The organism is Shewanella aegiceratis, assembly GCF_019457495.1.
GTDB lineage: Bacteria > Pseudomonadota > Gammaproteobacteria > Enterobacterales > Shewanellaceae > Shewanella > Shewanella loihica.
The window spans coordinates 921213-978328 of sequence record NZ_CP080416.1 but is presented as its reverse complement, the minus strand read 5'-3'; the positions used below and the strand labels follow the sequence as shown (position 1 = coordinate 978328).

The 57116-nt window shown below is 55.0% G+C and carries 54 protein-coding genes (1 of these 54 only partly in view); 24 read left to right on the top strand and 30 right to left on the bottom strand.

What is annotated here, in order from left to right:
• Positions 1–1410 carry the 5' portion of an ABC transporter permease gene (locus K0H80_RS04365; RefSeq protein ID WP_220073229.1) on the bottom strand. 222 nt of this gene lie to the left of the window's left edge, so only the first 1410 of its 1632 coding nucleotides appear in the window; the start codon lies at positions 1408–1410; the stop codon falls past the left edge of the window.
• A gap of 157 nt (positions 1411–1567) precedes the next feature.
• Positions 1568–2575 (bottom strand): Fe(3+) ABC transporter substrate-binding protein, encoded by a 1008-nt coding sequence (locus tag K0H80_RS04360; RefSeq protein WP_220073228.1) that lies wholly within the window; start codon positions 2573–2575, stop codon positions 1568–1570.
• A gap of 169 nt (positions 2576–2744) precedes the next feature.
• Between K0H80_RS04360 and K0H80_RS04355 the strand changes: the two genes are divergently transcribed.
• Positions 2745–3215 (top strand): hypothetical protein, encoded by a 471-nt coding sequence (locus K0H80_RS04355; protein ID WP_220073227.1) that lies wholly within the window; start codon positions 2745–2747, stop codon positions 3213–3215.
• 71 nt (positions 3216–3286) lie between these two features.
• On the opposite strand, the gene K0H80_RS04350 is transcribed toward K0H80_RS04355, so the two are convergent.
• The 3 genes from K0H80_RS04350 to K0H80_RS04340 form a co-directional block, all read right to left on the bottom strand.
• Entirely contained in the window at positions 3287–3886 is a 600-nt protein-coding gene (locus tag K0H80_RS04350) for a glutathione S-transferase N-terminal domain-containing protein (RefSeq protein WP_220073226.1), read from the bottom strand.
• A gap of 10 nt (positions 3887–3896) precedes the next feature.
• Complete coding sequence (locus K0H80_RS04345) at positions 3897–4637, bottom strand: ferredoxin--NADP reductase (protein ID WP_220073225.1); 741 nt, start codon at positions 4635–4637, stop codon at positions 3897–3899.
• 129 nt (positions 4638–4766) lie between these two features.
• The gene (locus K0H80_RS04340; RefSeq protein WP_220058938.1) at positions 4767–5348 is read right to left on the bottom strand and encodes a DUF5610 domain-containing protein; all 582 of its coding nucleotides are present in this window, start codon (positions 5346–5348) and stop codon (positions 4767–4769) included.
• Between the two features lie 152 nt (positions 5349–5500).
• On the opposite strand from K0H80_RS04340, the gene K0H80_RS04335 reads away from it, so the two are divergent.
• Both K0H80_RS04335 and K0H80_RS19735 read left to right on the top strand, forming a co-directional pair.
• Positions 5501–6037, top strand: coding sequence for a phosphoglycerate mutase family protein (locus K0H80_RS04335; protein ID WP_220073224.1), 537 nt, complete (start codon positions 5501–5503; stop codon positions 6035–6037).
• Positions 6038–6150: 113 nt separating this feature from the next.
• Positions 6151–6360, top strand: a complete 210-nt coding sequence (locus tag K0H80_RS19735; RefSeq protein WP_144200808.1) for a hypothetical protein — start codon at positions 6151–6153, stop codon at positions 6358–6360.
• Positions 6361–6390: 30 nt separating this feature from the next.
• Here K0H80_RS19735 and K0H80_RS04330 read toward each other — a convergent pair whose 3' ends face one another.
• Together K0H80_RS04330 and K0H80_RS04325 are read right to left on the bottom strand one after the other, a co-directional pair.
• Positions 6391–6648 (bottom strand): hypothetical protein, encoded by a 258-nt coding sequence (locus K0H80_RS04330; protein ID WP_144200806.1) that lies wholly within the window; start codon positions 6646–6648, stop codon positions 6391–6393.
• Positions 6649–6723: 75 nt separating this feature from the next.
• Positions 6724–8499 (bottom strand): ABCB family ABC transporter ATP-binding protein/permease, encoded by a 1776-nt coding sequence (locus K0H80_RS04325; RefSeq protein WP_220073223.1) that lies wholly within the window; start codon positions 8497–8499, stop codon positions 6724–6726.
• Between the two features lie 291 nt (positions 8500–8790).
• Here K0H80_RS04325 and K0H80_RS04320 point away from each other — a divergent pair, with 291 nt between their 5' ends.
• On the top strand, positions 8791–9075 hold the full coding sequence (locus K0H80_RS04320) for a hypothetical protein (RefSeq protein WP_041406420.1): 285 nt from the start codon (positions 8791–8793) through the stop codon (positions 9073–9075).
• Positions 9076–9199: 124 nt separating this feature from the next.
• On the opposite strand, the gene aroG is transcribed toward K0H80_RS04320, so the two are convergent.
• Positions 9200–10252: a 3-deoxy-7-phosphoheptulonate synthase AroG gene (gene aroG, locus K0H80_RS04315; RefSeq protein WP_220073222.1), complete on the bottom strand. Its 1053-nt coding sequence runs from the start codon at positions 10250–10252 to the stop codon at positions 9200–9202.
• A gap of 348 nt (positions 10253–10600) precedes the next feature.
• Between aroG and K0H80_RS04310 the strand changes: the two genes are divergently transcribed.
• A complete protein-coding gene (locus K0H80_RS04310; protein ID WP_220073221.1) occupies positions 10601–11416 on the top strand; it encodes a substrate-binding periplasmic protein in 816 nt (271 codons plus the stop codon).
• Positions 11417–11584: 168 nt separating this feature from the next.
• On the opposite strand, the gene K0H80_RS04305 is transcribed toward K0H80_RS04310, so the two are convergent.
• The 4 genes from K0H80_RS04305 to K0H80_RS04290 all read right to left on the bottom strand — a co-directional run bounded on the left by K0H80_RS04305 (position 11585) and on the right by K0H80_RS04290 (position 14905).
• The gene (locus K0H80_RS04305; protein ID WP_011864655.1) at positions 11585–12766 is read right to left on the bottom strand and encodes a tetratricopeptide repeat protein; all 1182 of its coding nucleotides are present in this window, start codon (positions 12764–12766) and stop codon (positions 11585–11587) included.
• 92 nt (positions 12767–12858) lie between these two features.
• Positions 12859–13185: a hypothetical protein gene (locus K0H80_RS04300; protein ID WP_220073220.1), complete on the bottom strand. Its 327-nt coding sequence runs from the start codon at positions 13183–13185 to the stop codon at positions 12859–12861.
• A gap of 118 nt (positions 13186–13303) precedes the next feature.
• Positions 13304–14554: an ammonium transporter gene (locus tag K0H80_RS04295; RefSeq protein WP_011864653.1), complete on the bottom strand. Its 1251-nt coding sequence runs from the start codon at positions 14552–14554 to the stop codon at positions 13304–13306.
• A 12-nt stretch (positions 14555–14566) separates the two neighbouring features.
• Positions 14567–14905: a P-II family nitrogen regulator gene (locus K0H80_RS04290; RefSeq protein WP_011864652.1), complete on the bottom strand. Its 339-nt coding sequence runs from the start codon at positions 14903–14905 to the stop codon at positions 14567–14569.
• Between the two features lie 252 nt (positions 14906–15157).
• On the opposite strand from K0H80_RS04290, the gene K0H80_RS04285 reads away from it, so the two are divergent.
• The gene (locus K0H80_RS04285) at positions 15158–15700 is read left to right on the top strand and encodes a hydrolase (protein ID WP_220073219.1); all 543 of its coding nucleotides are present in this window, start codon (positions 15158–15160) and stop codon (positions 15698–15700) included.
• 73 nt (positions 15701–15773) lie between these two features.
• Here the strand turns inward: K0H80_RS04285 and nrfA are convergent, their stop codons facing one another.
• Positions 15774–17174: an ammonia-forming nitrite reductase cytochrome c552 subunit gene (nrfA, locus tag K0H80_RS04280; protein ID WP_011864650.1), complete on the bottom strand. Its 1401-nt coding sequence runs from the start codon at positions 17172–17174 to the stop codon at positions 15774–15776.
• Between the two features lie 247 nt (positions 17175–17421).
• Between nrfA and narQ the strand changes: the two genes are divergently transcribed.
• On the top strand, positions 17422–19125 hold the full coding sequence (gene narQ, locus K0H80_RS04275; protein ID WP_144203927.1) for a nitrate/nitrite two-component system sensor histidine kinase NarQ: 1704 nt from the start codon (positions 17422–17424) through the stop codon (positions 19123–19125).
• A 61-nt stretch (positions 19126–19186) separates the two neighbouring features.
• Positions 19187–19816, top strand: coding sequence for a response regulator (locus K0H80_RS04270; RefSeq protein ID WP_011864648.1), 630 nt, complete (start codon positions 19187–19189; stop codon positions 19814–19816).
• A 105-nt stretch (positions 19817–19921) separates the two neighbouring features.
• Here the strand turns inward: K0H80_RS04270 and K0H80_RS04265 are convergent, their stop codons facing one another.
• Together K0H80_RS04265 and fkpA are read right to left on the bottom strand one after the other, a co-directional pair.
• Positions 19922–20296, bottom strand: coding sequence for a YacL family protein (locus tag K0H80_RS04265; RefSeq protein WP_220073218.1), 375 nt, complete (start codon positions 20294–20296; stop codon positions 19922–19924).
• A 191-nt stretch (positions 20297–20487) separates the two neighbouring features.
• Positions 20488–21255, bottom strand: coding sequence for an FKBP-type peptidyl-prolyl cis-trans isomerase (gene fkpA / locus K0H80_RS04260; RefSeq protein ID WP_220073217.1), 768 nt, complete (start codon positions 21253–21255; stop codon positions 20488–20490).
• A gap of 179 nt (positions 21256–21434) precedes the next feature.
• On the opposite strand from fkpA, the gene K0H80_RS04255 reads away from it, so the two are divergent.
• From K0H80_RS04255 to K0H80_RS04230, 6 genes are all read left to right on the top strand, one after another.
• On the top strand, positions 21435–22403 hold the full coding sequence (locus K0H80_RS04255; RefSeq protein WP_220073216.1) for a WD40 repeat domain-containing protein: 969 nt from the start codon (positions 21435–21437) through the stop codon (positions 22401–22403).
• Between the two features lie 13 nt (positions 22404–22416).
• Entirely contained in the window at positions 22417–22629 is a 213-nt protein-coding gene (locus tag K0H80_RS04250) for a SlyX family protein (RefSeq protein ID WP_011864644.1), read from the top strand.
• Positions 22630–22693: 64 nt separating this feature from the next.
• Positions 22694–24103, top strand: coding sequence for a COG3014 family protein (locus K0H80_RS04245; RefSeq protein WP_258406172.1), 1410 nt, complete (start codon positions 22694–22696; stop codon positions 24101–24103).
• Positions 24104–24128: 25 nt separating this feature from the next.
• A complete protein-coding gene (gene lpoB, locus K0H80_RS04240) occupies positions 24129–24722 on the top strand; it encodes a penicillin-binding protein activator LpoB (RefSeq protein ID WP_011864642.1) in 594 nt (197 codons plus the stop codon).
• A 242-nt stretch (positions 24723–24964) separates the two neighbouring features.
• A complete protein-coding gene (locus K0H80_RS04235; protein WP_220073215.1) occupies positions 24965–27550 on the top strand; it encodes an ERAP1-like C-terminal domain-containing protein in 2586 nt (861 codons plus the stop codon).
• A gap of 145 nt (positions 27551–27695) precedes the next feature.
• A complete protein-coding gene (locus K0H80_RS04230) occupies positions 27696–27908 on the top strand; it encodes a hypothetical protein (RefSeq protein WP_011864640.1) in 213 nt (70 codons plus the stop codon).
• Positions 27909–27987: 79 nt separating this feature from the next.
• On the opposite strand, the gene K0H80_RS04225 is transcribed toward K0H80_RS04230, so the two are convergent.
• Together K0H80_RS04225 and K0H80_RS04220 are read right to left on the bottom strand one after the other, a co-directional pair.
• Complete coding sequence (locus K0H80_RS04225) at positions 27988–28554, bottom strand: phosphoribosyltransferase (RefSeq protein ID WP_011864639.1); 567 nt, start codon at positions 28552–28554, stop codon at positions 27988–27990.
• Positions 28555–28816: 262 nt separating this feature from the next.
• Positions 28817–30589, bottom strand: coding sequence for an alkaline phosphatase D family protein (locus K0H80_RS04220; RefSeq protein WP_220073214.1), 1773 nt, complete (start codon positions 30587–30589; stop codon positions 28817–28819).
• 358 nt (positions 30590–30947) lie between these two features.
• Here K0H80_RS04220 and K0H80_RS04215 point away from each other — a divergent pair, with 358 nt between their 5' ends.
• Positions 30948–31367, top strand: coding sequence for a CBS domain-containing protein (locus tag K0H80_RS04215; RefSeq protein ID WP_220073213.1), 420 nt, complete (start codon positions 30948–30950; stop codon positions 31365–31367).
• Between the two features lie 40 nt (positions 31368–31407).
• Here K0H80_RS04215 and K0H80_RS04210 read toward each other — a convergent pair whose 3' ends face one another.
• Positions 31408–32097, bottom strand: a complete 690-nt coding sequence (locus tag K0H80_RS04210; RefSeq protein WP_011864636.1) for an LrgB family protein — start codon at positions 32095–32097, stop codon at positions 31408–31410.
• 13 nt (positions 32098–32110) lie between these two features.
• Entirely contained in the window at positions 32111–32530 is a 420-nt protein-coding gene (locus tag K0H80_RS04205; RefSeq protein ID WP_011864635.1) for a CidA/LrgA family protein, read from the bottom strand.
• Positions 32531–32630: 100 nt separating this feature from the next.
• Here K0H80_RS04205 and K0H80_RS04200 point away from each other — a divergent pair, with 100 nt between their 5' ends.
• A complete protein-coding gene (locus K0H80_RS04200; protein WP_220073212.1) occupies positions 32631–33524 on the top strand; it encodes a LysR substrate-binding domain-containing protein in 894 nt (297 codons plus the stop codon).
• Between the two features lie 4 nt (positions 33525–33528).
• Here the strand turns inward: K0H80_RS04200 and K0H80_RS04195 are convergent, their stop codons facing one another.
• Together K0H80_RS04195 and K0H80_RS04190 are read right to left on the bottom strand one after the other, a co-directional pair.
• The gene (locus K0H80_RS04195) at positions 33529–34176 is read right to left on the bottom strand and encodes a peptidylprolyl isomerase (protein ID WP_220073211.1); all 648 of its coding nucleotides are present in this window, start codon (positions 34174–34176) and stop codon (positions 33529–33531) included.
• A gap of 111 nt (positions 34177–34287) precedes the next feature.
• Positions 34288–35211 carry a DUF808 domain-containing protein gene (locus K0H80_RS04190; RefSeq protein WP_220073210.1) on the bottom strand — a complete coding sequence of 308 codons (924 nt, stop codon included), beginning with the start codon at positions 35209–35211 and terminating at the stop codon, positions 34288–34290.
• A gap of 330 nt (positions 35212–35541) precedes the next feature.
• Here K0H80_RS04190 and rpiA point away from each other — a divergent pair, with 330 nt between their 5' ends.
• A complete protein-coding gene (gene rpiA, locus K0H80_RS04185) occupies positions 35542–36201 on the top strand; it encodes a ribose-5-phosphate isomerase RpiA (protein ID WP_144203939.1) in 660 nt (219 codons plus the stop codon).
• A 79-nt stretch (positions 36202–36280) separates the two neighbouring features.
• On the opposite strand, the gene K0H80_RS04180 is transcribed toward rpiA, so the two are convergent.
• Positions 36281–36922 carry an NAD(P)-dependent oxidoreductase gene (locus K0H80_RS04180; RefSeq protein WP_220073209.1) on the bottom strand — a complete coding sequence of 214 codons (642 nt, stop codon included), beginning with the start codon at positions 36920–36922 and terminating at the stop codon, positions 36281–36283.
• Positions 36923–37053: 131 nt separating this feature from the next.
• Between K0H80_RS04180 and K0H80_RS04175 the strand changes: the two genes are divergently transcribed.
• The 4 genes from K0H80_RS04175 to K0H80_RS04160 all read left to right on the top strand — a co-directional run bounded on the left by K0H80_RS04175 (position 37054) and on the right by K0H80_RS04160 (position 40497).
• Positions 37054–37959, top strand: coding sequence for a LysR family transcriptional regulator (locus K0H80_RS04175; protein ID WP_220073208.1), 906 nt, complete (start codon positions 37054–37056; stop codon positions 37957–37959).
• A gap of 247 nt (positions 37960–38206) precedes the next feature.
• Entirely contained in the window at positions 38207–38800 is a 594-nt protein-coding gene (locus K0H80_RS04170; protein ID WP_220073207.1) for a LysE family translocator, read from the top strand.
• Between the two features lie 66 nt (positions 38801–38866).
• Entirely contained in the window at positions 38867–39154 is a 288-nt protein-coding gene (locus K0H80_RS04165) for a helix-hairpin-helix domain-containing protein (protein ID WP_220073206.1), read from the top strand.
• A gap of 155 nt (positions 39155–39309) precedes the next feature.
• A complete protein-coding gene (locus K0H80_RS04160) occupies positions 39310–40497 on the top strand; it encodes an AAA family ATPase (RefSeq protein ID WP_220044380.1) in 1188 nt (395 codons plus the stop codon).
• 50 nt (positions 40498–40547) lie between these two features.
• Here K0H80_RS04160 and K0H80_RS04155 read toward each other — a convergent pair whose 3' ends face one another.
• From K0H80_RS04155 to nagB, 5 genes are all read right to left on the bottom strand, one after another.
• Positions 40548–40922, bottom strand: coding sequence for a PH domain-containing protein (locus K0H80_RS04155; RefSeq protein ID WP_011864625.1), 375 nt, complete (start codon positions 40920–40922; stop codon positions 40548–40550).
• A 40-nt stretch (positions 40923–40962) separates the two neighbouring features.
• Complete coding sequence (locus tag K0H80_RS04150; RefSeq protein ID WP_220073205.1) at positions 40963–42876, bottom strand: peptidase U32 family protein; 1914 nt, start codon at positions 42874–42876, stop codon at positions 40963–40965.
• A 167-nt stretch (positions 42877–43043) separates the two neighbouring features.
• Positions 43044–43361 (bottom strand): cupin domain-containing protein, encoded by a 318-nt coding sequence (locus K0H80_RS04145; RefSeq protein ID WP_220044378.1) that lies wholly within the window; start codon positions 43359–43361, stop codon positions 43044–43046.
• 11 nt (positions 43362–43372) lie between these two features.
• Complete coding sequence (locus tag K0H80_RS04140; RefSeq protein ID WP_220073204.1) at positions 43373–43909, bottom strand: SRPBCC family protein; 537 nt, start codon at positions 43907–43909, stop codon at positions 43373–43375.
• 276 nt (positions 43910–44185) lie between these two features.
• A complete protein-coding gene (nagB, locus tag K0H80_RS04135) occupies positions 44186–44992 on the bottom strand; it encodes a glucosamine-6-phosphate deaminase (protein WP_220073203.1) in 807 nt (268 codons plus the stop codon).
• Positions 44993–45318: 326 nt separating this feature from the next.
• On the opposite strand from nagB, the gene K0H80_RS04130 reads away from it, so the two are divergent.
• A complete protein-coding gene (locus K0H80_RS04130) occupies positions 45319–45909 on the top strand; it encodes a pseudouridine synthase (RefSeq protein ID WP_220073912.1) in 591 nt (196 codons plus the stop codon).
• A 44-nt stretch (positions 45910–45953) separates the two neighbouring features.
• Here K0H80_RS04130 and K0H80_RS04125 read toward each other — a convergent pair whose 3' ends face one another.
• From K0H80_RS04125 to prfB, 3 genes are all read right to left on the bottom strand, one after another.
• Complete coding sequence (locus K0H80_RS04125; RefSeq protein ID WP_258406171.1) at positions 45954–48434, bottom strand: sensor domain-containing protein; 2481 nt, start codon at positions 48432–48434, stop codon at positions 45954–45956.
• Positions 48435–48731: 297 nt separating this feature from the next.
• Complete coding sequence (gene lysS / locus K0H80_RS04120; RefSeq protein WP_011864618.1) at positions 48732–50234, bottom strand: lysine--tRNA ligase; 1503 nt, start codon at positions 50232–50234, stop codon at positions 48732–48734.
• Between the two features lie 12 nt (positions 50235–50246).
• Positions 50247–51345, bottom strand: a protein-coding gene (gene prfB, locus K0H80_RS04115; protein WP_186300663.1) for a peptide chain release factor 2 whose coding sequence is annotated in 2 segments (ribosomal slippage) — positions 50247–51269 and positions 51271–51345 — 1098 coding nt in all. Because the reading frame shifts where the segments join, the coding sequence is not laid out codon by codon here.
• 189 nt (positions 51346–51534) lie between these two features.
• Between prfB and K0H80_RS04110 the strand changes: the two genes are divergently transcribed.
• On the top strand, positions 51535–52515 hold the full coding sequence (locus tag K0H80_RS04110; RefSeq protein WP_220044373.1) for a pentapeptide repeat-containing protein: 981 nt from the start codon (positions 51535–51537) through the stop codon (positions 52513–52515).
• A 265-nt stretch (positions 52516–52780) separates the two neighbouring features.
• Complete coding sequence (fdhF, locus tag K0H80_RS04105) at positions 52781–57013, top strand: formate dehydrogenase subunit alpha (protein WP_220073201.1); 4233 nt, start codon at positions 52781–52783, stop codon at positions 57011–57013.
• Positions 57014–57116: the final 103 nt, after the last annotated feature.

Sequence of the window (57116 nt, the reverse complement as noted above, 5' to 3'; positions counted from 1 at the left end):
GCTGCGCAGCAGTGGCAGATGGATCCGCGATAGAATGGCACTGGGCCTCATCCCCATGGTGACCGATGCCATATCCAGCGAGGGACTGATCTGATTATAGCTGTTTTCTATGCTGCCGATGGCGATGGCAGCAAAGCGGATCACAAAGGCAAAAATTAATACAAACAGGGTGCCACTGAAGATGAGTCCTGGCCCACTCTGGTCGAAATACGCATAGAGATCGTTGACCGCGAAATCAAGAAGGCTCAGAGGCACCAAGACGCCTATCGCCAGCACAGTACCCGGCAGGGCATAGCCCGTCGAGGCCAGACGTGACGGCAGGATATCGATTTTTCTTGGGCTGCAGCGCCGGACAAACATCAAGAGCAAGGCAAACACCACAGTGACTAGACTAACCACTAGGGCAATGATCAGGCTGTTGAGACTGTATTCCCAGAAGGCCTGATTCCAACTGACATCAAAATAATCCCAGGCATACCCCAGCAAGACCCATACCGGCAGGCCGAAGGCCAACAGCAGCAGCACAGCGCAATAGCCCGCGGCGAGCCAAGCCTTGAAACCCGATAGCGCATATCGTTCGTGGGAGGTTATCGGCGTCTGTTTCTGAAACAGCTGCTGTTTACGCCGGGCAAATCGCTCGGCACCGATCAGGCAGAAGACCACCAGCAGTATGATGGCTGAGAGTTTGGCTGCCGCCGCCAGACTGCCGTATCCCAGCCAGGTATCGTAGACAGCCGTCGTCAAGGTAGGCACGGCAAAGTAGCTGACGGTAGCGAAATCGGCGGCCGTCTCCATCGCCACCAGCGCCGCCCCCACCGCCAAGGCGGGCCGTGCCATAGGCAAATTCAGTCGCCAGAAACTGCGCCAGGGCCCTGCCCCCATCACTCTGGAGGCGTGCAGCAGGCTTGGCGACTGCTCCATGAAGGCGGTGCGCGCCAGCAGATAGATATAGGGAAACAGCACCAGTGCCAGCATCACAGACGCACCGCCCAGGGTGCGCACATCGGGAAAGTAATAATCCGTAGGCGACAGCCAGCCATTGACTTGCCGCAGCCAGGCCTGAACCGGCCCGGCATAATCCAGCAGGTCCGTATAGACATAGGCCACCACATAGGCCGGCATGGCTAGTGGTAGCAGCAACGCCCACTGAAACCAATTGCGTCCGGGAAAATCACAGCGGGCCACGCACCAAGCCGCAGGCACGGCGATCAGCAAGGCGCCCAGGCTGACAAACAACATTAAGGCCAAGGTGTTGAAAATATAGGTCGGCAGGACGGTTTGCATCAGGTGACCGAATACCGCCTCATCTGGCACCATTGCCTGTATGCAGATGGCTCCCAGCGGTAGGGCGAAACAGATGGCGGTCAGATAGCTTAGGGTCGACCAGGATTTGGGAAAGCCTAAAATCATAGAAAATCTCAATAAAGCGAGTCAGGCCATTATCTATGACCAACTTAAATCTAAGCTTAAACGCAAACGATTATTAATTGAATAGTGACCCATGCGGCATAAAAACGAGATAGCCTTCCCTAAGGAAGGCTATCTTTTAAGCAACGACCGCCTAGCACTAGAGATCGAACTTGACCTGATCGAGCAACTTCACCGCCGCGCCGTGATACTCGGCCAGCTTGTAAATGGGCAGCTCATCGGCCTTATAGTCACCCCAGGAGGCTACCAGTTTAGACGGCTTCACATCCACCTTGACTGGATATTCCATGTTAAGTTCGGCATAGGTCTGCTGCGCCTGTTGACCCGAGAGGTATTCCATCAACTTGATGGCGTTCTCACGCGCTGGGGCATACTTAGCCAGTGCCATGCCAGAGACATTGATGTGAGCACCGCGATTTTTCTGATTCGGGAAGTTAATGTTGACCGCCTCGGCCCAAGGCACCTGCTTAGGATCTTGTAACATCTTACCCAAGTAGTAGCTGTTACCTATGGCGATATCACACAGTCCCTCTTTAACCGCCTTCACCTGCGCCCTGTCGTTACCCTGTGGCTTGCGGGCGAGGTTTGCCTTAACGCCTTCCAGCCAGGTCTTGGTATCTGCCTCACCATGATGGGCGATCATCGACGCCACCAGAGAGATGTTGTAGGGGTGCTTACCGCTACGGGTACAGATCTTGCCCTTAAATTTAGGATCCGCCAGATCTTCATAATCGATCTCCAAAGGGCCGAGACGCTCCTTAGAAGAGTAGATATTTCTCACGCGTTTCGTCAGGGCAAACCAATCGCCATTGGGCGAGCGAAGATTCGCAGGAATGTTCTGCGCTAAGGTCTCGCTGTCGACCGAGGCCACCAGCCCTTTATCCGCCAACTCCATCAAACGGGAGAAATCTGAGGTGAGCACGAGATCCGCAGGTGACAGACGTCCCTCGCGGGCAATTCGCTCGGCAATGCCCTGTTTGGCAAAAACCAGATTGACCTTGATGCCAGTCTCTTTGGTAAAGTCGGCCAAAATGGGATCGATTAGGAAAGCCTGTCGGTAAGAATAAACAGTGACGCTGTCGGCCGCATTGGCCATTGAAGTGACACAAGCAAAACCCAGAACAGCCAAACGTTTCATGAATCTCATGCAATACTCCGCGATAAAGTTAATGATAATAATTATCAATTGCGACAAGAGTAATCAATCTGGCAGGAAACGGCAAGTGAGATCCATCAAAATTTACGAGACCGCTCATTTTGACCAAAAAAGCCTCGCTGACTAGACTCAAAGGACTCGGCCACAAAAAGGATCTCATATGTTTCTGGAAATTCTCGCGCTGATACTCGCCGTCATTCTTATTTTATTCCTGTTTAAACATAGATTTACTCGGGTACGAGTCAGGCGGGCCCGCAGGGCCGCCGGGCCGCAGGCCAACCTGAGTGCTAGGATGATCAGCGAAGAAGTTCCCCATGCGCCGACGCACAGCCTCAATACCAGCCATCCCTATCACTGTGTCGAGATCGTCAACGAAGAGGGCCTGTGTGGCAGCGCGAAGAAATTAAGAGGCAAACGATTCCTCTCCAAAGACGCACCAACACTACCACTTCCCGGCTGCAGCGAGGGTGAATGTAGCTGCCGATATCTGCATCATGAAGACAGGAGAGAACAAACTGACGATAGGCGGGTCGACTTCGGTGTGACCCGTGAACTCTATGGTGTGTTTGGCGAGCCCAACAGGCGCAGTCAACCGGCTAAGGGACGGCGCCATACTGATACTCGCCACTAACAGAAAAGCACCAACGGCTCCTCACTACACCCAAATCATTGAGCGCAAGCTCTTTAGTGATACAGCCAAGCCTAGGCGTGGGGGCGTGTGGTTAACATGGCCGCGCCCTTGGAGAAGGTCTGTAGCCATCTGGCCGTGGCCGGCGCGATCTTACGCCAATCCAGATCCGGATGACGAAAATCTACATACTCTAACAAACAGGCGAGACAGATCTGCTGTAAGGACACCTTGCTGTGGCCAGAAATGGCCATCAACTCTATCTGCGCCAAGCCCCTGAGTAAGGCCTGTTCAAACCGGGCCGTCCAAAATGGGCTACGCAAACCCTCATCGTCACGCATCTGCTCCTGCCTTAAGGCCACCGCGCTATCGAGCAAGCCCTTAATCAGGGAATACTGGGTCTCGCCGTACCAGGAATCACCGGGCTGTCCAAACAACTCGCCACCACAATACTCATGATCCAGGTAGCGCAGAATCACCTCGCTGTCATACAAGGTGCCACCATCGTTTAACAGCAGACAAGGGATCTTGGCCAGCGGATTGGCATCCAGCAATAGCTCGGTATTCTCAAGTGGATTGACGGCGACCGGCTCGATGCCCCTGATGGCAAACTGCGCGATAACGACCCGCACGGTTCTGGCGTAGGGTGACGCCGGCGAAAAGAGTAATTGCATCTCACTTCCTCTACCAATATTTCTCGACGGTGATCTGCCCTGGCGCCCGGCGAAGGTTCTTAGCCAGCCCGCGGGACAGCAACAGGGTATTGAGCTCCTTGATCATCTCTGGATGGCCACAGATCATCACCTGTGAATCTTGCGCGCTCAGCTTGAGGCCGACCTGCTGCTCGATCACACCGCACTCGATACCTTGGGTGATGCGGCAACTGAGCGCCCCTTCCACCAGCTCCCGAGTCACTGAGGTGACTAAGGTAAACTTTCCGGGGTATTTGGCCTCGAACGCCTTAAGCTCTTCATAATAGGCGAGATCCTCTTGATAGCGCACGCCGTAGACTAAGATCACCCGCTCAAAACGCTGCCATGGTTCGGTGGTTCTCATCATGGAGATAAAGGGGCCCACCGCGGTTCCCGTAGCAAAAAACCACATATGCTTGCCCTGGGCAGGGATCTCATCCAGCGTCATGAAGCCCGCCGCCTTAGTGGAGATATCGATGCTGTCTCCCGGGGCTAAGGCCTGCAACTTAGGCGATAGCAGACCATCGTCCACACTGACCGCCAGCACCTCCAGCAGCGGCGCATCGGGCGCATTGACCAGTGAATAGGCTCTGGCGACACGTTTATCGTCGATATGCAGCGACAACTTAATAAATTGTCCAGCAATGAATTCGCCAATATCTGCCGACAGCTTCAGGGTAAATAACTGATCGCTCCAGTCAATCCGCTCTACAACCTTTGCCTCTCCCCACATATCGCCACCTCTGCTGGCATCAATCGATACTGATACTCCCATGATTCATAGATTTTCTATCCGAGTCAAGATAACAAAAAACCCCTTATCTTAAGGGGTTTATCGAAATCAAATGGGAGTCAGAAGGCCTTATTCTTGCTCTGTCTCTTGATTGAAACTGTCTCTGAATGCCTGCAGCCCTTCCTGTACTAAGCCATAGGTCTTGTCGACCCCAGCCGCAATATCGCCTTCAAGCACCTTGAGTCCGGAGAGGATATCTTTGGCCTCATCGAAACCTTGGTCAATGGCACCACCGATTATGTCCATGAAGGAGCTGAGCTGCTCATCGAAGGACATGCTGCTGTTTTGCTCTTGATGTATGGCGAAGAATTGAGTCGCGAAGCTGACGATGCGCTCGGCCGTCGCCTCGGGAGAGGTATCCACCCCTTGAGCCGCCGCCGTCTCGATGGCGTGCTCACCCATGGTTGGTGCCAGCTCTTCATTAATCGCCTCAATCGCCGCCTTATACAACAGCTGCATGGGCTCATTGCCCGCGCTCAAGTTCACCTCTTGCTGCGCTTCCAGGATCGCCGTATTCATCAGCTGTTTACTGGCCGCCAAAGCCGTCTTGTTCTTGGCCACTTCGGAGACTTGTTGACCATGGTTAGTCGTCGAATCTGTCTTGTTGTGCGCCGCCGCAGATACGGCTCCGCCGTGATTTTGAATCTCCATAATCGCCTCGCTCACCAAATTAAATTAACCCTCAGCTATTATTATCGTCCATTTTGTAAGCAACTTTAGCGCAAATGCCCAATTAATCTGTCATCGGCAATTCACCCAAAGTGCGATATGCTAACCAATTCGTTAATTAAATAAGGGTTCCCATGTTACGACTCATCAGCTTTGGACTTCTCGCCCTGGTAGCTTACCTACCGATGGCGCAGGCCAATCCAGCGATCGCCAGCAAGACGGTAATTCTGGTGCGTCATGCCGAAAAAGCCGACCAGGGACGCGACCCTAGCTTGAATGACGCGGGCAAGTTGCGAGCACAGGCATTGGTTGAAAGCTTGGGCGATACCCCACTCAGCCTGGCCATATCCACACAATTCAAGCGCACGCAGGAAACCTTAACGCCGCTTATTACCGCCAGAGGAATTCCTTTAGTTGTCATCGACGCAGGCAAGGATTTGGACAAACATATTGCGACCATTGCCGACAAGGTGATGGCGCAGCAGGGCAATGTGATCATCGCCGGCCACTCCAATACTGTGCCACTGATCATCAAGGCACTTCGAGGACCCGAAATACCTCAATTGAGAGAGGATGAATATGACAATTTGTTTATCCTTTCCCTGCCCCAAAATGGCGCAAGTAGCCTGATAAAAACCCAATATGGTGCAACTTCAGGCAATACCCAATAAGGATTAGACATTAGTCTAGATAGCGCTAGCTTTATGATCTAAACTTGATTACATTAGCGATATATGGAATAGCAGCACGCGCTGACGTTAAGCGCAGCCACGGAGAATCACTGGTGAGTAATTCGTTTTTTGGAGCGGGAAATAAAAGTAAACCTTTGTCGGTTAGCTGTCAAAACTGCAACCGATTAACGGTTATCGAAGGCGAGACAATCTGCTTCAAGGGTGGAGAGATCATTAGACTGACCCCCTATGAGCCGCAAAATACCAAGCTCAGCCTCCTCTGTGACGGTTGGAAGCCGATCAACACCTCAAAAACAGCCTAGTCCTTCTGCCAGCCAGTCTGGCGGCAAACCCTACATCATCCCCGCATAGTCATTCGCGTAGTGCTTTACTTCACGCGTAAGCCCTTCGATTACGGTCGAGGGCGGGATCATGGCAAGGGTCAAGCCCCGTGTTGTGACCCTCAGGTAGGAGCTCAGCTGGGCATAGACGACCACCAACTCCTCCTGTCCCAATCCCCGCTCTCTTAAGGTCGCCATGATGGCAAGCCAATCGGTATCTACGATCCGCGCCTGGCCTTCGATACTTGCATGTATAGGGATGTTTTTCATGGGACCGCCTCCGTAGGTTTGTTATTAACAAATATTATGCAAATCAAACCTGAACGAATACTTAATCCCACACAATTAATGCTGATTTTGTACGGTCCATAATTTCTTATACAGGCCATCGGCCGCCAACAGGCTCTGATGATCGCCACGCTCAACTATCTTGCCCTGACTCAGCACCAAGATCTGGTCGGCATCCACGACCGTCGACAGCCTGTGGGCGATAACCAGACTCGTATGCCCCTTGGCCATCTCCTTGAGCGCATTGAGGATCGCCTGCTCCGAATGGCTATCCAGCGAAGAGGTCGCCTCATCGAACACCAACAGGGGCGAGCCCTTGAGGATCGCCCTGGCGATCGCCACCCTCTGTTTCTCGCCGCCGGAGAGTTTTAACCCGCGCTCACCCACCTTGGTGTGCCAGCCTTCACTGAGTTGTGAGACGAAGTTTGACAGATGCGCCAGCTCTATCGCCGCCTTCACCTGATCATCGCTCGCCCCCGGCAGACCATAACGAATATTCTCCAGCAGAGAGTCGTTAAACAACACGGTATCTTGGGGCACTATGGCGATGGCGCTACGCAGCGCGTGTTGAGTCAGCGCCTTGGTATCTTGGCCATCTATGGTGATAGTCCCCTGCTGCGTCTCATAGAAGCGAAACAACAGCTTCACTATGGTAGATTTCCCCGCGCCGCTATCCCCCACTATCGCCACCTTGTGACCGGCGGGGATCTCGAAACTCACATCGGACAAGATAGGCCTGTCACCGTAACGAAAACTCACCCCCTCAAATTTAAGGCTCCCTTGGGTGATATGGGGCGATGTCGCATCGGGGGCATCCTCAATCTTAGGCTGCCTGTCTAGCAGGCTAAACATGCGATCTATGTTGGCCAGGGCGCCGCGGATCTCGCGGTAGACGAAGCCTAAAAAATTCAGCGGCATAAACAGCTGCATCATGAAGGCGTTGATCAGCACAAAGTCACCTATGGTCATGGCCCCCTGGCTCACCTGAGTCGCCGCCAGCGCCAACATCAGGGTCATCGCCAGCGAGATGATCAGCGCCTGACCAGCATTGAGCGCAAACAATGAGAGTCGATTCTTACGTTTGGCCACTTCCCAGCGCTCGAGGGCATGATCATATTGCTCAGATTCATAGGCCTCGTTGTTAAAGTATTTCACCGTCTCATAGTTAAGCAGGCTATCTATGGCGCGGGTATTGGACTGAGAATCGGCCATCGCTGCCTCCCGCACGAAGCCGGTACGCCATTCGGTGGCGAAGATGGAGAAGAGAATATAGGCAACGACGGCGCTCAGGGTAATTAGCGCAAATGCCCAGCCATAGTTATACAGCAAGATACCCACCACCAGGGCTATCTCGAGCAGGGTCGGTACTATGTTGAATACCATGAAGCGCATCAAGAAGCTGACCCCGCTGGTACCGCGCTCGATATCCCGCGACAGTCCCCCGGTACGCCGCTCAAGATGAAACGCCAGATCCAGCCGATGCAGATGGTCAAACACAGACAAGCCAAGGCGCCTTATCGCCCGCTCGGTGACCCGGCCAAATAGTGTGTCTCTCACCTCTGAGATCACCGTATTGAGCAGGCGCAGGCTGCCGTATGCGAGCACCAGGGCGATGGGTACGGCGATCATCTGCTCGCTAGATGCCTCACTCAGGGTATCCACCAATTGCTTGAGCACGAATGGCAGGCCGACACTCGCCATTTTGGCCACCACCAGACAGGCCAGCGCCAGCACTACCCGTCCCTTAAACTCCAATAAATAGGGCCAAAGCAATTTCAGGACATGCCAGTTCAGTTTATCGATAGGACCATCAAAATAGAGCGTGGGACGCATGGCAACTCCAGCTAGCATCAAGATAAGGACGATGGCATTTAGGTGAGTTTAAGATAAAAGCCATAACATACACCATCTTACCTCAGTAGGCTCATCCGCCACTAGCTCAATTATCCGCCTTTGCCAAGGGGTTAGCATTTTGCCTTAGATAAGCAGGTCAATATCAGACTTTTGGTGCAGTCCATCGTACAAACAGGTACAACTTTTGACTGATTAAATGATGGCAAAACCAGAAAAAAGCATTATTCTTGAGAGAATAATTATCAGTTTAGTGTTTCAACGGGGTAATTATTGTTATCTCTTGCCGGAGATTTTGATAATCTCAAGATCAGCTTAAGGCAGTTCAAGCTGAGTAAAAAGCAGAGCGGGAATAACCCCAAATTTTTAAAGGAAGCCGATATGCCACAATCATCTGACGTGCAATACCCTCCATTGCCATTGGTACAAACTTGGGTATGGATGATGACAGAATCGAACAGCCCAGAAATCCAACAAAAGGGTCAAAACAATTTAATATCGTCTTTTGGCAGTCTTGCTAAAGCCAACGAATATCTGGTGAAACAACAAGCCAAATAAACAGGCCAGCAGAACGCAAAAAAGGAAGCCTATTGGCTTCCTTTTTCATTTCAGGTCGGCATAGCATCAAGCGACTGTCACTAACTCTGCAACTAACAAAACCTTGGGCAAAGCTGGCATAGCGTTAGCTGCGGCGCTCGAGCACACACTGATTCAAATTTGCCAGCAAGGTTTCGGTATCTTCCCAACCGATACAGGCATCTGTGATGCTCTGGCCGTAACACAACGGCTGCCCTTCGATATAGTCCTGACGTCCCTCAACCAAGTGACTCTCAACCATCACACCGAAAATCGCCCGCTCACCGGCGCTCACCTGGCTGGCCACATCTTCGCCCACCAACATCTGGCGCTTAAACTGTTTGCTGCTGTTAGCATGACTAAAATCCACCATGATATTTTGCGGCAGGTTAGCCTTAGCCAACTGCTCGCTGATCGCCTGCACGTGCTCGGCGCTATAGTTAGGCTCCTTGCCACCACGCAGAATGATGTGACAATCAGGATTGCCCTTGGTGGAGACGATCGCCGAATGGCCATACTTGGTCACCGACAGGAAATGGTGCGGCGCACTGGCGGCGCCGATAGCATCGATAGCCACCTTGATGGTGCCATCGGTACCATTCTTAAAACCGACAGGGCAAGAGAGGCCAGATGCCAGCTCTCTGTGTACCTGTGATTCAGTGGTGCGAGCACCGATAGCGCCCCAACACATGAGATCCGCCACATATTGAGGCGTGATCATATCTAAAAATTCACCCGCGGTCGGCACGCCTAACTCATTGAGATCTAAAAGCAGTTTTCGAGCTGTGCGCAGGCCATCGTTGAGCTTGAAGCTATTGTCCATGTAAGGGTCATTGATCAGGCCCTTCCAGCCCACAGTGGTGCGCGGTTTCTCGAAATAGACGCGCATCACGACCTCGAGTTGATCCTTATATTGCTCGCGCAATTTGGCGAGTCTCTCACCATATTCCAGCGCCGCCTTAGGGTCGTGGATAGAACAGGGTCCAATGATCACCAACAGACGATCATCTTCTTTTTTCAGGATATTGTGAATATTCTGCCGCGCGTTAAACACTGTTGCCGATGCATTTTCGCTTGCCGGAAATCGCTCGAGGATGGCGACAGGGGGTAACAACTCTTTAATTTTATTAATGCGAACGTCATCAGTTTGATAATACATGATATTTATTTTCCACTCCGGCTCTGGATTAAATAAGGGTCTCTCTATTGCACTACTGATTTCAATTTATCCAGTATCCACAGCTATTGCAACCAAACATTAATAAAATAAAGAAGATAAAAATAACCATCTGTTATATAAGATTAAATTATTATTTTTATTTAAAACTTCCTCAGCTAAGCGTGCTAGAAAAAACAGAATTAACAAAACAAAGTGTTAACATTTATCTGGAAATCGACCAAAAGGCTATCTATAGTAGATTATTAATGGTCATAAGAGAGTCACATTGAGGCTCTCGAAACAGCGCCGATGGCGCTACAGCCCCCTGTTGAGGTAACCATCCCCCCGATGAGAAGATTGCTGCTGGCATCTGGTTTTATGCTAGTTTCTAACCCACTCCTGGCACAAAATGCTAATACTGAGATCTCCTTTGCGGTCAGCAACACCATACCCCCTTACTTCTTTGCTAACGGTCAAAGCGGAATTCAATATGAGCGTCTCGCCTCCGCGTTAGCCAAGCAGTCCCTATCGATCGGCCATATCTATCTGTCACCCAATAAGCGAGCCTTTCGTCAGGTCGCCAGTGGCAATGTCGACTGCCTCATCAATGCGCCGGAAAACTTGGCGGGTCTCTACTACACCCGCAGCCTAATCAGCTACCAAAACAGCGTGTTTACCCTGACCAGCAATAAACTGGCCATCGACTCGGTTGCCGATCTGGCCGGGATCTCTGTCATGGGGTTTCAGAACGCGACCCAATACTTAGGTAGAGACTTCTATCAGATGGCGCTCAGTAACCCACAATATGGCGAATCCAATAGTCAGAAGAGTCAGGTGATGATGCTGTTTTCCGGGCGGGTCGATGCCATCATCCTAGAGGGGCGCATCTTCGACTACTACCGTGAGCAGCTGAAGTTTAGAGTCGACACACTGCAGCCAACCTCTCGCCACTCCCTATTTGCAGCGGCGCCGCGCAAGATAGCCTGCCACAGTCAGTCTATAGCACAAAAGATAGATCTGGGTATTGCGCAACTGGATAGAGAAGAAGCCGAGGAGGTGAGGAAAAGCATTCCCTCTGCGCCCGCCCCCAAACTCGAACTAGAGCCAGTGTCTAAGCCTGAGTCGGAACTTGAACCAGAAAAAATGCCTTTAGATCTCAAGTAACCCGCTAGCTATTCATGCGGCTAACGATTCATTGAGTGAACTAATTATACGGTCATTAAACCAAGGCATACGTGCCTGTTTGCCTTGGTTTATAGAAGACTTAATCTATGAATAAACTGGTCTCTGAATAACCTTTTCTCTGAATAACCTTTTCTCTGAATAAAAAGACTAATGAATCCCTTGATGGGACTGCATCGCCTGCAGCTTGGCCTGATAACGTCGCTGATTATATTCATCCACCGACAGCGAAAGTGCCTTTTGCATGTTCAGCTTAGCCCTGCGCTCATCGCCCGTGGCCCAATAGGCCCTGGAGAGTCCAAAGTAGAACTCATGGCGATAATCGGCCTTCTCTACCGCACGTTTATACCAGGTAAGCGCCGTCTGATATTCATGCTCCGAGTAGGCTTGCTGCGCCATGTCATAGTAGTAATAGGGATTGCGGATCCTAACCAGCTCAAGGGTCTTATGCACCTTGGCCCACTCCTCTAGCCTGTCTTGACTGGCGAGTAACACCCCATAGTTAAACAGGGCATTCATATCCTCACTGTCTCGGGAAAGCGCCAGCTTATAGAGACTTTCCGCCCTATCATCCAACCCCTTGTAGCGATAGAGGATCGCCAGGGTATTCAAGGCGGGAATAAAATCGGCCTTTAACATCAGGCTCTGCTTCAGATAGGCATAGGCCTGGTCGTAACGTCCCTCCACCAGAGACTCGGCCGCGACATTGTTATAGAACATCGCCATGACAGTGGTTCTGTCGATTCGCCTTTTGGCATAGCCACGCATGGTACGCTCGGGCAGAAAATCTATCTGCAACGCATTTTTGTCGGCAAGGAAGGTATCACTCGTCTCTCTTGGAATTAGGCGCAGATTGATGTGACCATTCACCAGATAGAAGTCACCGGCCTTGTCCCACACGGGCGGCACTTCGACCTCTTGAAACTCGACATCGACCCCCAAGGCATCGGCAAGCGAGGCACTGAGTAACACCAACGACAGACAGTTACCGGCGCGCGCATTAAAGGTATCCGCCGGGATCTTTGTTAGATTATCTTGGTATTTGAAACCGCCTTTATCGGCGTTGATGTAGTTGGCTAGCCACAAGTTAGCGGCAATATAGTCTCGCGCCATTCGGCTGCGCTTATAATCTTGCCGCAGATCGATCGTGACCTGAGTCGGCAGCGCAAATAGCTTATCCGGCGTAACCTGAACCGCAACCGCCGCGAATTCATCGTCGGCAAAGTACTGATCGATATTAGCGAGGGTTTCCTTACCCGGGCCGCTGGCACAACCGCTCACTATGAAGAATAACAACAAGATAGCGCGCTTATACTCAATTAGCCTTTTCATATTAAACCTACGCTGATGAGGGCACCGTAAGATCTATCATAAAGTAGGCTTTTTCATTTTGCCCCACGCAAAGCGTTACAAAATATTAACAATCACTGAGATACTGGCGGATCGACCTGAATATAGAGCTGCTGAGGGTCTAGGCCCTCGGTTTGATACAGATAGGGGCGATAAAAACTCGCGCCGCAACGATAGTAGGCATAGGGCGACTTAAACAGCACGCAGCCCAAGGGCAGACTCTGCAATATCTGGATCTGCTGCTGCAAACGCAGGGATTCCCGCCACTCAAAGTCCTGCTGCACCTTGTCGCGCACGGCGAAGGCGTCGAAGGGTTCGCTCGACTTACGCACCACCACCTGACCGGCCTGCAACTGAATTGAGACCAGTAACGACAACAACACCCAGAGAGACTGCTTCATGTTAGCGCTCCTTACACCGCATTTTTTGATAGCATAATACAAAAGACAGGGTCCGCACCATGAGGTACGGACCCTGTTAATTCTACTATCAGTTTTGGTAATCTGTTTTGACTAGCCGTTAACTGGCGCTCTTGAGTGAGACAAACTCTGGGTAGGCATCTATGCCACAATCCGATGCATCCATACCGTTGTACTCTTCCTCTTCCGAGACACGGATCCCCATGGTGATCTTGAGGATATACCAGGCCGCAAAGGAAACCCCGAATACCCAGGCGAAGATGACCGAGGCGCCGTAGAGCTGACCCAAGACTGTCGCATCGGCATTTGACAGCGGCACCAGCATCACACCGAACAGGCCGGCAACACCGTGCACCGAAATAGCACCGACAGGATCGTCAATCTTGACTCTGTCGAACATCACGATGGAGAAGACCACCAGACCGCCGGCAACCATGCCGATAACTCCGGCCAGAGGCAGTGATGGCGACAAAGGATCTGCGGTGATCGCCACCAGGCCCGCCAAGGCACCGTTTAAGATCATGGTCAAGTCCGCCTTACCCCATACCATCTTACAGACCACCAGGGCAGAGACGGCGCCAAAGGCGGCTGCAGAGTTAGTGTTAACGAAGATTTTCGCCACCGCCGACGCGTTCTCGGCGTCAGACACCAGCAGCTGAGAGCCACCGTTAAAGCCGAACCACCCCATCCACAAGATGAACATACCTAAGGTTGCCATCGGCAGGTTAGAACCTGGGATAGGATTCACCTGACCGTTAGGGCCATACTTGCCCTTACGAGCGCCGAGTAACAAGACACCCGAGATAGCCGCCGCCGCGCCCGCCATGTGTACTATGCCACTACCGGCGAAGTCGACAAACCCAGCCTCGGAGAGGAAACCGCCGCCCCAGGTCCAGTAACCTTCGACAGGATAGATAACCCCAGTCATTACCACAGAGAAGATCAGGAAGGCCCACAGCTTCATACGCTCGGCAACGGCGCCCGAGACGATAGACATAGCGGTCGCCACAAACACCACCTGGAAGAAGAAATCCGATTCCAGCGCGTGGTCGGCATCGCTTGCCTGAGCACCAATGAGGCTGGCGAACGATGGTAACCAGCCACCCTCGGCGTTATCCACGTACATGATGTTGTAACCCACCACCAGATACATGATACAGGCGATAGAATAGAGACAGACGTTCTTGGTTAAGATCTCTGTGGTGTTCTTAGAGCGCACCAGACCCGCTTCCAACATGGCAAACCCGGCCGCCATCCACATCACCAGCGCGCCAGAGATCAAGAAATAAAAGGTGTCGAGAGCAAACTTTAACTCAGATACTGTCGCACCTAGTGTTACTAACTCTTCCATTGGAATTCCCCCTTAAAGTGCTTCGTTATCGAGTTCGCCGGTACGGATACGGATCACCTGATCGAGATCCGTCACGAAAATCTTGCCGTCGCCTATCTTGCCCGTATGCGCCGCCGCGACGATGGACTCGATAAGGTGATCGACGTTTTCAGCCTTAGTGGCGATATCCAGTTTGACCTTAGGCAGAAAATCCACCTGGTATTCGGCGCCACGATAGAGCTCTGTATGGCCTTTCTGACGTCCGAACCCCTTCACCTCGGTCACCGTCATCCCCTCAATCCCCAACCCTGCAATGGCTTCTCGCACATCATCGAGTTTGAATGGCTTGATTATTGCGCTGATTAATTTCATTACCGCCTCCGACTCATCTTAGTATTCTTGCTGATGCCAAAGGCAATTCAATCATCAGGCCAATATTACAAAACCTTAACATTCATAAGCTTAGCAATAGCGACGTCCTTCATGCTGCATATAAATGCACCAATTAGGTGCGACTATGCACAGAGCGCACAAAAATAGCGCAGTCGCCTATTCGACTTATGACGGATTGGGTGGCGAAATTATCCGGGTATGATGGAGTCATCACCCATAGAGGAGCGCCCTATGTTGCAACCACAGGAATGTGTACTCATCATCGTCGATGTTCAGGGAAAGCTGGCCACCCTGATGCACCAGGCTGAGGAACTTGAAACCCGGCTCACCACACTGATAAAGGCGGCCGAGCTGTTTGATATCCCTGTCGTCTGGCTGGAGCAGCTGCCCGATAAGCTGGGGGCCACTAGTCCGGCATTGGCCGAGCTGCTTACGCCTCATTATCAGCCTATCCCTAAGGCTCATTTTAGCGGCTGGCACGCCGAGTCCTTCAGGCAGGCACTGCAGCAGTATGGCAGGCCCAAGGTGTTGCTCGCAGGCATAGAGACCCACATCTGCGTCTACCAGACCTGCCGGGATCTGCTGGACAACGAATATGAGGTGCACTTGGTGACCGACGCCGTCTCCTCGCGAACCGAGGCCAATAAGCAGTTAGGCTGTGAGATGATGACCCAGCACGGCGCCTTACTGACCAATAGCGAGTCTTTGTTGTTCGAGCTGCAGGCTGAGGCCAGTGGCGACAGATTCAGGGCCCTGCTGAAGATGATAAAGTAGTGACCAAATAAAGTAGTGAAGATATAAAAAAGCCCCGGATAACCGGGGCTTTTACTATGCAGGGGGGGGGGAATTAGTAAGTTGCTTCGCGCTTCTTAGCTTCGGCATCCCACTTAGGCAATACAGTCTTCTTGAACTCTGCCTTGTCGGCATTCAACTTGTTCATGTCCATACCCAGCGCAGCTTGCGCCTTAGCCTTGGTAGAAACATCTGGGAAGGCGATAGGTTGCTTAACACCTTTGGTTGCTAGCAGTTGAGCTAGTTTGATGCGTGCATCTCCAGCCTTATCTACCGCAGTACCTAGGATGCGTAGCGCTTCGTCAGCTGCGTGAGCCGCAACACCATGAGAGGCGGTTGCATAATCCCAGCGCCATTGTGCGTGACGGATATCCATTAAGATTGGCTTCATTTCAGCTTCAGTTGCACCCGCATCCCAAGCCGCTTTAGCTTCGAAGTGCGCCTTAACTAGCTGAGACTCGGCACGTGCCTTAAGGTCAGCAACCTTAACTTTGCGCTCTTTAGTCAGGTTAACCATGAACTCTTTGCTTTGAGTATGACAAGTCGCACAAGTCTCTTCGAAGCGATCGAATGGGTTACCTACCTTGTGGTCGGTAAACTTACGGCCTTCAGCATTCTTCACCTTAGGCATATGACAGTCAGTACAGGTCACATTGTTCTTACCGTGTACGCCTAGCTGCCAAGTTTCATAGCCTGGGTGCTGTGCTTTCAGCATAGGCGTCTTAGATACGGCGTGAGTCCAGTCTTTGAACTCCATGTTGTCGTAGTAGACTTCCATCTGCTCAACAGTTGTGCCCATATCCCAAGGGAACTTAACAAAACCTTTGCGATCTTTGGTCTTCTCGAAGTAGTACTCTACGTGACACTGACCACACACCATAGACTGCTTGTCTTTCTTAGAAGCCTTGTCAAATGGAGTGCCTAGTGTTGCCATGGCGCGCTCGGCGAATGGACGAGACATACGCAGTTTAGAAGAGCCTTTCTCGTGACAGTCAGAACAACCGATAGTGTTCACGATTTCTGCGCCGCCTTTGTACCACTTACCAGTGAAGTAGCCATCTTCGCCCTGCTCTTCGATCACGCGAGGCACGTCTGGGCTCTTACATGACCAACATGCCATTGGCATTGGGCCATCTTCGGCAGACTTAGGCGCACCGGTACGCAGAGTGTTACGTACGTCGGTTACTGCATACATATGACCACGAGGGGCATTGTAATCTTTGGCGAAGCCGTAACCCGCCCACAACACAACCAGGCTAGGCACTTCTTCAAGCATATCGACAACTTCTTTGCTTTCGGCTGTGTCATGCCAGCTGTTGTACTGCTTAGAAAACTTGTCTTTGTAGACTTCGTTACGTGGCTCAGTCTTGTCACTTGCCATCACGCCGGTAGCCATCAGGCCAGCGGCGACCAAAGCACTCAGTGCAAAGGTTTTTGTAGTTAATGTTCTCACCATCTCATCTCCGTGTTACTTTTTATAGTAGTCTTAAAAACCACAACATCTCCAAGGCCAAAGTTAGTCCCTTAACCCCGTTAAAAATATACCCCTTATGGGGTATCCGGGTTAAAACTTGAGGCAGATCATAATGTGAATGTGTTGTTGGTCACATTTTTATCACCTTGTTAATTTTATCAGCAATTGCTAAACAAGTATCATAGTCCAAATTTCCGATTTTTCCCTATAATTTAATGAGTTCTAATACATGAAGAAAGGCAGCCTCACCTCCACCATATTAAGGTTAATGCTGGCCTTAATTTTACTTTCCAGTGGACTCGCCACCTTCGCCATAGCTAATTTGGCTTATAGCCTGGGAGACGCCAGAGCAATCAACGCCTCCGGCTCTCTGCGTATGCAGAGTTACCGTCTGATGTTTTACGCCAACTCCGGCAGCGAGGGAGCCGACGACAAAATTAGAGAGTTTGAGGCCACCCTCCACTCGGATGCACTGAAACGCTCACTCGACTGGATGACGCCGGACGATCTCGCCTCCCAGTACCTGTTGGTTATCCAGAAGTGGCAGGTGATGAAGCAATATATCGAAGAGGAGAACTCACGCCTCTATGTCTCCGCCCTCAAAGATTTCGTCGACACCATAGATCTCTTCGTGCTGGAAACCGAGGAATTCGCCGCCTTTAAGCTCAAGCTGCTGGCCGCCAGCCAGATCACCGGCCTGGGCCTCATGTTACTGATCGCTTTCTTTGCCGTACGCTTTACCAAGCGTAAGGTGGTCACTCCCCTCAATCAGTTGATGGAGTCGGCCAACACCATCTCTAAGGGAGAGTTCGATGTCACCATGCCAGATAGCGAATATATCGAGCTCAGCTCGCTAAGCAACGCGCTGGCCACCAGTGCCAGAGAGCTGTCGACCCTCTATAACAACCTGGAAAATCAGGTCAAAGAGAAAACCTTCGCCCTCACCCGCGCCAACAACGAGCTCAAACTGCTCTACGACAACTTGGTGATGCTGCACTCGGGCAAGCTGGAGATCAGTACCCTGAAACAAGCGCTAAATCAGCTCAGGGCCCACGAACCCAACAGCTTCCTGCGCCTGGTGATCGCCCAGGATGACAAGGAGAAGCTCTACATAGATGCCGACGGCGGCTGGCCCATCGCCTCGCGTAGCCAGACCCGTTTCCCGCTAAAATTTGCCGACAACGAACTGGGCTATCTTGAGGTCACTGCCCTGGGCGAGATCAATCATCCCCTGTTCGAGAACTTCGCCATCATGCTGGCCCGCTCTATTGTCATCTATAACGCCGGCGAGCAGCGCCAGCAGCTGGCACTGATGGAGGAGCGCGGCGTGATCGCCCGCGAGCTGCACGACTCTCTGGGTCAGCTACTCTCATTTCTCAAGATCCAGGTCAACCTGCTCTCCAAGGGGCTGGACAGCCAGTGCCGCAGCCCCCAGGTAGAGGAGCAGCTCAAGGAGATCAACGAAGGGGTCAACACCGCCTATGTGCAGCTACGTGAGCTGCTATCTACCTTCCGTCTGACCATTAAAGATCCCAACCTCAATCATGCGATCGAGATGATGCTCGACCAGCTCAGGGGACAAACTACCGCCAAGATCACCCTGGAAGACAAGCTGCCTATTCAACTGCTTGGTGCTCATCAACACATTCATGTGTTGCAGCTCACCCGTGAGGCGACCCTCAACGCCATCAAGCATGCCCAGGCGGATCATATTCATATCTGTTGCACCCGCAGCGGCAATAACGTCAAGATCAGCATCAGCGACGACGGCGTCGGCCTGGAGAAGCTCAAGGAGAGGGATCAACATTTTGGCATAGGAATCATGCATGAACGCGCAAGTCGCCTCTCGGGTGTGGTAGACTTCAGCAGCAATGAACAGGGCGGAACCACGGTCACCTTGCTTTTCCCGCCCGAACAAGAGCCGCGCCAGTAGGGATGCTGGTGATATAAGATACTAATTTTTAAATAAAACAGACCTCAGTGGAGGCAATAAAATGGGCAAACCATATTCAGTTTTGGTTGTAGACGATCATCCCCTGCTACGTCGCGGGATCTGTCAACTTATCACCTCTGACTCAGACTTCACCCTATTTGGTGAAGCAGGCAGCGGCCTAGATGCCCTGTCGGCAATTGCCGAAAACGAACCGGACATCGTGCTACTGGACCTCAACATGAAGGGAATGACAGGGCTAGATACCCTCAATGCCTTGCGTCAGGAAGGGGTCACCAGCCGCATCGTGATCCTCACGGTATCCGATGCCAAGCAGGACGTTATCCGCCTGGTCAGGGCTGGCGCCGACGGTTACCTGCTCAAAGACACAGAGCCGGATCTGCTGCTGGAGAAGCTGAAGAATGCCATGCAGGGTCACAGAGTGATCTCTGAGTCGGTGGAAGACTTCATCTATGAGCTGAAAGATGGCGCCGACGAGCAGGCCTGGATAGACAACCTGACCCCGAGAGAGCTACAGATCCTCGAGCAACTGGCCGAAGGTAAGAGCAACCGGGTGATCTCAGAGCAGCTGCATATCAGCGAAGGAACGGTCAAGGTGCACGTGAAGAACCTGCTGCGCAAGGCCAACGCCAAGTCACGCACCGAGATGGCGGTACGCTACCTAAACCAATGAGCCTAGGTGCTACGCCGGCCAAAACAGCTAACACGTAAAAAGGCAGCCTGAGCTGCCTTTTTCTTTGTAAAACTTTCTGTACTTCCCAGAATACCCTTTCCCTGTCTATCGACTCTCTTCGATGAAGGCCTGCCAACTCTTGAGCGCCGCCTCAAAATCCTCCAGGCCACAGAAGGCCTCGGACTCACCGTCATACAGGGACATGGACTCATCCAGTTGGGTGTCGTCATCCATCTCCAGGGCGTTGGCAAATACTCTGGCCTGCTCTTCATCCAGCTCGAGGGAGATCCCCTGGCCGACAAAACGTTGCTCTGTCAGCCTACCCTGCTGCAGCGCCGCTATGGTCGACGCGATCTGCGCTATGAGGGCCTTGTCTTCGCCCAGCTCATCGACAAACCAAAGCCCCATAATCTCATGATCCATGGTGAACTGTGCCACCAGGGTGCCGGTCAATGTGTTGCGACGAAATTCATATTCCATAAGCTGTCTTCCCCAAGGTTACCTTGCAAATTCTAACCTAAGGCCGAGACAATGCCAGAGTTATCCGATTCCCTCTGGACTAAGCGGCGAAAATTCCCCCTCGCTGTTCACACATGCGGTTCTCACAGTCTTTTCTTTCGGCCACAAAAAAGGGCGCCTAAGCGCCCCTTTTAAGCCTTTAGTCATTAGGCTTACTTAGCCGCTGCGGCTTCTTCTGCTGCTGGCGCAGCTTTCTCGATAGAAAGCAGCTCAACTTCGAAGATCAGCGTAGAGTTAGCTGGGATGCTACCTGTGTCGCGGCTACCATAGGCCAGCTCGGCTGGGATCACGAAACGGTACTTAGAACCCACAGACATCAGCTGAACACCCTCGGTCCAACCTGGGATAACACGGTTTAGCGGGAACTTAGCGCTTTGACCACGGGCGATAGAGCTATCGAACTCGGTGCCGTCGATCAGTGTGCCCACATAGTGCACTTCAACCGTATCTTCTGCAGCCGGCTTATCACCAGTACCTTCGGTGATCACTTCATACTGCAGACCAGATTCTGTCGTCACAACGCCTTCTTTCGCCTTGTTGGCTTCTAGGAAAGCTGCGCTCTCTGCCTGGGCTTTCTCGGCCAATGCAGTCGCTTGCGCCTGACGCTTCTCGTTTAACTGCTCGTCAAGGCCTTGCAGTACTGTCTGCATCTCTTCTTCAGTCAGCTTAAGCTCATCGTTCAGACCATTGCTAAAGCCTTGAATGATCAGGCTACGATCCACTGGTAGACCTAGCTCTTCCTGCTCTTTGATATGACCAGACATATATTTACCGATAGACGCACCTACGCTATAGGCTTGCTTCTGCGCTTGGGTCTCAAGTTTAACTTCTGCCGGTTTTGTTACTTTTTGTTCTTGGTTACAAGCAGTTAGACCAACCACCGCCAACGCGACCAGTGACATTTTATAAATGGACTTCATTAAAGCTTCCTCAGCATTTTCTTGTGGTTACAATAACCTTACTCTTCTAAGACGAACCACTTTATACTAGTTAATTAACATATACCAATTACATTGATTAAGTTTCATCAATGTCGCCTGGCGACATTGCGCCAGGCGAAAACCTTTGAGCTAGAGACAACGCAACCAGGAACAAGTTCATGAGCAGAACCAGATTGCTACATTTTTGTACACTGATTGCTTGTACGCTCCTGCTGAGCGCTTGCCAGCCTAAACCCGAGGTGAGCAGCCTGGTCGCCGAACCCAGCTATGACGCCAGCCTCTCCCCCCAGGCCCGATATCTGTTGGTCAGCACCACCAGCAACAACCTACAGCTCTGGGACCTCACAAAAAAAACGCTTAAATATCAGTGGCTCCACGGCAAAGCGGGCGGCACAGCCATAGCCACAGCGCTGTCGGACAACCTGAAATATGCCGCCTCCCTCAGCCGCGACTCTGTTGCCCTGTGGAACATGGACGACGGCCAGCCCTTGGGATGGTGGTCCCTGCCCGCCAACGGTCAGTGTCTGGCGCTGGCCGATAACGGTACCCTGCTCATCGGCCTCACCGACGGCAGCGTCATGTCCCTCAATCACCAGACAGATACCTTAATCAAGTTCCTCGGCCACAGCGAAAAGGTCAACAGCGTGGCCTTGTCCGCCGACGGCCGCTGGGCGCTGTCCGGCGGCAACGACAATAAAGTCTTCCTCTGGCAGGCCAACACGGGCCAGCCTTTGCACCAGTGGCAACTCCCCAGCCGGGTACTAGAGGTGAGCCTGAGTCAGGACGCCAGCCTGGCGTTTGCCGCCGACAGCACCAACAAGGCCGACATCTGGCAGACCCAGACAGGTAAACCTGTGTCGTCGCTTAAAATAAAACGCCGCACAATGAACTTTTCCACCGCACGCTTTACCAAAGATAATCAGACACTGCTAACGGGCACTCCCGCCAGAGAAGTGAGCGTTTGGCGGGTCGCCGATGGAAAAATGCGCGCCAACTGGCAAGTTACCCGCACCGAGCGTGCCCAAATCAAGGGCGCCGTTGTATACTCTGTGGCTGAAACCATTAATGGGCAGATCATCAGCTTTAGCAGCAATGGCTTGCTGGAGACCTGGCCCAAGCCCGATTGATAGAGGATTGAAATTGGTGCAACTAGAACAACGAATCGAAGATCTTGAGATGAAACTGGCGTTTCAGGATGACACCATAGAGTCACTGAACCAGCAGGTGATCAGGCTCAATGACCTACTGGCAGACCAACAGGAGAAGTTACGCCTGCTCACCAGCAAGCTCTCCCAGGTCGAACCCAGCAACATCGCCAGTCAGGCAGAAGAGACGCCACCTCCTCACTATTAAATCGATGCCGCGCTGGGCGCGGAGCCATTTAACGGAACTTGCTTTACAAAGGATCTGACCCGCTATGCCACACCAAAGCAGCCCCCACAACCGAGTCTCAAGGCGATACCGCGCGGCTTTTGCCGGCGCGCTCTTGTCGCTCACCCTATCGGGCTGCGCCTTTAACAGCGTGTTTATCAGCTACCCCTCTCAGCTGGCACCTGTGAAGGCCGATCTCGGCAGGCAAGGTGATATCGCCCTCTATCGACAGTTCGACGATGCCATCACGGGACAAGATGGGCTGCTGTACGCCCAGGAAGCGGGGCGTATCGCCCAGATCACCGGCAACTTCGAGGCCAGCAAAGCCTATTACCAGCAGGCGGTCGATGCCTACCGGAAGTTTGATGAGCAGGCGGTGATCAGCGCATCCGACCTCGGCGCCACCGCCAGCAGCCTGTTTATCAACGACAATGTTATCCCCTATCGCGGCCCAGGTTATGAGCGCGTCATGCTGCACCAATATCAGGCCTTAAACTATCTCTTTAGCCGAGACAGTCAGGGGGCACTGGTGGAGGTCAGGCGCAGCAACGAGCTACAACAGAGCGAGCAGGCCAGATACCAGAAATCCCAGGCCTCGGTACAGGCGATGGCCAACGGCACCATAGACGCCGAGGTCAATCGACTCGGGCAGGCGGCAGGCACCACCACAAGCTCCTTCCTCAACGCCTATAGTTACTACACCACAGGCCTGCTGCATGAGCTGCTGGGGGAAGAGAACGACGCCTTCATCGATTATCGCAAGGCGGCGCAGATAACCCCTGACAACCCCTATCTGCAACAAGATCTGGTGCGTCTGGCCAAGAAACTGGCCATGCCACAGTATGAAGAGTTTAAGCGTCGTTGGGGCGACGCCAAGCTGGCAAAGGCGGGACAGGGCCAGGTGGTGGTCCTGCTCGAGCGGGGATTTGTCCCCGAGAAGCAAAGCTTTACCGTGCCATTTCGTATCCATGGCAACTGGCAAACCGCTTCCCTGGCCACCTATGCCCCGGGCAGGGTAAGCGTGCCTCAAGGCGAGATCGTCGGCCTGGGCACTGTGCTGCAAACGGCACCACTCGCCAATATCGACGCCCTGGCGATCACCGCACTCAAGGAGGAGCTCCCCAGCGCCCTGTTTCGTCAGGCCGCGAGGATCTACGCCAAGGCAGAGATGGCCCGCAGCGTGCGCAGCGAATCGAAGCGGCGCAATGATGAGTTCGATGCCGGCGCCATCGCCATGCAGATCTTTAACGTGGTCACAGAGCAGGCTGACAGGCGTAGCTGGTTGACCCTGCCCAAGCAGGCGCAGTTAGGACGGCGTTATCTGGATGCGGGCCAGTATCAAATCCGCCTGGGACAGTCCCAGACGCAAGCGATTGACGTACAAAGCGATAAAACCACATTAATTTGGATAATTGAGACTGGTAATTTCACCCGTTTTTATTCAATAATCATCTAATCAAGACTAAGGAATCGGTATTTTTATGAAAAAATTCAACCTCATTTTTATCATCGCCGTGGCGATTGGCCTGGCGGGCTGTCAATCTAAGGTGCAGTACGGTGATGCAACTGAAGTCGAAACCGTGAATGAAAACTTCGGTTCTACGGATCTTCAGGCGATCACCGCCAAGATGGTCGACAGCATGCTGAGCTTCCCGCCAGTGGTCGCCATGACAGCCAAAGATCGTCCCGTGATCTTCGTCGACAAGATCAAGAACAAGACCTCAGAGCATATCGACACCGAATCGGTTACCGACTCTATCAGCAACAAGCTGCTGCGCTCGGGTAAGTTCCGCTTCATCGACATGACTAAGGTCGACACGGTACGCAAGCAACTGGATTATCAAAACAATGCCGGTATGGTCGACCCTTCGACCGCCATCAACTTCGGCCGTCAGATCGGTGCCCAATATATGCTGTACGGCAACCTGTCGAGCATAGTTAAGCAAGATGGCAGCACCAAGGATGTCTACTACAAGATGACCATGCGCCTGATGGATCTGGAAACCGGCCTGATCGAATGGTCAGACGAGAAAGAGATCCGCAAGACCAAGTCGAAGTCTTTCCTCGGCATGTAAGCCAGCAGCTCCTTTAAAAAACCAGCCCAGCGCTGGTTTTTTTATCTCTTGTCATCGGTGAGCAATCGCCTAAAGCAAGTGAAGGTAACAGAAATTTTGTCGATAAATTCTACTGTCGAGTGACAGAGTCGGGTAGAATGTGGCGGCCTTTGGCACTCATTCGTGATGCGGCTATTTACCCGCCCCTTGACTGCCAGCCAAACCGACAAGCCCTCGAGCATATAGAATAAGAAGGACCCATTTTGAGACTGTTTTCCCTGTGCGCTAGCCTCCTACTCTGCCTCCTCATCGGCGCATGTCAAAGCACCTCCCCCGGCAGCCAACAGCGGAGCGAAAAGTCCCTCGGCATCAGCGCCAGTGTCGCCAAGCAGCGCGCCAGCAGAGTCAGTCAGGTCAGCTACCAGCTGCACCTCGACCTTACCCAGGCGAGACGCTTCAAGGGCGAGGCGCAGATCCAGTTTCAGTTAGCCGACACCCAGCAGGCCTTAAGCCTAGATCTGGAGCAGGCGCTCATCAGTCAACTTGTCATCAACGGCCAAAAACTTTACCCCAACTATGATGGCCACACTCTGGTGATCCCGGCCAGCCTGTTACAGGGCGGCGCCAACCTGATAAAGGTGGACTTTAGCAGTCCCTACAGCCATGAAGACCAAGGGCTTATCGAGTTTATCGACCCCAAGGATGGTCTGCGCTATCTCTACAGCCATTTCCTGCCCTCCAGCGCCCAGACCCTGGCGCCGCAGTTTGATCAGCCAGATCTCAGGGCCAGCTATCGGCTGAGCGTGTTGGCGCCCAGCGACTGGAAGGTGGCCAGCGCGCCCAAGGTGATGAGCCGTCAGCCAATAAGCCAAAGCAGTCTTTGGCAGTTTATGCAGAGCGAGCCGGTCAGCCCCCATAACTTCTCCCTGCTCGCGGGGCCTTATCACACCTGGCAGAGTGAGGCCGAAGGCATAGCACTGCAGCTGTTCGCCCGTCAGTCCCAGGCAGAGTCAATCGATGCCGAGACCTGGCTGTCACAGACCCAGCAGGCCCTTAACTATTATCAGCAGCGCCTGGGAAGCAAGTACCCCTTCGGTCACTACACCCAGGCAATCGTGCCTCACTTGCCGAGTGAGTTTCGCGCCAGTCAGGCACAGACCAGCTTCGATGAGCGAAGCCTGCCCCAGGGCACGCCTCGCCGTGAGATCCTGCGGGCATTGGCCGAGCAGTGGCTGGGCAATCTGGTCACTCTCAAGTGGTGGGATCAGCTCTGGCTCAATCAGAGCCTGGCCTATCTGGTTGCCGACGACGGCGAGGCCCAGCTATTTGGCCAGACTCAGGCCGATGAGCAACAGAGTTTTATCCGCAGCCCCGAACAGGTAGAGCAGCAGATAGCCAACAGCCTGGAGCTGTTTTCGCAAGATCCCCTACCGAGTCAAAACAAGGCGATCGCCCAACTTAATCAGCTGAAATTTATGCTGGGCGATACCAGCTTCTATCAGGGCATAGGCAATTATCTCGAACATTTCGCCCTACAAAATGCCGACCTGAATGACTTTATTTCGAGCCTAGAGCAGGTTGCCAAACAGCCCCTGAGCCAGTGGAGCCAGGCGGCATTTAAGCGCGCCGGCGTCACCCGCCTGGAGGCGGCGTTCAGCTGCGCAGGCGATCGCATATCGCGCTTTGACCTCAAACAGCATAATGGCGATCTGGCTAGCACACAGAGGATCAAGCTAGGTCTGTTTACCCTGGGGCGTCATGGCCTGCACAAGAATCTGGTGAGCGAGGTCGATTACCAGGGCGCGAGTACCGAGGTCAAGCGCCTCAAGGGAGTGCGCTGTCCCGACTTGGTGTTTAGCAACTATCAGAACAAGGCCTACGTCAGGGTCAAGTTGGACAAGGCCTCCCTAGAGACGGCCCTTTTGCACCTTGGCAGCCTGGAAGAAGCCGATCTCAGGCGCATGCTGTGGCAATCCCTGTGGGAGTCTGTGCTGGCCGGCGAACTTCCCCTGCCCAGCTTTATCGGCAGTACCCTGGTGAACCTGCCAGCTGAAACCGATCCCCAGGTGCTGATCAGTGCTCAAGACCAGCTTAAACAGGCCAAGGCCCTGCTGGAGCAGATGAGTCCCAATCAGCAGCACTATAGCCGTCAGGCCCTCAACGCCATCGCCCAGATGAGCCTGCGCCTGACCATCAGCAACAAGGCTGATCCCGCGCTGCAATCTCTGTGGTTCGACAACTACCTGCACTTTGCCGTCAGTCATCAGGCCAAGAGTCACCTTGCTGCGCTGCTCGATGAGAGAGAGTCACTGCCCGGCATCACGCTCACACCAGAGCGCCGCTGGCAGATAATCACCCACCTTAATCGCTATGACTATCCAGGCAGTGAACGCCTGCTGCTCAAGGAGAAACAGAAGGATAATTCGCCCGAGGGGCAAGCGGCGGCACTCGGCGCCCTGGTGGCCCGTCCCAGCGCCAAGGAGAAACGCCAGTGGTTCGAGCGCATTCAGGCCCACAGCAAGGAGAGCGATCCTCAGCTGCTGGCAAAATTAACTCAGGTGATGCGCCACCTCTACCCCAGCGAGCAGAAGGCCCTGAGTCAGGCCAGCGCCGAGCAGCGTCTGGCAGAACTTGCCGAGGTGGACAAACGCAACAGCCAGGCATTCATGCAGAGCTATACGGCTAACCTGCTGCCCAGGAGCTGCAGTTACGCCAGCCTACTCAGGCTGCAGGCACTACTCGATAAACCAGAGGGCTATAGCCCAACGACCCTGAGAGGCATCAATCGGACCATAGCCGCCGAGCAAGAATGTATCCGGGTGCAAGAGGCAATGCAGCCAAATCTCTAATATTGGTAGATCTAGTCAGCCCCTCGTAAGCAGAATAGATAAAACAGGATAAGGGCCTGGTAGCGAAACATTTTTGGGTTATAGTGAGATAACAGACATTGGGACGTCTAGGTCTACAGGCCCTAGCATAAACAGGAGCAAGCCCATGGGCATTTTTCAACTCGCCGCCATCGCCATCATAGGCGCCTTCGCCTTCGCCGCCTTTAAGGAGCACAACCGGCGACAGGCCAGTGTAGACAACAGTGAAATTGATGCACTTAAGGCCGAGATAGATAAACTCAAATCCCGCATCGCCACCCTAGAGAAGATAGTCACGGACAAGGCCTATCAGCTGGGTGACGAGATAGACAAGCTATAAACAGGTTATGGCAAGAATTAGCACCAATAAAAATGCCACCCTAGGGTGGCATTTTTTATGCTAATCATGGCTCAACGCGTTATACGAAAAGCTCTTTGATGTTCTTCAGATCGCCCTTACCGTTGGCAATCTCCTCTGGCGACAGGCCAGAAACTTCGTGTGGGAACACCAACCAGTCTTCAGACTCGTGGATGAAGTAATCAGGCTTCAAAGATACCGCGGTATTCTTCGGCTTGTAATAAGGGCAGGCAATACGCACGTCGGTTGGCATGTTGAGGCGCATCAGCTCCGCCAGCTTCTCTTTCAAGGCGTGGATGCTGCGGCCAGAGTCGAACACATCGTCGACAATCAGCAGGCCGTCATCGGCGTTAGCGTTCTCGACGATATAGTGCAGGCCATGCACCTTGATCTGCTTGCTCTGCTTATCAGTGCCAATGCCATAGTAAGAGGAGGTACGTACGGCGATATGGTCCGTCTCGACCTTCTTGAAATCGAAATATTCCTGGACCGCGATCCCTATCGGGGCACCGCCACGCCATATGCCGACAATAAACTGTGGTCTAAAACCGCTCTCATAAACTTGTGCCGCGAGGCGAAAAGAATCTTCCAGCAATTCCTGTGCGGTAATAAAGTGTTTCTCAGACATCAGGCCGTCCCCATCTTTTTCTATTTGGTCTTTGAGAGGGAGGAAGGTAATCCATCGATTAGGCTTCACCCCAAATCCAGCGTAGCACAAGGGGCGCGTATTGAACTTCAACACGACGACAATCGACGCTGCGGGATTTGGAGCTGAATTTTATACTAAAAATTTCCCCCATGCAGAACTAAATAACGAAACTTGGACGAGGGATGCATTTTTAAAGGTAAAAAAGCCGCCTCTAGGGCGGCTTTATCGGCAGAAAACAGGCTTATGCCGCGGTGATCTTGGGCTCACCCGCCATGGTCATCGCCGCGTAGTGTTTGTCAGTCGCCTCGCTGAACTCGCTGTCGAGAATGGTATCGACAAAGTGCCAGTCGCTGCGCACCGCCTCTGAGGTGAAGGTCAGCACCATGAAGCCGCGATCCCTCAAGTTGGTGTACTTGAGGCCATCGACCAGGTCGACGACGCCGGCCTCGGTCACACTCTGCTGGTCAGCTGGAATGCCAAGGTAATACTCGAGTCCAGGAGAAGATACCGAGCTGGTCGCATACTCTACGCCCACCAGGTCCCCATGGCTGTCCTTAAGCTCGTTGGCCCAGGCGTTATGGGTATCACCGGCGATCACCACTAGGTTAGCGCCCTTCTGCTTGGCCGTTGCCAGGATCACCTCCCGCTCATAGGCGTAGCCATCCCAGGCATCCAGGTTGTAGGGGATAGAAGGCAGTTGCAGCAGCGCCATCACCTCAGGGGTCAGCTTGTACTGATTACCTATGAGGAAGCTGTACTCCTGTGGCGTCAGTGTCGGATCATTGGCCGCTGCACGGGCCGCCAGCTGTGCCAAGGCGCCTAGCTCGGCATATTCATAGACGGAGAGCTTCTGCATGGCGATCGCCGCCGGCAGCATCATGGTACCCATCAATATCTGTTGTCCCAGCACCTGCCACTTACCCGTGGCGCTCAGCAGGCTGGCCTGCAACCACTGCAGCTGATCGGCACCCAGCAGAGTACGATCTGTGCTGGTGACATCCGCCATGAAGCGGGCACTGTCCATGGCACCTGTAGCTGCATCGACATAGTCGGCGTAGTCCAGCTGCTTGTCACGAGCCAGTACTCGGGTGTCTAACATATGCAGGTCGACCAGATCGCCGAAACTGAATGAGCGATAGATCTCCTCGTGGTTACCCTCGCGCCATGGACGGATAGGCAGCCATTCGAAATAGGCTTGCAGGGCGCCCATCTTACGGGCCTCGAAGTCACCCTCACCCTCGTTGTGGTTTTCGGCGCCGCCGGACCAGGTGTCGTTCGCCACCTCATGGTCATCCCATACGGTAATGAAAGGCACCTTGGCATGCAGTGTCTGTAAAGACACGTCGCTGCGGTATTGACCGTAACGGGTGCGATAGTCTGACAGGGTAAAGAGTTCACCGGCAGGCAATACCTCACGGCCAAGCTCGGCAGCATGCTCGCTGGCATAACCGCCGCGGCCATACTCATAGATGTAGTCACCCAGGTGCACCACGGCGTCCAGCCCTTCCTGCTGACCCGCCAGCTCATAGACGTTGAAGAAACCGGCAGGGAAGTTGGCACAAGACATCACCGCGAGCTTGACCTGCTCGACCGCGCCTTCAGGCAGCGTCTTGGTCATACCGACACTTGAGACCTGCTCACCCGACATGAAGCGATAATAGTAGGCAGTACCCGAATCCAGGCCGATGGCATCGACCTTCACTGTGTAATCGCGATCGGCGTTAGTGGTGGTCTCGCCGTTTGAGATCATCTGGGTAAAATTGGCGTCGGAAGCGATCTCCCAGCCGACCTTGACGTCACCGTCTGTGTCGGGGGTTACTCGGGTCCAGAGGATCACTGCGCTGTGGGTAGGGTCACCACTGGCGATACCGTGTAGAAATTGAACCTTAGGGGCGGTTTCTTGCTTATCGTCATCACTGCTTGAACAGCCCATCAGGCCATAGGAGACAACGGCGGCACCCACACCCTTGGCCGACATGGCCAGAAAATCCCTGCGAGAATAATTGGTTTTCATTGTTATTCCTTTATTTGAGCCGGTTATCCCTTGTGCCCTCGGTTCACACCATGTGAAGCTGAAAACGCGTACTGCGAAAGATAACTGACCTTGTTATTGTTATTCCTGGTAAGAGGTCTAATGACTCTAATTATCAATTAACAATATTGCAAAATTATTATGATCACGGCAACCGCTAGTTTCGACTAAGGGCCACAGCCGCGGCAGCAGAACATCTCGGCAGAGGCTTGCTTATCGCCATGTCACAGCATTTTTCGCCAAGCAAAGGTCGCGACCACCGCTTGCCTGTGTGCATTTTTCAACCACGGCGTAAATAGCTGTTATGATGAAGGCATCCCCATAGTTGAAGGAGTCGACCATGAGAGTCAGCGATATCATGACCACAGACACTGTGTGCATCAGCGATCAGGCCACCACCAAGGATGCCCACCTCTTGATGAGTAGCCGCGGCGTGCGCCATCTGCCCGTCATCAGCGAAGTCGACGGCACCCTAGTAGGCATACTGACCCACAAGAAGATGATCAGCACCGTCATGGGCATGTTGACCCATTACGGCAACGAAGGGCTAGATCGTCAGGAGCGGCGCACCTCGGTGGCCGAGATCATGGATAGGGAATTTCAGAGGGTCACGCTGGACGAGCCACTTGCGGTCGTGGTGGATTACTTCATCGACAACAAGCTGGGCTGCCTGCCTGTGGTCGACGACAATCACAAAGTGATCGGCATTTTGACCTCGTCGGACTTCGTTAAGCTGTGCGCCTCACTGCTAAAACAATGAGGCATCAGAATAGATAGCCGCTCTAGCCGATACAGCCAGGCTAGACCAGCAGATAGGCGAACAGCGGCGCACCGACCACCATGGCGATACCGGTAAAGATCATGGTGAGGCTGGCTACCACGCCCTCCTCCCGGCCATATTCGGCGGCCTTGGCCGCCCCTACCCCATGGGCACTGGCGCCCAAGGCGGCGCCCTTAGCCAAAGGGCTAGAGATCTTCGCCAGCCTGAACACAGGACCACACAGCAACATGCCCAGCACACCCGTCATCAACACCAGCACGGCGGTGAGATCCGGCACGCCGCCAAACTCGCGGGTCGCCTCCAGGGCAAAGGGGGTCGAGACCGAACGCACCAGCAAACTGTGAGACAGCTCGGGCGGCAGATAGATCACCCGGGTCAGCAGCCAGGAGGAGACCAAACCCGCCAACAGGCCGGTGAGCACGCCCAGACTCAGGGTCAGCGGATAGCGGCGGATAAGATGGCGCTCGCGGTAGATAGGCAGGGCGAAGGCAATGGTCGCCGGTGCCAGCAATAAACTGAGGTAGTGGTTGTACTCGAAGTAGGTGGGCAGCGGAATGGCAAACCCCACCACCAAGGCCAGCAAGAAGCCCGGCGTCAACACCATGGGCGATAGCCACCAGTGACCGTAGCGGCGATAGAGACGCTTACTCAGGCCATAGCTGACCAGGGTCGCCAGCAAACAGGCAAGGCCAAGCAGCGACAGGTGCATGGAAGCCAACATATCAGACGCCCACCGCTTTGGCCGCGCCGGCCTGTCTGAGGCGGCGCTCATACTTGAACACCCTGTCTATCACGAAGCCGGTGATCAGCAAGACACTGACACTCCCCAGCACTAAGGTGCAGAGCAGGCTGACGCCATACTGCTCCAGCAGCGGCGCATAATGCATCGAGGCCACCACGGGCGGAATGAAGAAGAGCAGCAGCTCGCCGAGCAGCCAGGCGGCGCCGCGAGCCACGAAACGCTCCGGCAACCAGTTTAGCGCCAGCAGGGCCAGCAGCGCCGCCAAGCCAATCACACCGCTGGGTAGCGGCAATGCCAGGCGAGTCACCAACCATTGGGCGGCCAGGGCCAGTAGAGACAATAACCCCACCTGCAACAACAACTGCAGCAAGTTTCTAAGTGGGGGAAGGTAAGTTGCCATGAAAAACTCTGTCTAACGAGATGATATGGCGATCTTACGCTTGCCATTTAAATAAAAAAAATGAATATTATTTATAAAATAAATCACCAAAAGCTATTTAATGGATCTTAAGGCACTACACTACTTCGTCGAGATCGTCGCCTCGGGAGGCTTTAACCGCGCCGCCGAGCGGATCCATATCAGCCAGCCCGCCCTGTCCAAGTCTATCGCCCAGCTGGAGAGCGAGCTGGCATTGCCCCTGCTCACCCGGGGAAAACGCGGCACCAAGGTGCAGCTCACCCCCCATGGCGAGGTGGTCTACCGCCACGCCCTCAGGCTTTTGGAAGATAAGCAGGCGATGATGGAGGAGCTGGCACAGCTGAAGGGCCTCAATCGCGGCGTACTTAAACTGGGGCTGGCGCCGCTGGGCAGCGCCGAGCTGTTTGCCCCCATCATAGCCAAATATCGCCAGGCCTACCCTGAGATAGAGACCCAGCTGCTGGTTCGCGGCGGCGTCGAGCAGACCCAGGCACTGCAACAGGGTGAAATTGAACTCGCCACCGGCATTATCGATCTCAAGGACCGCTATGAGGGGATAGCCATCCATACCGAGCCCATGGTGGTGGTACTTCCCCGCGAGCATCCGCTAGCCAGGCGCTCGGAGATCCCCCTTGGCGAGCTCGATGGCCAGGCGCAGATCCTGTTTGAGTCTGAGTTTTCCCTGCATGAGATGGTGATTAATGCGTGCCAGCAGGCCGGTGTGAGCATCAAGAACCCCACCCAGGTGAACCAACCGGAATTTGGCGTCGCCCTGGTGGCCGCCGGGATCGGCCTGATGCTGCTGCCTAAATTTATTGCCGAGCGCTACCGCCCTGACGCCGTTATCACCCGCCCCCTGACCCAGACGGATCTCAGCTGGCAGATGAGCCTGTTTTGGCGTAAAGATCTCAGCCTCTCCTTCGCTGCCCAGGCGATGATAGAGCTGGTCAAACATCATCAGGCAAGCGGCGAATAGCGTATCATTCTTCCAGCACAGGGCACTCGCTGGGGGTGATACGTTCGATCACTATCTCCTCCAGCGGCACATCGGCGTACTCCCCCACCCGGTTGGTGGCGACTATGCCAATCTGATCCACCACCTCCATGCCAGACAGCACCCTGCCAAACACGGCGTAGCCTTCGCTGCTGGCGCTATAATCCAGCTGCGGATTGTCTAAGGTGTTGATGAAAAACTGCGAGGTGGCCGAATCGCTCTGACGGGCGCGCGCCATGGCCAGGGTGCCCCTGAGGTTGCTAAAGCCCACGCTAGCCTCGTTTTTAATGGGCGCCTTGCCGGGCTTAGGCACCATACCAGAGGTAAATCCGCCCCCCTGGATGATGAAGTTGTGGATCACCCTGTGGATCAGGGTGCCGTCGTAAAAGCCATCGTTGACATAGCCGATGAAGTTGGCGGCTGATTGCGGCGTATGGCGGCTATCTATACCTAGCCCAACCTCCCCCAGACTCGTGGTCATGACGAAGCAGGCATCTATGCTCATCTCGGGCACTGGGCCGGTCACCGGCGGATTGACTATCACCCCATTGCTGCCCTCTTCACCGCCGCAGGCGGTTAAGCCCAAAAGCAGCAATATTCCCAGCACCAACTTGCCTCTTATTTGCTTTTTCATCACAGTCCCCAACACGTGTCACCTTAGGTGATGTTACGAGGCACTAAATTAGAAAACAATATAAGATACAAGTTGTTACCGATACATTATGCTACATCTGACCTTCAAATATCAGTTGCGTAGCCGCCCAATCAGCGACATCACAACAAGGGCCACCGCGCCCACCAGGACACCAAACAGGGCGTTGAGCAGACTCGGGGTCATCCAGGCTAAGACAGGCCCGACTATAGTAAGCCCAGCCACCCAATGGGCTGCCTGCTCAAACACCTCGGCAATCTGATGTATCCCATGGGTGAGGATACCGCCGCCCACCATAAACATGGCGATGGTGCCCACCACGGTAAGGCCACGCATCAGGTAAGGCGCCGCATTTACCAGGCCACTACCTAACTTACGCCCCAGACGGCGCAGCAGGCCATCCCCCTGACGCTGACTCAGATAGAGCCCGGCATCATCCAGCTTGACGATGCCCGCCACCAGACCATAGACACCGACTGTCATCAGCACGGCGATGATCGCCAGGGTCACCACCTGGGTCATGAAACTGCTCTCGGCCACGACCCCAAGGGTGATGGCAATGATCTCCGCCGAGAGCACGAAGTCGGTACGGATCGCGCCGGCCACCTTCTGCTTCTCGAAGGCCTTGAGATCCTCCGCCGCCTTGGCCATCTCGCTCTGGATCATGGCAGGCTCATGCTTGTGGGTCAGGGAGTGATATACCTTCTCGAAACCCTCATAGCAGAGAAACAGGCCACCGAACATCAACAGCGGCGTCACCGCCCAGGGGATAAAGGCACTGATCAGCAGCGCCGCCGGAACCAAGATACACTTGTTGCGCAGCGATCCCTTAGCCACCGCCCACACCACGGGCAGCTCACGGTCCGCATTCACCCCAGACACCTGCTGGGCGTTTAACGCTAGATCGTCCCCCAACACACCGGCCGTCTTGCGCGCCGCCACCTTACTCATCAGGGCGACATCATCCAATATTGCCGCGATATCATCCAACAGGGTCAACAGACTCGCGCCCGCCATGCTCTCTCCTTACTCTCTTCTATATCCTTTACCCACCGCCTTGGGCGTGAGGGCGCTCTCGCGAATTAAGCGCTAATCTTTAACGCTAACTGCAAGCTAAAGTACGCTTGTTGAGAGCTAAAGTACTCTGCCTCAATACATTTTTCCAGAGGGCGCCAGACAAAACCCTAGCCGCAGGCTCAAGTTGGGAGATTTCACACAAATTTCCCCTGAGATCTGGGTAATAAATTCTGCGCTAAAGCAACAAACTGCGTCATTTGACATACTCCCGAGGAGAACTAGAGGTATAATGACGACAAAATGCTTCGTTTATCCTTATAGGAACTCCTTATGACTCAAGATGAAATGAAAAAAGCCGCCGGATGGGCCGCGCTCGAGTATGTAGAGAAAGACAGTATTGTCGGCGTGGGTACAGGCTCGACCGTTAACCACTTTATCGATGCGCTGGCCACCATCAAGGCCGATATCGAAGGTGCAGTGTCTAGCTCTGAGGCCTCGACCGAGAAGATGAAGGCGCTGGGGATCCCGGTATTCGACCTGAACTCTGTCGATCAGCTCTCTGTCTATGTCGATGGCGCCGACGAGATCAACGGCCACATGGACATGATCAAGGGCGGCGGCGCCGCGCTGACCCGCGAGAAGATTGTCGCCGCCGTGGCCGACAAGTTCGTCTGCATCGTGGATAACACTAAGGAAGTCGAGGTATTGGGCGAGTTCCCGCTGCCGGTAGAAGTGATTCCTATGGCACGTTCTTACGTTGCCCGCGAGCTGGTCAAATTAGGCGGTGACCCTGTCTACCGTGAGGGCGTAGTCACAGATAACGGCAACGTGATCCTGGATGTCTACAACATGAAGATCTTTAATCCCAAAGCGCTTGAAGAGCAGATCAACCAGATCGTTGGTGTGGTCACCAACGGCCTGTTCGCCAACCGCGGCGCCGACGTCCTGCTGGTCGGCACTCCTGAAGGCGTGAAGACGGTTAAGCCATAGGCCGAATCAAAAGCCATTAAAAAAGCCACTCATAGAGTGGCTTTTTGTTTTTCAGGCGCTAATGCACTTGTTCGTGACTCTAGTAAGCCACGCTGATCCGCTGGCGGGCATAGTCATCTGAATCAATTAGATCCAGCATCGCCTTGGCGTAGTCTGCGACCGAGATGCGGCTGTGTCCCTCATCGTCGGTGAAAAACTTATCGCCGCCGATACGATAGGGCCCTTCGCTGGCGCCGGGATAGATCTCTGCCGCCGGGCTGACAAAGGTCCAGTTAAGCGGCGAGTCACTCGCCCTGAATACCTCGAGCGCCTCACCCTGGGCTAAAGCCTCATCCCTGTATTCTGGCGGGAATCCTGGCGATTGCACCAGGGTCTGGCCCGGGGCCAGCTCGAGACTGCCGGCACCGCCGACCCACAGCAGGCGCTTAACCTGAGTCTTGGGCAGCAGCTCGAGCAGCGCCTTGGCACTCTGGGGCACCAATTGATGCTGGCCAGAGGCTCGTCCACCCACGGAGGCGATCACCAGGTCAATCCCCTCGAATACCTGAGGGTCGATACCCAGCTCGAGATCGACGACCCGCGCCGTAACCTGACCGGCTAACTCACCGCTTAATTTAGACGGGTCTCTCACCAGGGCGGTGACCGGCAATTGGCGGCTTAAGGCTTCCTGCATCAAGGTGCTGCCTATCCAACCCGTGGCGCCAATAATCGCTATATTCATCTTCTGTTCCTCACTATCTGACTAGAATGGCATCAGTTTACTTAACCCGCCTATCGTGATAAACAGCTTAGATAGAGCATCATTGTTTCACTATGCGTTACTAATCTGGATTGCAAAATAAGGTTACTAGAATGGATAAGATCAGCGCGATCCGTAGCTTCGTCGAGGTGGCCAGTTGCGGCAGCTTTACCCAGGCCGCCGAACAACTGGGCCTCAGCCGACTACAGGTCTCCCGCCATATTCAGGAAGTGGAACGTTGGCTGGGACTGCGCCTGCTGCATCGCACCACCCGCAGTGTCAGCCTGAGCGTGCAGGGCGAAGAGGCCTTTATCTATTGTCAGAAGATCCTCGATGAAGTCGCGGCGCTGCAAAACCGCGCCCAGCGTCATAGGCAGGAGCTAGTCGGCAGCATACGTATCGCCTCCCCCATCGGCCTGGGTCAGGCGCTGCTGTTCGATGCGATCGATGACTTCACCCGCGAGCATCCGGAGGTCAAGGTGCAGTTGCTGCTGTCGGATGAGATGGTGCAGCTGGTCGATGAGCGGGTTGATATCGCCCTGCGTTACACCCAGCAGCCCGATGAGAGCCTGATCGCCCGCCGCCTGATGCATATAGACTCAGTGCTGTGCGCCTCGCCTGACTATCTCGCTGGCCATGCGCCCATTACCAGCCTCGACGATATCACGGCGCACAACTGCCTGCTACACGCCAGCCAAACCCGCTGGTTGTTTGTCAAAGACAATCAAAATATCGAAAAAAAGGTCGGCGGCAACCTACAGGCCAACGACATGGGCGTCCTCATCAAGGCGGCGCTGCGGGGCAAGGGGCTCATTCATCTGCCCTGCGATCTCGCCAATGCCCATCTGGCCTCTGGGGCGCTGGTCGAGCTGCTGCCAGAATATCACCTGCCGGGTAAGACGCTGTGGGCCGTTTATCTCTCGCGCAGCTATCAGCAACATCTGATTCGCCACTTCATCGATTTTCTCGCCGAGCGCTGGCAGCAAGATATCCTCAAGCAGCCCGCACAGGCCCGATAGGCAAGAAGTCGAAAGTGTAATGAAACCTGTGCAGATCTCGCGAGGTGTCGCCCCTAGGTTTATCGCAAGATTTACCACGAGGTTTACCGCCAAATTACCGAGAGGGCTGTGCTAGGTGTAGCGTTAGCCTTGCAGTGAGGCGCCGCGCCAAATCGCCCCCATGGCTTTACAGATAAACCAATCAGGCTAAGATGCTCAATCCGGGCAAATGGGTTGCCCATTAAAAGCGCGCCACAAGGAGCCTGGCATGTTGGAATCAATCGTTTCGTTAATCGCCGCCACAGGATTACTCCTGGGCTCACCCGGCCCAGCGCCGCTGGCACTGGCCGCCACGGGCGCTACCTTTGGCATAAGACGCGGCGCTCCATTTCTGCTGGGCATACTCCTTGGGCTCTCGGTCGCCATCATAGGCGCCAGCATTGGGCTCGCCGCCCTATTCAGCCGCTTTCCCGACCTCAGGCTCACCTGTCAGCTGCTCGGCGCCGCCTATATCGCCTTCATCGCCTATAAGATTGCCAGTGCCCCCTGCACCCAGTTAGATGACGCGCAGCAGGCACCGAGCTTCAAGGATGGCTTTATCCTCAACCTGCTTAATCCCAAGGCCTATGCCGCCTTCCTGGCCATCTTCTCCCAGTTTTTACTGCCACTGGAGAACACGGCCCTGGGTTATCTAGCCACTGGGATCTGCGCCTTGCTGGTCGCGACTCTGGTAGACAGCCTCTGGCTGATCTTCGGCGGCCTGCTACGCCCGCTATTTTCCAGGCCAAAGGCCGCGAGGGCGCTGCGCATCTTCTTCGCCATCGCCATGCTAGTCGCGGTCGGTTATGCCTTGCTGGCCTAGGGAGTCGCTGACAAGCCGCGTTAAACGCCGTACACTTAAAACCACACAGATAAGAAGAGCAACCAGATGTCAGCCCGCGATACCATCACAGAGTTCACCATGATCCCCAACGTGGGTAAGGCCACGGCGGAGGATTTTTACAAACTCGGCCTGCATCACCCCAAGGAGCTTATCGGGCTGGATCCGTATCAGATGCACGCCCAGCTCGAAGCCATCACCCAGTGTCGTCACGATCCCTGTGTCATCGATGTGTTTATCGCCGCGGTGCGTTTCATGGAAGGGGAAGCGTCTCAGCCCTGGTGGCACTATACCCCGGAGCGCAAGGCACATTTGGCCAAGCTGCATCAGGGATGAGCGGCTAAAGGATAAGCTCGCCCCGCGTTTGAGTGTTGATGGCATCGAGAGCCTAAAGATGCCACTATTGCCCCAAGCCAAAATTAGACTCATGCTCAACCACAACAACGAAAACCACGACTAAAACCAATACTCAAACCACAAAAAAGAGCGCCATGCTGACCACCTTAGCCATCAACAACTACCGTTCGCTGCGAGACATACGCCTGCCCCTGGGGCGGCTCAATCTGGTCACCGGTGCCAACGGCAGTGGCAAGTCCAACCTCTACAAGGCGCTACGCCTGCTGGCACAGACGGCCCAAGGTGGCGTGGTCAATGCCCTGGCCCAGGAGGGCGGACTGGACTCCTGCTTCTGGGCGGGGCCGGAAAACCTCACCAAGGGGATGTTGAGCGGCGACACAGAGATAACTCCCACGGTACGGCAACAGACCAAACGACTGAAACTGGGCTTTGCCGGCGATGAGTTCAGCTACCTCATCGAGCTGGGGCTACCCAAGCCAGACAGCACCACCCTCTTCGGGCTAGATCCTCAGATAAAGCGTGAGGCGATCTGGGTCGGCAACAAGTATCGACCCGCCGCCGTACTGGTGGAGCGACGTGGCCCCATGGTGAAGGGGCGCGCACAGCAAGGGGGGCAAGATGGCTGGCAGAGCCTGAATCAGCATATGCAGCATGGCGACAGCATCTTCACCGAGCTGTCGGATCCCAGCCGCACGCCCGAGGTGCTGAGGCTCAGAGACAGCATCCGAGCCTGGCGCTTCTACGATCATTTCCGCAGCGACGGCGAGGCGCCCGCGCGTCAGCCGCAGCTGGGTACCCGCACCCCAGTGCTGCACCATGATGGCCGGGATCTGGCCTCGGCGATTCAGACCATCTTCGAGATAGGCGATAGGGAAAGCTTCGATGAGGCGGTGAGTGATGCCTTTCCCGGCGCTCACGTCACCATTGGCTACCAGGCCGGTGGCCTGTTAAGCGTCAACTTTCACCAGCAGGGGCTGCTAAGACCCCTCAACGCCCAGGAGCTGTCTGACGGCACCCTAAGGTATCTGCTGCTGATCGCCGCCCTACTCACCCCAAGGCCGCCTGAGCTGATGGTGCTCAACGAACCGGAGACCAGCCTGCACCCGGATCTGCTACCGGCACTGGCCCGGCTTATCGCCAAGGCATCTAAGGTGTGTCAGCTCTGGGTGGTGTCCCACGCCAATCGGCTAATCAATGCCCTCAACGAATTTGAGCAGTGTCAGCTAATCGAACTCGACAAGCAGCTGGGGCAGACCAAGATAGTGGGGCAAGATCTGCTCTCGACCCCAAGCTGGAACTGGCAACAAAAAGCCCAGGGCTAGGCCTGGGCTTAAAAAATAACGAGGGCGCGTCGCGTTAAAGCGAACTAGTGTTATAGCGAAAAGTTCGCAATCGTCTTCTGAATGCCCACGACGTCGGTGCCCTTCTTCAGCTCCTTCACCAGGGGATCTTTCTGCCCCGAGATCCATAGCTTTAGCTCGGCGTCCATGTCGAAGGTCCCGGCGGTTTCCACCTCAAAATGGGTGATCGCCTTATAGGGCACAGAGTGATAACTCACCTTCTTGCCGGTAACGCCCTGCTTGTCGATGAGGATGAGCCGCTTGTTGGTAAACACGAACATGTCGCGAATGACACGGTAAGCCAGCGCTAACTGCTCGTTATCGCCCATGATAGGCCCCAGCTCCTGGGCTAACTCATCCAGGTTCACTTCGGCAGCATTGCCCATCAGCGCATCTAACAGTCCCATATTTGATCTCCTTGAAAGTGAACTTAATTTGTTCCCTAGCCTATACCTGACGGTTAGCGCCGACAACCATCATTTCGCATTTAGGACAGTCGAAGACCAACTTGAGCACATCTTTACCTATCTCAATCTGCAGCGGCTCCGCCTTGATGCCGGGCACCTCTTTCGGGCAGAGGTTAAAGTTAAAGCGCAGGCAATGCTTGGTCACCATCAGCGGCGCATCCTCGGTCACGCCGTTCTTCTCATAGGTGTCTTCTATCTCGATCACCCCATGACGTGTGTAAAAGTCTTTCGCCTTCTCGTTGGCCACGTTGCCCATGAAGCTCAGGTGCTTAAAGGGATAGACGGCGTCTTGGTTGTATTTCCACGCCTGCGGGCGCTCGTAGCCCTCGACGCGCGCCAGCTCCAGGGCGGCAACCGTGTCACGGCGCAGGCCGTTAAGCAGGGAAGCCGGCATAAACCAGGGACTGGCGGTCTCGATATTGATCTCGCGGGCCTCGAAGTCTGTGCTACCCAGCTTACCCAGCTGCTTACGCAGATTCTTCAGCGCCTTCTCTGTGTCTGTGGCCGGGGTCTTATCAAGTTCCAGCTCGCGCGTGGCGCTCAGACCATATTGATCCGTCATGGTCAGCGCGACCCCTTTTTCGGTGTCGCTCAGCGTCATGTCCACCTTGATGATACGCTTGGAGGACTCCTTGGCCAGCACTGTCTCGAACGCCTGATCATGGTTACGATACAGGGTGGCGCCTACCTTAAGATCGCCCGGCACGGCGATCACATACAACCTGTTGCCGTCGGCGCGGTTAACCCTGAGCCCCTGCAGCTTATCGTCTGACTGCTTAGCCTTCTCATAGTTCGGCGGGAAGTAACACAGGCCGTCACCGTTGTTGAAGCTGTGGCTCGATTCGACCTGAATAAAATCTTTACCTAGGGCTGCGACCTTGCCCACCTCTTCGCCGATATATTTCGGCGAGCGGAAATCGCTGACTCCCTGGCTACGCTCGTTGACGAAGTAGTCGGTGCGACCACGGTTAAAGGTCTTCTCTGTGTTAGGCGTGAAGCTGTGTTCGCAGCGGCCGTGGCTCGAGGCCACAAACTCGGGGCGACGCGCGATGATCTTATCCAGCTCCTGGCGATAGTGAGCGGTTACGTTCTTCACATAGCTGAGATCTTTGAGGCGACCCTCGATCTTAAAGGAGCGAATACCGGCATCGATCAGCGCCTCTAAGTTATCTGTCTGGTTGTTGTCTTTGAGCGATAGCAAGTGTTCGTTCTGCGCCAACACCTCCCCCTGGCGGGTCTTGAGGTCCCCCGGCAGACGGCACATCTGCGAGCACTCGCCGCGGTTGGCGCTGCGGTTACTGAAGGCATGACTCAGGTTACACAGGCCGCTGTAGGCGACGCACAGGGCGCCGTGGATGAAGAACTCCAGCTGCATGTTAGTCTTAGCCGCCACATCGCGGATCTGACTCAGGCCCAGTTCGCGGGCGAGCACCACCTGTGAGAAGCCTACCTGCTCTAAGAAGGCAACCTTCTCTGGATTACGGTTATCCATCTGGGTACTGGCGTGCAGGGCGATAGGCGGAATATCCAGCTGAAGCACCCCCATATCCTGCACGATCAGGGCATCGGCACCGGCCTCATACACCTGCCAGATCAGCTTCTGCGCCGCGTCCAACTCGTCGTCCATTAAGATGGTGTTGATGGCGACAAACACCTGGGCGTGATAGCGGTGGGCAAACTCACACAGACGCGCGATATCCTCGACGCTGTTGCCGGCAGTCGCCCTGGCACCGAAGGCTGGGCCACCGATATAAACGGCGTCGGCACCATGCTTGATGGCCTCGATACCATAGTCGGCATTCTTGGCGGGGGCCAAGAGCTCGAGGCGGTTTGAGCGGGTAGTTACCGGCGCGATCGGTGCGCTATCGGGGATAAAAATCTCAGGCTTGTCCATGAGGAGTCTCGAATCAGATCACAGATAGATAAAAATTAGGGGCGCGATTATAACAGACCTGGCTCACAAAACACCTCGATATCGCGCATTTTTTCACCAAGCCAGCGATTCATCAGGCTCAGATACCACTCGAGCGTCGGCTTTAACTAATGCCGGTCGCCATATACTCAATAATGCACCGCCAGCCATATAGTCTCTTCCTGCTCGCTGGTCCAGCTGACCCTGTGGCGACAGTGGGCAGGAATATTCAGATGATCGCCCACCTTAAGGTGCACCACCTCGGCGCCCTCGAACACTAAGGTCGCCTCCCCCTTAAGCACCATGACCCACTCGTTTCTGTCCTGATCGTACCATTGTCCCTCTGGCGTACGATGGGCCTTAGAGACGATACGCTCGATCAACACGCCACCGGTTTCCACCAGAGGCTCGAACGCCTCCAGGGTGAGGTCATCCGGCAGGGACGCAAAGAAGTTGTGCTTTTCCATCGCCATCTCCGTCACTTGCTCTCGAGTAGGGTCTTGAGGTTACTCAGCCCCTGGCTTAGATCCCGCTCTACCATGGCATCCACCTGCATCAGCGGCAGCAATATATTCATGGGATAGGCCATGTTGCCACTAAAGCCCCAATGCACCTCGGTCTGGGTCGGCCCCAGAGCGTCGGTAGTGATATAGGCGGGCGAGACCGCCTCGAAGGGCGTCTTAAATCTCAGCTCATACTCGATACGCTTGCCGGGGAAGATCGCCATAATCTCCTGCTCTCCCGCGCCGACATCTGGGTTATCGCTGCGCCAGCTTGAGACAAACCCGACTGTGCCATCCTCGCCGCGATAACTCTTCTCCATGGCCGCGTCCATCTTGGCCCAGACGCTGAATTGATCCTGGTTTTTGAGCTTTCTCAAGAAGTCGAACACCTGGTCCGCCGGCCTGTCGATAACGATTTGAGTATCCACACGGTAATCTTCTTCGATAAACAGAGCGGCAATAAAGGGGGATGAGAGTAGCAGGAGTACGAGTATCAGGAGTTTCTTTAGCATGACGAGTTCCTTAACAGGCCGGCGATGCCCCTTGTGGCTGGTACAGAATGGTCTGGCCTAGTTGTATCTGTCATAACATAGTCAAGAATCAGGGTGTTGGAAAGCGGCGCCGACAGCTAACTCCTGCTCCTAATACCAGATCCTAGTACCAGCTCTTAGTACCAGCTCCTAGTACCAGCAAAGAGCCGATTAATAACACGGCCTTGCCTTGGCAACGCCCCAAAACAGAAAGGGCGCCTCCAGTGAGAGACGCCCTTTATTTACCAATAGCAGTTACTACTCACCGGCCTTGAGAGCCGCCAGCCTGGCCTGCAACAGCTGATTCTCCGCCTCGATATGACGATAGAACTCCTTGTCGGTCAGATTAGATGCCGCCGCCTCGTCGATCACCAACACGGCGTCGCGATGCAGCTGTAGCGCAGATGCGGGACAGGCAGCGCTTAGGGCGCCCTCTACCGCGGCGCGAATCGCCTCGGCCTTGCTCTCACCTGTGGCTAGCAGCAGCACCTTCTTGGCATCTAAAATGGTGCCAATCCCCATGGTGATCGATAGATGGGGTTGATATTCCCCCTCGGCAAAGAAACGGGCATTGTCCTCGATAGTCGCCTGGGTCAACGTCTTGACCCGGGTACGTGACATCAAGCCAGACGAAGGCTCATTGAAGCCGATATGCCCGTTGCGGCCTATGCCGAGCAGCTGAATATCTATGCCGCCGGCGGCCTGGATCTGCGCCTCATAGGCCTCGCAGGCGGCGATGGGATCTTCGGCATCCCCCGGCGGCACATGGGTATTGGCCTTATTGATGTCGATAGCATCGAACAGCTGGCTGTCCATGAAGTAGCGATAGCTCTGGGGATGACTGCCCTCCAGCCCCAGATATTCGTCCAGATTAAAGCTGGTCACGCCCTTGAAGGAGACGGCGCCCGCCTGATTGGCGGCCACCAGGCGCTGATAGAGGGACACAGGGGTCGAGCCAGTCGCCAGCCCCAGCACAGAGTTCGGCTTGCGCTTAAGCTGATTGATGATGAGATTGGCACCATATTCCGCCACCTCGGCGCTGTCTTTTAGAATAACAATTTGCATGATTTGATTCGTCTCGGCCCTGGAAGTTAACGCCCTCTCACGGCGGCTGGCTGCAATACAATAAACTAAGCTCAAGGCGCCGATGAGAGAAATTAACATTACTATAACCACAAATGACAGCGTTGTCATTATTAATCTGACCATAAAAACGCCGCGCCATTCGTGGTAAACTGCGCCCGTCCATTACCACAGAGAAGCCCATGTCAGCCTATAAGCCAGCCTCTAAATCAGCCCCTATGCCAGCAAAAGTCACGACCGCAGAAGATAGCCCTTTAAAAGTGACCTCAGATTCAAGAGAGGCGACTCAAGGCGAAGCCCAAGAACAGATGCAATCGACTGGGCAAACAAGCACGCCTGCCCAACACTTCATGATCTTTAAGCCTTACGGCTATCTGAGCCAGTTTGTCGGCGAGCGGCGTAAACGTAAGCCTTTACTTGGTGAGCTGGCCAACTTCCCAACGGGCATCATGGCGATCGGCCGGCTGGATCATGACTCTGAGGGGTTACTGCTACTGACCACTGATGGCAAGACCAGCCACGCGGTGCGCAGCAAGTCGATTGAGAAGGAATACTATCTGCAGCTCGATGGCGAGATCACCGATCAGGCTATCGCCAGTCTCTGCGAGGGAGTTGAGATAGGCATCAAGGGCGAGAAGTATCGTACCCTACCCTGCCGCGCGCGCCGCCTCGACCAGGCGCCAGGCCTACCGCCGCGGGGACGCAAGATAAGAGACGCCCGCCACGGGCCGACCAGCTGGCTGGCGATCACCATTACCGAGGGCAAGAATCGTCAGCTGCGTAAGATGACCGCCGCCGTGGGCTTTGCCACCCTGAGGCTGGTGCGGGTACGCATAGGCGATATCCACCTGGACACGCTGCAGCCAGGCGAAGTTAAACCGCTCGCGACACTAGGCTAAGCCATACGTTAGCCCAAGAGCGAATCTAAGTACTAGCCCTAGCGCTAGCCTAAGAACTCGGCCAGCTCCTCGACCACTCTAGGCTTGCTGTAGAGATAGCCCTGGGCCTGATCGCACCCCGCCGCCTCGAGGAAGGCCGCCTGCTCCGGCGTCTCCACCCCTTCAGCTATGATGCAGAGATTCAGCGCATGGCCAAGGGCGATCACCGCCTTGGCAATTGCCGTGTTGTTGCCGTCTCTGGGAATATCGCGAATGAAGGACTGATCTATCTTCAGCTTATGTATGGGCAGACGCTTCAGGTAGTTCAGCGACGAATAGCCAGTACCGAAATCATCCACCGACAGCTCGACCCCGAGCTCACCCAATTGTTTAAGCACCTCGATCACCGCCAGGGGATCGGACATCATGCAGCTCTCGGTGACCTCGAGCTCAAGGTATTCGGGCGGCAGTCCCGCCTCGTCGAGCACGCGTTTCACCTGGGCGCAAAATGCTTTCTGTTGCAGCTGAGGCCCGGCAACGTTCACCGAGATGCGACCAAAGCGCTTGCCCTCCGCTAACCATTGAGCCCCCTGGGTGGCCGCCTGTTTCAGCACCCAGAGACCTATCTCATTGATCAGGCCAATATTCTCGGCAACGGGGATGAAGATGGCCGGCGAGATAGTGCCAAGCTGTGGGTCTTCCCAGCGCAGCAGCGCCTCGAAGCCGACACACTGACCCGTGCCCAGCGCCAACTTGGGCTGATACACCAGATAGAAGGCATCCTTGTTGATGGCATCGTGCAGCGCGCTCTGTAGCTTGAGGTGCTCCACCGAGGCTAGGGTCAGGGACTGGGTATAGAAGGCGTAGTTGTTGCGGCCATTGGCCTTGGCCCTGTGCATGGCGGTATCGGCGTTACGCAGCAGGGTGTCGCCGCTCTCGCCGTCCCCCGGGTAGATGGCCACCCCCATGCTGGCGGTGAGGCGCACGCTGCCTTCGTCATCCAGCAAGAAGGGCGCATCGAAGGCTTCACGCAGCCGACTCACCATGAGGGAGACGCTGTCGTCACTCTCCACATGGGGCAGGACGGCGATAAACTCATCGCTACCTAGCCTGGCCAGAGTTGCCTCTTCCCCCAGCTTCTGTCCCAGGCGTCTGGCAACCTCCACCAAGATGGCATCGCCGGTCACATGGCCGTAGCTGTCATTGATATGTTTAAACAGATCCACGTCGATGAAGATCAGCGCCAGCTCGGTCTCTTCACGGGCGGCGTGTCTCAGCTCCTGCTCCAGGTTGGCCGACAGCATCATGCGGTTAGGCAACTTGGTCAGCGGGTCGTGGTACACCAGCCGCGCCAGCTCCTTCTCGCTCTGCTTCTGGGCTGAGATATCGGCGAACACGGCGACGAAGTAGCGTACCTGATGATCGTCGCCATACATGGAGCTGATGGTGAGCTGCTCTGGATAGATGGCGCCGCTCTTGCGTCGGTTCCAGATCTCGCCGTGCCACTTGCCGTTGGTCAGCAACGAGCGCCACAGGCGCTCGAAGAAGGCCTTGTCGTGACGGCCGGAATTTAAGATGCGTGGGTTTTCCCCCAGCACCTCGTCGCGGCTATAGCCGGTGATCTCGGTAAAGGCGCCATGAACCTCGATGATATTGCCGCTGGCGTCTGTGATCACCACCCCTTCCACCGAATTCTCGAAGATGTTGGCCGCCAGCTCCAGCTGTTCCTGGGCCGCCTTATGGGAGGTGATGTTACGGGAGATGCCGATCACCCCCTCCAATGTGCCATCTGGTGAGACGACCGGGACCTTAGTGGTCTCCAGCCAGGAGTTGGACTGGTCGATATCTTTGGCCTCACACTCGGCGGCCGTCACCTGCACGCCGCGCACGATTGACTCATAATCCCCCTGAACAAACTCTTCGGCCAGCTCGGGGGAGAAGATCTCATCGTCGGTGCGATTGAGCAGCTGCTCTTTGCTACGGCCCCAGGCTATCTCGACGCTGTGGTTGATCAGCACGTAACGCCCCGCCACATCCTTCATCCACACATGCTCCTGCAGGCTGTCGATGAAGAGTTGCAGATCCACATTGGGCGCCGATTGCGGCGCTATCTCTATTAACTGCTGGCGATGGGTCTGATAGAGGTTAATCAGGGCATATTGCATCGCCTGACAGGTCAGCTTGACTTGGGTGTTTAGCCGCTTGTCGTGGTTGGGCTGCTCGTTTGGCACCAGACACAGGGCGCCATAAAGGGCCTGAGAAGGCCAGAAGAGCGGATGCAGTATGATGCCGCCGACATCGACAGGTGCACGGGGATGATGGGGATGTTCGATGTAGTCGCGAAACAGGCTGAGTCCCTGGGCGCAAAGCTGGGCGACACTTTGGCGATGCACATGATTGTCATCGCACAGGCTAAGCTGTGGCGTCAGACCGTCGCTGGCGGTAAGGGCCAGCAGGAAAAGACTGCCGTCAAACGCCTGGGCCAGGGTCTCTAACGCTTCCTGCCATTCTTGTAACGCTTCATCTGGAATCTTGATATCTATCACTATCCTACTCCGAGAGCGACGACCGAGTGTCACTATCCCTGAATCCTTTTCGCTAGCTTATCGCCAAATAGTCGTAATGGACACCTGCAAATGCGATAAATTAACCTTAATTTAACAAAAGTGTGTTAACCCCGACAAAAAATGGCGCAGGCAGCGGCCCAACCCATCTTATACTAGAAATAGAGTAACTTATCAGTGGTTTAATCTAAAACTTCATCTCAGGCGGTCACTTTCGCTGCAAATGACGCAGATAAAAAAACCAGCCCTGGGGCTGGTTTTTTCTTAAGCGTTGTCGGCTTATCCCTGAGGACGCATCGCCGGGAAGAGGATAACGTCACGAATGGTGTGGGTGTTAGTAAACAACATCACCAGACGGTCGATACCAATACCCTGACCGGCAGTCGGTGGCAGACCGTGCTCCAGCGCCGTGATGTAGTCGGCGTCATAGAACATGGCTTCATCGTCGCCCGCATCTTTAGCATCGACCTGCGCCTTGAAACGCTTGTCTTGATCTTCCGCATCGTTCAGCTCGCTGAAGCCGTTGGCCACTTCGCGGCCACCGATGAAGAACTCGAAACGGTCGGTGATGAAGTGGTTTTCATCGTTACGACGAGCTAGCGGCGAGATATCTGCCGGGTAGCCAGTGATGAAGGTAGGCTGCATCAGCTTAGGCTCGGCAGTTTCACCGAAGATCTCTTCCAGCAGCTGACCACAGGTCCAGAACTTCTCGATAGTCATGCCCAGGCTCTTGGCCAGGTTACGCATGAACTCGACGTCTTTAACCTCTTCATAGGTCATAGACTGAATCGTCTCGTTGTCTGGGTTGTACTTCTTGATCGCATCCAGCATGCTCAGACGCTCGTATGGACCGCCGAAGTCGATAGTGTGCTCGCCGTATGGCAGCTTGGTATCACCCAGCAGATCTTTGGCGATTGACGAGAGCATCTCTTCGGTCAGGTCCATCAGATCTTTGTAGTCGGCATAGGCCATATAGAATTCCATCATGGTGAATTCTGGGTTATGGCGTGGTGACAGACCTTCGTTACGGAAGTTACGGTTGATCTCGAACACGCGCTCGAAACCACCAACCACCAGACGCTTGAGGTATAGCTCAGGCGCGATACGCAGGTACATCTCGATATCCAGCGCATTGTGGTGAGTAATGAAAGGACGCGCAGAGGCACCACCTGGGATGCTGTGCATCATAGGGGTTTCCACTTCCATAAACTCTTTGCTTACCATGAAGTTACGGATAGCGGTAACCACTTTAGAGCGCATGATGAAGGCCGCACGTGACTCTTCGTTCACGATAAGGTCTACATAACGCTGACGGTAGCGGGTCTCCTGGTCGGTCAGGCCGTGGAACTTCTCAGGCAGCGGACGCAGCGCCTTGGTCAGCAGCTGGTACTCTTCCATATTGACATAGAGGTCGCCCTTGCCAGACAGGTGCAGCTGGCCAGTCACACCGATAATGTCACCGATATCCAGACCTTGATACTTGGCCTTAAGATCTTTCTGAACGTCTTTACCGGCATAGGCCTGGATGCGACCGCTCACGTCTTGGATCACCAGGAAGGGGCCACGCTTGGCCATGATACGACCGGCGATAGAACGCTGGACATTCATCTCTTCCAGCTCTTCCTTGCTGTATTGACCATATTCGGCCTGGATGTCGGCAGCCTTATGTTTTCGATCGAAGTTGTTCGGGTGACCGTTAGCAGGGCAAGAAGCGCGAACGTGATCTAACTTGGCACGGCGCTCTGCAATTAACTTGTTTTCGTCTTGAGTTTGTTCAGTCATCTTCTTCTCTCGTTAAAGGCCAGATTTCAGGCTAGCTTCAATAAACTTGTCCAGATCGCCGTCGAGGACGCTCTGGGTATTACGGTTTTCCACGCCGGTACGCAGATCTTTGATACGGGCATCGTCCAGCACGTAAGAGCGGATCTGGCTGCCCCAACCGATATCAGACTTGGCGTCTTCGGCGGCTTGCTTCTCGGCGTTTTGCTTATGCATTTCCAGTTCGAACAGCTTAGCTTTCAGCTGTTTCATCGCCGTGTCTTTGTTCTTGTGCTGTGAACGATCGTTCTGACACTGCACCACGGTATTGGTCGGCAAGTGGGTAATACGCACCGCAGACTCGGTACGGTTAACGTGCTGACCACCGGCGCCCGAGGCGCGGTAGACGTCGATGCGCAGATCCGCCGGATTGATATCGATCTCGATAGAGTCATCGATCTCCGGATAGACAAACACAGAGCAGAACGAGGTGTGACGCTTACCTGAGGAGTCGAACGGCGACTTACGCACCAGACGGTGTACCCCGGTTTCGGTGCGTAGCGACCCGAAGGCGTACTCGCCGGTAAACTTGATGGTGGCGCCCTTGATGCCGGCGACGTCGCCGTCGGTGACTTCGATAAGCTCAGGCTTATAGCCCTTGGCTTCGCCCCAGCGCAGATACATACGCAGCACCATGTTGGCCCAATCCTGAGCCTCGGTCCCACCAGAACCCGATTGAATATCAAGGTAGCAATCAGAGGCGTCGTTCGGACCCGAGAACATGCGGCGGAACTCCAGCTCTTCCAGGCGCTTCTCTAAACCAGCCAGCTCGCTGTTGGCATCGTTGAAGGTGTCTTCATCTTCCTCTTCGACGGCCAGCTCCAGCAGGCCTTCCACATCCTCTAGGCCGCTGTCCATATCGTCTATGGTCTTGACCACGGCCTCAAGGGAGGCGCGCTCTTTACCCAGGGCCTGGGCATTATCGGGATTGTTCCAAACGTCGGCGCTCTCTAGCTCTCGACTGACTTCTTCTAGACGCTCACTCTTGGCATCGTAGTCAAAGATACCCCCGAAGAAGTTGGGTGCGCTCGGCCAGCTCCTTGATTTTAAATTTAACCGGATTTACTTCAAACATGACTCTTTCTACTTAAAATTCGATTGGCAGGAATGCAAACGCGGTATTTTAACGCAATCGTCCCTTTTCGCATAGGGGCGAAGCAGTGCTAATTGAGCGAATTTCATCGCAAAAAACGCCATTCTTGCCCGGCTCCGGCAGCGGGGAGAATCCCCGCCCCTTTTCGGCAGGCTGGCTATACTGTTCAATATGAAACAGACGAACCAATGCTGCTATCACGAAGACGAAGGTTTCTCCTGCACCGAGCCGGCCGAAGCCTCCGGGCTCTGTTATTGGCATGATCCTAAAATCATTAAAGATAAGCCGGAAGATGTCGCCCGTCTGGAGGCCTTCGCCCGCAACGGAGGCATGCTGCGGGGCATCTCCCTCAAGCGCGCCAACCTGCCCGGCATCGACCTGGTGAGACACCATCAGAAGACGGGCTTCGACATGAGCCACGCCGAGCTGTATCGCGCCAATTTACAGGGCGCGCACATGTTTAACCTCAACCTGCAACACGCCAGCCTGATGAAGGCCGATCTGCGCGAGGCCAATGTTCACTGCGCCAATCTGGTGGGCACCAACCTCTTAGGGATCAAGTGGAACGGCGCCAAAATAGAGAACATCAATACCGGCAAGCTCCTCAGGCAGGAACGTCTGGCCAACGAGGCTGAGAGAGTGGGCGAAAACGAGATCGCCCTCGACTATTTCGAACAGGCCGAGGAGATCTACCGGGATCTGCGTAAGGCCGCCGAGCGCGAAGGCCTGTTTGCCATGGGCGGCGACTACCTGCGTAAAGAACTCACCATGCGCCGCCATCAGATGCCCAAATACAGCTACTCGCGCATCCTCTCCAAGATGATCGACATCTTCTGCGGCTATGGCGAGGCCCCCACCCGGGTGATCGGCTTCTCCATGGGGCTCATCTTCGTCTGCGCCCTGCTCTACCTGTTTACCGGCCTCAACTATGACGGCAATATCCATGTGTTCAACTGGCAAAACGATCTCACCACCAACCTGGCGCTCTTCTTCAACTGCATCTACTACTCGGTCGTCACCTTCACCACGCTAGGCTATGGCGACTTCACCCCCATAGGCTATTCCCGCGCCATCGCGGCCGTCGAGGCCTTCACCGGCAGCTTTACCATCGCCCTGTTCGTGGTGGTGTTCGTTAAGAAAATGACCCGCTAAGGGTGGAGTGTGATCCACCTCAAATTACGCCAATTCCGCCACGGCGCGAGCCAACAAACTCAGCGCAATTTGTGAGCAGCACTGCAAATGCAGCACAAAAAATCACTACTAAGACCTGTGGTGAAAAAGCCTCTGGGTATACTCAAGCAAACCTTGTTTCGCTAATTTACGATAAGCCTCTTTACCCATAGGCAGTCCATAAAAAATCATCGACGAGACCAAGGTAGCCAAGCTCAAGCTTAGATTCTAATAAAAGGTCCCTACCATGATAGAACTCACCTTCGACGGCCAAGTCGTCAAAGCCAACCGGGGCGAAAATCTGCTCACCTGTGCCAAGGCCGCAGGCATAGCGATCCCTAATTTATGTCATCTGGGCAAGCAACTGGACGACAAACTCGCGGGCAAGCAAGACTGCAACCTCTGCTATGTCGAGGTGCGAGACGAAAAGGGCGACCTCCACACAGTCAAGGCCTGTAAGACACAGGTCGAGGCACCGCTCGAGGTGATCACTCACTCGGCCGCCCTCAGCAAACGCCGCCAGGCGGCGCTGAAACACCTTTTGAGCGACCACTTCGCCGACTGCGAAGCCCCCTGCCAACAGGCCTGCCCCGCCGGCGTAGACGTGCAGTCCTATCTGCTGCATATCGCCCAGGGCAACCATAAGGAAGCGGTCAAGGTGATCAAACAGACTCTGCCGCTACCGCTCTCTATCGGCCGTGTCTGCCCGGCCTTTTGCGAATCGGCCTGTCGCCGCGGCGAGTTGGATGAGCCCCTGGCCATTCGTCAGCTCAAGCGTCACGCCGCCGACCTGGATCTGGACAGTGAAGACACCTATGTGCCGCCCAAGGCGCCCGCTACCGGCAAACGCGTCGCCATCATAGGCAGTGGCCCGGCGGGGATCAGCGCGGGTTACTACCTCTCCAATTCAGGCCATGAGGTGACCATTTTCGAGTCCATGCCTAAGGCGGGCGGCTGGCTAAGATACGGTATCCCCGAGTACCGTCTGCCCAAGCAGATCCTGGACAGAGAGATAGACCTACTGTGTCAGAATGGCCTAGTGATACAGACAGAAACTCGTCTCGGCCGCGACATCCACCTCAAGGAGATGGTTAGCCAATTCGACGCTGTCTGTCTCGCCATCGGCGCCCAGAAGGCGGTGCCCATGAACTACCCGGGTGTAGACCTCGAAGGTTGCTACTTGGGGGTGGATTACCTTAAGGACCACTGCACAGACAACAACTACCAAACGGGCAAGAAGGTGGCGGTGATCGGCGGCGGCAACACCGCCATCGACTGCGCCCGTACCGCGCTGCGCAAGGGCGCCGAGGTGACTTTGGTCTATCGCCGTACCCGCGACGAGATGCCGGCTGAGGTCTATGAGATAGAGGAGGCCGAACATGAGGGCGTGCGCTTCTATTTCCTCACCAACCCCATCGAAAACCACGGCGACGCCAACGGCCGTATCAATGCCGTCACCTTTGAGAAGATGCGCCTGGGCGAACCCGATGCCTCCGGCAGACGCTCACCCCAGGCCACGGGCGAGACCTTCACCGAGGCGTTCGATACTGTGATCCCGGCCGTCTCCCAGACCCCGGACATGACCTTCCTCGAGCATCCAGAGAGCCAACTCTCCACCGGCGAGGTGGCCCTGACCCGCTGGAACACCTTCTCCGGCTGTGAACATACTATGTCCAGTGGAGTAGAGAAGCTGTTCGTACTCGGGGATTCGCGCACCGGCCCTGCCACGGCCGTCGCCGCGGTGGCCGATGGTCGCAAGGCCGCCAATGCCATCGAGAAACTGCTGAGCGGCGAGCTGAGCTGTGAGCTGACACCCGCGCCCTTCAACTCCCAGAAGCAAGATGAGCAGAAGCCAGACAGCCGTCACTTCCCGGCCCGTCTGCTACAGGCCAAGGCCAAGATGCCGGAACTGGCCATCAACAAGCGCCTAGATAATTTCGACGAGATTGAACTCGGCTTCAACGATGAGGAGGCGATGCTCGAGGCCGCCCGCTGCCTGGAGTGTGGCTGTCAGGCCAACACTGAATGTGCCCTGCGCGACTACGCCACCGAGTACCGTGTCGATGGCGCCGCGCTCGATAAACAGGGCCACCGCGCCTTTACCCAAGATGCCAGCACGCCTTTTATCAACTTCGACCCCAACCGCTGCATCAGCTGCGGCGCCTGCGTCGCCATGTGCCGCCAGCAGTCTGGCCATCAGGCGATCTGCTTCGAGCCCGACAGCTATCTGGCCCTGCCCCAGGAGATGGCCGCCTCGCACAGCCGTCAGGCGCCTCGCGCCGGATTCAGCGCCACCATGGCCGACAGCCAATGCGTCCAATGCGGTAACTGTGTCCAGGTCTGCCCCACAGGGGCGCTAACCGATGCCAGAGACAAGCGTCAGGGGGTTAAACATGAGCTAAAACAGACCTCCACCGTCTGCACCTACTGCGGCGTAGGCTGCCGTGTCATCATCCATAGCGATCCCGTCACAGGTGAGATCAAACGGGTATCGGGCGACAACCGCTCCCAGGTCAACGAGGGGATGCTCTGCGTCAAGGGCCGCTTCGGATTCGACTTCATCAACAGCCAGCAACGTCTGACCCAGCCGCTGCTGCGCAAAGATGGCGAGCTGGTACCGGTCAGCTGGAATGAGGCGATCGATTACATAGGCACCCAGCTGGGTCGCATCAAGGCAGAACATGGCGGCGACACCATCGCCGGCCTGGCCTCAGCCAAGGCAACCAACGAAGATAACTATCTGTTCCAAAAGCTGTTTAGAAGCGTTATCGGCACCAACAACATAGATCACTGCGCCCGCCTGTGTCATGCCTCGACGGTCACCGCCCTGCAAGAAAGCCTTGGCAGCGGCGCCATGACCAATGATATTCCGTCGATCAGATCCTCGGATCTCATCTTCATCCTTGGCTCGGATACCGAGGCCGCCCACCCCATCATCGCCTCTAAGATCAAACAGGCGGTGAGCCAACACGGCGCCCGCCTGGTGGTGGCCGACCCCAAACGGGTGAGCATCGCCGACAGCGCCGAGCTCTACCTGCGTCACCGCCCCGGCAGCGACGTCATGCTGCTCAACGCCATCATGCAGGAGATCATCAAGCAGGGCTGGCACGACAGCGACTACATCAGTCGCCGTGTCGAAGGATTCGACGCACTTCGCGCCGAGGTGATGAAGGACGACTACAGCCTGAGTAACGCCGCCAAGATCACAGGCGTCGACGCAGAGGAGATAGCCCAGCTGGCCCGCATGATAGGCACAGCAGAGAAGACCGCCATCTACTATGCCATGGGGATCACCCAGCACACCTCGGGACACGACAATGTCACCGCCATCGCCAACCTGCAACTGCTGTGCGGCAACATAGGGGTCGAGGGCGCGGGGATCAACCCGCTGCGGGGCCAGAGCAATGTCCAGGGCGCCTGTGACATGGGCGCCCTGCCCAACTACTTCACCGGCTACCAGAAGGTCACCGACCCCGAGGTGCAAGCCGCCTTCAGACAAGCCTGGCAGCAGGAGTGGCTACCGGATCAGATAGGCCTGGCGGCCACCGAGATGATGCACGGCCTGGCCCACGGCAGGCTCAAGGCCCTCTATGTGATGGGAGAAAACCCTGTACTGAGCGATCCCGACCAGGCTCATGTGATGCAAGGGCTGGAGTCGGCCGAGCTGCTGATCGTCCAGGATATCTTTATGACGGAGACAGCCCAGCTGGCCGATGTGGTGTTGCCAGCCGCCAGCTTCGCCGAGAAGCCAGGCCACTTTACTAATACCGAGCGCCGGGTGCAGCGCCTGCAGGCGGCGATCGACAGCCCAGGCCTAGCCCGCCGCGACTGGCAGATCATCACAGATATCGCCAAGGCCCTTGGCGCCGCCTGGCGCTATGAGGATGAAGAATCGATCTGGCAGGAGCTGACCCGCGTCACGCCCCAGTACCGCGGCATCCAATGGCAGAACACAGACCCCAGCACGCCACAAGGCCTGCTGGGTAAGCATTGGCCCTGCCCCGAGCCTGGCCATGAGGGCACCCGCCTGATGCATAGAGAGCGCTTTACCCGCGGGCTCGGCAAGATGACTCCCGTCGGCTACCGCCTGCCGGCCGAACTGCCCTGCGAAGATTACCCCTTCACCCTCTCCACCGGGCGCCTGCTGGAGCAGTTCCACACCGGCACCCTGACCCGTAAGACGGACGGCCTCAATACCCTGGGATCGCCTAGGGTGATGATGTCGGCCATCGACGCCGACCGTCTGGGGGTGAACAACGGCGACGTGCTGACTCTGTCCACGAGGCGCGGCAGCATCAACATCGCCGCCTTCGTCACGCGCCGCGCCCAGCCGGGAGTGCTTTTCCTGCCCTTCCACTTTGCCGAGGCGGCGGCTAACAAGCTGACCAACAATGTGCTGGACCCTGTGGCCAAGATCCCCGAGTTTAAGATCTGCGCCGTCAGGGTCGAGAAGGCCAGCGAGGCGATCTGCTGGCCTTAGGACAAGCTGAGGTAGTGAAAAAGGCCACAACTCATGTTGTGGCCTTTTTCTTTATTGTTTAGCAACTTGATGCTTCGAGCAGGCTGCTACACCTTAAACTGCC

What these genes read in the sequence shown, in the direction of transcription:
- rpiA (WP_144203939.1), top strand. Translation starts at nt 35,542, where the DNA reads ATGACTCAAGATGAAATGAAAAAAGCCGCCGGATGGGCCGCGCTCGAG.
- K0H80_RS04230 (WP_011864640.1), top strand. Translation starts at nt 27,696, where the DNA reads ATGGGCATTTTTCAACTCGCCGCCATCGCCATCATAGGCGCCTTCGCC.
- K0H80_RS04290 (WP_011864652.1), bottom strand. Translation starts at nt 14,905, where the DNA reads ATGAAATTAATCAGCGCAATAATCAAGCCATTCAAACTCGATGATGTG.
- K0H80_RS04245 (WP_258406172.1), top strand. Translation starts at nt 22,694, where the DNA reads ATGCCACACCAAAGCAGCCCCCACAACCGAGTCTCAAGGCGATACCGC.
- K0H80_RS04165 (WP_220073206.1), top strand. Translation starts at nt 38,867, where the DNA reads ATGTCAGCCCGCGATACCATCACAGAGTTCACCATGATCCCCAACGTG.
- K0H80_RS04340 (WP_220058938.1), bottom strand. Translation starts at nt 5,348, where the DNA reads ATGGAGATTCAAAATCACGGCGGAGCCGTATCTGCGGCGGCGCACAAC.
- K0H80_RS04195 (WP_220073211.1), bottom strand. Translation starts at nt 34,176, where the DNA reads ATGAAAAAGCAAATAAGAGGCAAGTTGGTGCTGGGAATATTGCTGCTT.
- K0H80_RS04170 (WP_220073207.1), top strand. Translation starts at nt 38,207, where the DNA reads ATGTTGGAATCAATCGTTTCGTTAATCGCCGCCACAGGATTACTCCTG.
- K0H80_RS04350 (WP_220073226.1), bottom strand. Translation starts at nt 3,886, where the DNA reads ATGCAATTACTCTTTTCGCCGGCGTCACCCTACGCCAGAACCGTGCGG.
- K0H80_RS04140 (WP_220073204.1), bottom strand. Translation starts at nt 43,909, where the DNA reads ATGCTAAAGAAACTCCTGATACTCGTACTCCTGCTACTCTCATCCCCC.
- K0H80_RS04345 (WP_220073225.1), bottom strand. Translation starts at nt 4,637, where the DNA reads ATGTGGGGAGAGGCAAAGGTTGTAGAGCGGATTGACTGGAGCGATCAG.
- K0H80_RS04330 (WP_144200806.1), bottom strand. Translation starts at nt 6,648, where the DNA reads ATGAAAAACATCCCTATACATGCAAGTATCGAAGGCCAGGCGCGGATC.
- K0H80_RS04110 (WP_220044373.1), top strand. Translation starts at nt 51,535, where the DNA reads ATGAAACAGACGAACCAATGCTGCTATCACGAAGACGAAGGTTTCTCC.
- lpoB (WP_011864642.1), top strand. Translation starts at nt 24,129, where the DNA reads ATGAAAAAATTCAACCTCATTTTTATCATCGCCGTGGCGATTGGCCTG.
- fdhF (WP_220073201.1), top strand. Translation starts at nt 52,781, where the DNA reads ATGATAGAACTCACCTTCGACGGCCAAGTCGTCAAAGCCAACCGGGGC.
- K0H80_RS04355 (WP_220073227.1), top strand. Translation starts at nt 2,745, where the DNA reads ATGTTTCTGGAAATTCTCGCGCTGATACTCGCCGTCATTCTTATTTTA.
- K0H80_RS04175 (WP_220073208.1), top strand. Translation starts at nt 37,054, where the DNA reads ATGGATAAGATCAGCGCGATCCGTAGCTTCGTCGAGGTGGCCAGTTGC.
- aroG (WP_220073222.1), bottom strand. Translation starts at nt 10,252, where the DNA reads ATGTATTATCAAACTGATGACGTTCGCATTAATAAAATTAAAGAGTTG.
- K0H80_RS04220 (WP_220073214.1), bottom strand. Translation starts at nt 30,589, where the DNA reads ATGAAAACCAATTATTCTCGCAGGGATTTTCTGGCCATGTCGGCCAAG.
- nrfA (WP_011864650.1), bottom strand. Translation starts at nt 17,174, where the DNA reads ATGGTGAGAACATTAACTACAAAAACCTTTGCACTGAGTGCTTTGGTC.
- nagB (WP_220073203.1), bottom strand. Translation starts at nt 44,992, where the DNA reads ATGCAAATTGTTATTCTAAAAGACAGCGCCGAGGTGGCGGAATATGGT.
- K0H80_RS04210 (WP_011864636.1), bottom strand. Translation starts at nt 32,097, where the DNA reads ATGCACCTGTCGCTGCTTGGCCTTGCCTGTTTGCTGGCGACCCTGGTC.
- K0H80_RS04285 (WP_220073219.1), top strand. Translation starts at nt 15,158, where the DNA reads ATGTTGCAACCACAGGAATGTGTACTCATCATCGTCGATGTTCAGGGA.
- K0H80_RS04265 (WP_220073218.1), bottom strand. Translation starts at nt 20,296, where the DNA reads ATGGAATATGAATTTCGTCGCAACACATTGACCGGCACCCTGGTGGCA.
- K0H80_RS04180 (WP_220073209.1), bottom strand. Translation starts at nt 36,922, where the DNA reads ATGAATATAGCGATTATTGGCGCCACGGGTTGGATAGGCAGCACCTTG.
- K0H80_RS04150 (WP_220073205.1), bottom strand. Translation starts at nt 42,876, where the DNA reads ATGGACAAGCCTGAGATTTTTATCCCCGATAGCGCACCGATCGCGCCG.
- K0H80_RS04325 (WP_220073223.1), bottom strand. Translation starts at nt 8,499, where the DNA reads ATGCGTCCCACGCTCTATTTTGATGGTCCTATCGATAAACTGAACTGG.
- K0H80_RS04130 (WP_220073912.1), top strand. Translation starts at nt 45,319, where the DNA reads ATGCAATCGACTGGGCAAACAAGCACGCCTGCCCAACACTTCATGATC.
- K0H80_RS04360 (WP_220073228.1), bottom strand. Translation starts at nt 2,575, where the DNA reads ATGAGATTCATGAAACGTTTGGCTGTTCTGGGTTTTGCTTGTGTCACT.
- K0H80_RS04305 (WP_011864655.1), bottom strand. Translation starts at nt 12,766, where the DNA reads ATGAAAAGGCTAATTGAGTATAAGCGCGCTATCTTGTTGTTATTCTTC.
- K0H80_RS04215 (WP_220073213.1), top strand. Translation starts at nt 30,948, where the DNA reads ATGAGAGTCAGCGATATCATGACCACAGACACTGTGTGCATCAGCGAT.
- K0H80_RS04205 (WP_011864635.1), bottom strand. Translation starts at nt 32,530, where the DNA reads ATGGCAACTTACCTTCCCCCACTTAGAAACTTGCTGCAGTTGTTGTTG.
- K0H80_RS04160 (WP_220044380.1), top strand. Translation starts at nt 39,310, where the DNA reads ATGCTGACCACCTTAGCCATCAACAACTACCGTTCGCTGCGAGACATA.
- fkpA (WP_220073217.1), bottom strand. Translation starts at nt 21,255, where the DNA reads ATGAAGTCCATTTATAAAATGTCACTGGTCGCGTTGGCGGTGGTTGGT.
- K0H80_RS04295 (WP_011864653.1), bottom strand. Translation starts at nt 14,554, where the DNA reads ATGGAAGAGTTAGTAACACTAGGTGCGACAGTATCTGAGTTAAAGTTT.
- K0H80_RS04255 (WP_220073216.1), top strand. Translation starts at nt 21,435, where the DNA reads ATGAGCAGAACCAGATTGCTACATTTTTGTACACTGATTGCTTGTACG.
- narQ (WP_144203927.1), top strand. Translation starts at nt 17,422, where the DNA reads ATGAAGAAAGGCAGCCTCACCTCCACCATATTAAGGTTAATGCTGGCC.
- K0H80_RS04200 (WP_220073212.1), top strand. Translation starts at nt 32,631, where the DNA reads ATGGATCTTAAGGCACTACACTACTTCGTCGAGATCGTCGCCTCGGGA.
- K0H80_RS04190 (WP_220073210.1), bottom strand. Translation starts at nt 35,211, where the DNA reads ATGGCGGGCGCGAGTCTGTTGACCCTGTTGGATGATATCGCGGCAATA.
- K0H80_RS04225 (WP_011864639.1), bottom strand. Translation starts at nt 28,554, where the DNA reads ATGTCTGAGAAACACTTTATTACCGCACAGGAATTGCTGGAAGATTCT.
- K0H80_RS04145 (WP_220044378.1), bottom strand. Translation starts at nt 43,361, where the DNA reads ATGGAAAAGCACAACTTCTTTGCGTCCCTGCCGGATGACCTCACCCTG.
- K0H80_RS04155 (WP_011864625.1), bottom strand. Translation starts at nt 40,922, where the DNA reads ATGGGACTGTTAGATGCGCTGATGGGCAATGCTGCCGAAGTGAACCTG.
- K0H80_RS04300 (WP_220073220.1), bottom strand. Translation starts at nt 13,185, where the DNA reads ATGAAGCAGTCTCTCTGGGTGTTGTTGTCGTTACTGGTCTCAATTCAG.
- lysS (WP_011864618.1), bottom strand. Translation starts at nt 50,234, where the DNA reads ATGACTGAACAAACTCAAGACGAAAACAAGTTAATTGCAGAGCGCCGT.
- K0H80_RS04270 (WP_011864648.1), top strand. Translation starts at nt 19,187, where the DNA reads ATGGGCAAACCATATTCAGTTTTGGTTGTAGACGATCATCCCCTGCTA.
- K0H80_RS04310 (WP_220073221.1), top strand. Translation starts at nt 10,601, where the DNA reads ATGAGAAGATTGCTGCTGGCATCTGGTTTTATGCTAGTTTCTAACCCA.
- K0H80_RS04335 (WP_220073224.1), top strand. Translation starts at nt 5,501, where the DNA reads ATGTTACGACTCATCAGCTTTGGACTTCTCGCCCTGGTAGCTTACCTA.